This is a genomic window from Croceitalea sp. MTPC5 (genome assembly GCF_036985505.1).
In the GTDB taxonomy this organism is placed as follows: Bacteria; Bacteroidota; Bacteroidia; order Flavobacteriales; family Flavobacteriaceae; genus Croceitalea.
In genome coordinates this window covers 345,250-402,920 of the sequence record NZ_BTGQ01000001.1, presented here as the reverse complement: position 1 = coordinate 402,920, position 57,671 = coordinate 345,250, and the positions used below count along the sequence as shown (strand labels likewise).

The following is a 57,671-nucleotide window of genomic DNA, read 5'->3' as shown; positions in this document are numbered from 1 at the left end:
TACTCGAAAGTTTACTATAATCTGTCAATAAGAATTTTGCTTAAACTCATTTACAAGAATTTGAACCCGAAACATCACAAAACTCTTAAACATTTGTTAAAAAGGGGCTAATTCGGTGTCAGTAAATTTCGAAGGATGTTTTAAGCCCTATAAAACCTCAAAAAACAAGATTTTGGATAGTCCCTCTTTCTCCGCAAACAAGCACTAAGCTTGAAATGAAAAAACCACCAAGTTTACTTGAGTGGTTTTTCTGTTTTTAGGGTTTCGGTGTTTGGTAAGAAACATGACCTAAAAAGAAATCCAGATTCCACTTTAAATTAATCCCGATAATGCTCAAGGATTCTAGCATCGACCCAATAAATATCTTGGTTACTGGTGTAGAAAAAGTATTTTCCATCTTTACTCACAAACGGACAGAGTTCATGGCCTCTACTGTTGATCAATGTACCCATGTTCTTGGCATTTCCCCATACACCATCCGAATTTTTAAAACTAATATACAAATCGCCCCTACCAAGGCCATCTGGTCTCGTTGCACAAAAAATGACGTAAGACTCATTTGGATCAATAAAAACATCCGCCTCGTAATTAGGTGTATTTATGGCGTTACCCATCGGTTCTGCCTTTTGAAATTCCCCATTAACTGCTTTTGAGGAGTATATATCAAAGTTCCCCCCATTTTTATTTGATGAAAAATACATGGTGCCATTCTTGGTAAATGAAATGTAATATTCATTGCCCTTGGTATTAATGTTCGGCCCGGCATTAAAAGGTTGTGACCATCCATCTTTCGATTTTTCAATATACCAAATGTCATAGTCCTCCTTGCTGTTCAACCCATTTAAGGCCCTTTGGGAAATAAAATATAATCGATTTTCATCAGGCGAAAGAAAAGGGTCATTGTAACCATAAGCTTTATGGGATAGAATAGTTCTGGGTTGACTCCAAACGTTTTTAACTAACTTGGTATACCGAATCTCTTCTTTTCCATTGACATTCACCCCATAAAAGAATTCGGTAGCATCTTTATTAAAGACAGATCCGAACTCATACTCCCCTTTTTTGGAAATAAAATTTGGAGCAAAAACCTCTGGGGTCGTGTTAGGTGGTTTTTGACCTAGATATTTTAGTTTTTCATTAGGCTCCGTTTGTCCAAATACGTTTACAAAGAACAATAGGCTTAACAAGACAAAGAGTGTTTCCATATTTAATTTTATCATTGGTATTTTTATTTTAATTCACAAGTTTGGGGAGTATATGTGTCTCAAATAGTACTTGGGACAAATAACTTTTCCTATTTCGATAATTACCTGCGGTTACCACCACGACAGCTTCTAAAGCAGGAACAACAATAATGCGTTGCCCTCCAGCGCCCCTTGCTTCTACGGTTTCAATTGATTGTCCAGCAATATTATAGCCGCCATGCCACCATTGATAGCCATATTCGATTTTATTCCTATCCTGCAGTTGAACATGTCTCTTAAACGACGCTTCAACCCAATGTTTTGAAATAATTTGTTGCCCGTTCCAAACACCACCATTTAAATAGAGTTGTCCAAATTTAAGCATATCCCTTGGGGTCAATCGAAAGCCGCCCCCAAAATAAGGTATCGCTTTTGTGTCGTCAGTATTTATGATGTAGTTTGTAATTCCCATAGGCGAGAAGAGCTTATCCACCATATATGATTCCAAGGGTACCTTTAAACGATTACTTAAATAAACACCAAGTAAAAATGGGTTTGCCGATCCGTAGTCGGCATAAGTACCCGGCTCTTTTACCATGGGCGTTTCCAAAACCGTTTTTAACCAATTATCGGATTCTTGATAATTACCTTCGTATGCCTTATTATTTACATCCAATCCTGAGCTCATTGTCAATAAGTCTTTGATCGTTATCTTAGATTTCAAGGCATCTTTGGTATACTGATATTCTTGAGGGATAAAATCATATAACTTTTCATCAACATTCCCAATAATTTGGTCATCAATGGCAATACCGATCATTGCCGAAGAAATGCTCTTTGAGGCAGAACGCATACCATGCGGAATATTGGCATTGAAACCCGAAAAATAGTTTTCATAAACAATCTTGCCCTTTTGGGCAACTAATACCCCTTCTATACCAACTAGGGTGTCATTTCGAATGTCCTCCTCCATTTTCCGTAGTACTAATCCCTTGGCCGCTATCTCCCAACCGTCACGTAGTTGTGTATATTTATTTGTTCCCGTGGCCCCTTTAGGCCCTACCATTCTCTTAAATGATGCTTTTGTAATGAAATTTCCCAATAGCCCTATATTCAATACAATTTCAGAACCCTTCAATTGCCCCTCAAATTCAAGGTTTGTATTATAATCCACAAACGAAATGGTGGTGTTTTCCTTTTTAAAGTTGTTGCACCATAGCCCCCCTAGAATGGGATACCCACGATATTCGTCATTCGGAATGTTGCTCTCCTTTATAGTTAAGCGTAAAGATTGCGGCTGCAGGTAATGGATTATCGATAGATTCCATTTTCCTTCAAAAACAGCACCTTTTTTACGGAGTACGGTAGGATATAAGTTTCCCTTATTTTGAATAAAACCCTTTATTTCTGATCGTGCATCGTTAACGATACCGCTAAAGACGAAATTAGCGTCTAGTATAAGATTGATTTCCTTATCAAATTGGAAGTTATGCGATACGATTTCTTTAGTATTGGAAAGGGTGAACAGGGCATCTTTACCCTTAAGTCTTTTAATGGTCACATTTAAGTCAAGGGCATTGGCATTTTCAGTTTTTCCTTGCCACTCGCCAATATAGGCTGCCATGGTTTCTTGGGCTTGGCATATGATAAATGACAGGGATAACGATACGAAAATCAATAGTTTCTTAAACATGGCTTATAGTAAATTTAAAGTAAGTAATTCTTGTTTTGATACATAGTCCATACGATTATTGTCTAGCCAGTATTGCGGGTAAAATATAGTCCACCATCATTTTGTCAACATTGGTATGTGCATCCAGTTTTCCATATGCTGAGGCAGTGATTACCACTACAAAAGGAATTTCTTTAAAAACAAAGATCTTATTACCTCCATTTCCATTGGAAAAAGAAACCTCATAGTCTTTGTCATTGATGGTATACACCATGTTCCAAAAGAGATACCCATAGTGAAACCCTTTTATGCCCCCATAGTCTTGAGATACTTGCTTGGCCAAACTTTTTTCTACCCATTCTTGAGTTAAGATTTGTTTGCCATTCCAATGTCCCTTGTTTTTATACAGCTGTCCGTATTTGGCAAAATCAATAGCCCTAAGACGTATTCCGCCGCCTGTATATGCAACACGTTGCGGGGTGTAGATCCATTTATAATCAGTAATCCCTAAAGGGGTGAATAATTTTTTATCGGCATACGAAACGAGCCCATCAGGAACTGATTTATGTATGATATCCCCTAACAAGCCCGTACCTGCGGTGAAATAATTATAATCCCTACCTATTACTTTGTCTTTATGCATCGGTAAATCTAAAGTGAACTTCACCCAGTTATTGGTAGCTTGCATTTTGTCTTCAGTGCCCGGACTTTCATCGTCCTCGTCATCACCTAAAAATCCGGAACTCATGGTCAAGAGCGATTTTAAGGTTACGGAATCTTTTTTGGCACTATGGTTTTCGTAGGATTTTAAATCGTAAAATTCTTTCAAGAAGGCATCTTCATTTTTTATAAACCCATCTTCGATAGCTATGCCCATAATAGTAGAGGCGAATGATTTGCCGACAGATCTGGTGTCGTGTAAACTGCTTCTGGATGCACCATTAAAATATTCCTCAATTAAGAGTTCGCCATGTTTTAATACCACGATTCCATTGATATCCTTAAATCTACCTTCGGCAATTTTTCTATTGAGTGCTTCAATTTTGTCGCGGTCATAGTTGGTTTTAGAAATTTTCCACCCGCTATTGGGTTGTATTTTTTGAACGGGAACCATGCTTTCATCTATCTCTATTTTAGGAACGGTAACAGCGATATTTCCTGTGGCCAAAAGGGGTCCAACTTTTAGAGTATCGGTTTCTAAGTAAGACCTTACCTCTATGCTCAGGGTGTGATCGCCTTGGGTAAATGCATCTACCCCACCCCCCATTTTCATAAATCGTTGCCACATAAACCAACCCCAAAAATTTATTCGCTCTGGTGTTATTAAGGGTATGACCTGTCGAAGTGCTTCGGTCTTACGGGTTTTCGGCCCTGCACCCGTGTTTAAATTCTCAACATAGATTTTTTCACCGTCTATTAGATATGAAAATTGAAAATTTCCCTTCCGTAACAGTTCCTCTTCAGACAGGTCAGGTGCCAATTCTTGAAGTTCTTTTATGAGTGGTTTACTTAAGGTAAAAACAATACTAAGGTAATTGTCGTCATGTAGGTTGAGACTTTTTGAATATGGGGCTGAAGAAATCTTTGCCTCTGTAAAGTCTACTTTTGAAAAATATAAACTTCCAATCTCGTTTGCATTGGTATCATTCGCTTTTGGCTGACCAAAACCTCTACAAGATACCAATAGGCATGTAACAAGTACTATTAAAAGATTCGATTTCATAATTCTAATTTTTGATTTGATGAATACTATTTCTTTAAACCTTTTAGGATACTATGTGAATTAGGTTTTTAAACAATTGATATATCTAATTTGCAAGCTTTTCAACTGCGGGAACAATAAATTCGTTCATAATATCATCAGTGTACCAATGCCCTTCACTATTGCCGTAGTTTGTTGTAGTGATAACAACGGACATCTGTAATTCAGGACATGCCAGAACTTTATTACCACCATTACCAGACATGTAAAAAGATTTATACTTCTTGTCTTTACCAAAACTTTTAAGCCAAAGTAAATACCCATAATCAGTACCCTTTCTGACATTTGCTTTTGGTGACGATGCCTTTTCAATCCATGATGATGCAATAATTTGTTTTCCATTCCATTGCCCCTTGTTCAAACATAGTTGTATTAATTTCAAAAAATCCCTACTTCTATATTCACTACCTCCAGCAGTATTTAATATTTCAAGAGGTGTATAATGCAAGGAATAGTCTTCAATTGCCAATGGTTCAAAAAGATGCTTTTTCGCAAATTCTACCAAATCATCTTTAATGGCATTTTGTAAAATTTCTGCCATTAAAGCAGCTCCAGCAGTGCAATAGGTAAATGCCCGACCATAAGGCTGTTCCTCTGGTTTAGGCCCATAAGGATATGAAAAAATAGGAAGGTCCAAATAAAATTTAGCCCAATCTTCTATAAGATACATACGATTTTCATTGCCTCTAGAGTAATGATTCCAGTCACTACATTCTAGAGTAGAACTCATGGTCAAGAGATCTTCAATTGTAATTTCTTCTTTACGTTTATCAGGATTTCTTACAGGGAGTTTGTGCTGCAAATAGTCGAAAATCTTATCATTTTCAGAGGTAACATACCCTTGATCTATGGCGATGCCCGTTAATAAAGTTGCCATGGTTTTAGTGACAGAACGTGTGTTATGTTTAGAGTTAACATCATTTTCGTTGTAGTACTTTTCAAATAAAACCATTCCGTTATGGGCGACTAGTACACTTGTGATTTTTTCATATTTCCCTGAATTTATCGTACTGTCCATTTTTTGAAATAACGGGGCACCAACGGTATTGACCTTGTCAAAATCAATTTGTGCTGAAATATTGGTCAACAAGAAATAGAAAAAGGGGAAAAAGTAATGCTTCATAGCTTTCATGATTGTAATGAAAAATCAAAAGTAGCTGTTCCCCTATTCTGAAAATAGGATGAAATTAACATTACAGATGTTTATGGATCGTTTTTCTATAAGCACTTGGACTGCTATTAAAAATCGATTTGAATACCCGATTGAAATGACTTTGGTCAGAAAAACCCGTTTGATAGGCTATTTCAGTTAAGGAATCATTTGAATTTAGAAGTAGCGAAATGGCCTTTCTAAGTTTATGCTGTCGTATATATTCGCCAAGACTCATTGAAAGGTGCTTTGATGCCGCCCTAGAAATATGCACAGGATGTAATTTTAGCTCTTGGGATAAATATTCAAGACTAAGTGTGGTGGAATCATAGTGTAGCAATTCTTTCAAGCTAGCTACCCAGCTTGGATTCTTTTGGGCATTCGTATGTTTTAAATTGCCCAAAGCATCACATATTTGAAGTAATAAGACTTCAACGGAAACATCACTATAATCATCTGAAATCAAAAATTCGTGATATAGTTTTGCGAAAAGCAAATGCAATTTTGGGTTTTCGATGAGTTGGCTCCCTTCCAATAAATTCAGGGGTATTTCATTTTTTAATAGCCATTCCCGCTCAAACTCGAGATGGAAACCACTGGCATCTTCAGAATGTTTAGAGCCATAATGCGCCTCTTGCCAATTATTGAACATCAAACTACCAGCGGGGCACAATGATTTCACTTTCTTATTGCAGTCCATCATATTACCTTGTAGAACATACATAAAATAGGGGTTTTCATGATAGTGCCAATCCGTTTTTCGTTTGGTATTGTAATTATACTGCGAAAGTAGAATTCCGTTATAGGAAACCTCTAAATCCTTACTACCGTAATATTTTCCTTTTGTCAATATTTTCATCTTATCGCAAGGGTATAAATTTTAGCCTTTACCTATAAAGAGTCAATTTTTGACATTTTGTTACCGCCGTCTTTCTTTTTTTGTTTTTTCCATGGCCGTTCCCTCCACCTGAATACGTGTCCAATTATTTATATAAGGGAAATAGGTAGTATTTTCCAATCAAAAGGATGCCGTTCTTAAATTTTCGTAATACTCAAATATGGCAGTGCCCACAGGTAAGGTTACGACACTGATCAAATGTTTTCATGCCATCGAATTACAATGCGTAAAAAAAATGGTATTGTAACGTCAATAGGAATAGGTCTCCGCTACCTTATTGAATCTTAAGTTCCGTACCCTATCCGCACTTACCCTAAAGCCTTTTACCATATCTTCTTGCAGCTTGAACTCAAATGTCCCGAAAAACCAAGTATTACCTGAAAACCTATTTTTACCCAAAGGTGATAATCTTGTGCTTTCTTGGCGTTGATGTTTGGCAAGCAGCACCCCGTTCTCAACACTCAACTCATAAGATGTATGCAACTCGGGACTGTAATAAATGCCGGTATATTTTTCAAGTGTAGCATTATCCAATTTATACTGTATTCTTTTACCTAGCGTATTTTGTCCGTTATGGGTAAAGGTCAAAGTATCGAAATTTCCATTATCACCTTCAATAAAAGTAATGATCGCACTAATCCTTCTTATTTGAAATTGCTTCTCATTAAGTGTCTCTAATGGAAAGGTCCCTTGGCCTGTCGCCGTAATATATAGGTTTTCTTCTTTCTCATTAAATTCCATGATAAAACCTGGTTGAAGTTCAAATTTACCCTCGTACTTTTTTAAGGTCCCTTTGGCCACTATTCTAGTCGATTTTGAATCATTGGTTTCGGTTTTTAGGGGCTTGGCCATCTTTTCACCATCGAGATAAATATCAGCTATGGCATATGCTTTTTCATCAGCATTAAGTGACCCATCATTCGTGAGCACAATTACTGCAACCTGATCATCAGGAAACCTCAAAATCTGACTTCTATACCCCGCATCGGCACCTCCGTGACTTACGACCTGTCTTCCCTTGTGCATAGAAACTATTTGACCGCAGGAATAACCGATGGTATCCCCATTTTTTAAAATACCGGGCTTGGCCAACGTATTGAACAACGCCTGATTACCAACTTTTCCCTTATCAAAGTTGATGATCCATTTGCTTAAATCCTCAATATTCGTTCGTATACCTGTATTACCGACAATATCTTTTGAATTACGGATGCCCTTTTTGTAACCCACACCATCAAAGAAATAGGGACTGGCAAGGTCAGGTATGACCTTCTGATAGTCTTCAAACAAGACCGTACTTTTCATTTCTAAGGGCGTAAAAATGATTTCATCCAAATACCGATGAAAGGGTTTTTCTGATACACGTTCGATAAGTTCTGCAAGTAACATATAACCAGAGTTGTTATACGAGAAATCGGTCTCAGGTGAAAAATTCAACTCTTCTTGTTGGCCTAAAATTTTTAAGACGGCCTCCCTTGAAATTACATCTTCGATATTCCAACCGGCCATACCCAAAAGGTATGTTATCCCCCGTATTCCATGGGTATGTTGTGCCAAGGTTTTCACTTTAACAATTTCGCCAAAATCAGGTAGTTCAGGAATGTATTTTCTAATGTCATCCCCTAAATCCACTTTCCCTTCTTCAACTAAATGCAATAAGGCATACGCGGTAAACTGCTTTGAATTAGAAGCAATATTGAACAGCGTCGATGGGCTATTTTTTATACCAAACTCAAGATTGGCCAAACCATAGGCCTTTTTAAAGACGATCTTACCATCTTTTATAATAGCCACTGCGGCACCGGGGGTTTTATTCGTATTCCAGGTTTCAAAGAGATTATTTATTTGCTGTTCGGTATCGATATTAATTGCACTATCGTTTTTGTCTTGGGCATGTAGCATTACCGATTGTATCACAAAGAGTACGATTGCAATGGACTGGATAAATTGGTTGTTTTTCATTTGATTTGATTTAGATTCTATTGATTATTTCGGCGCCTACCTCCAATAACTTTGGCAGTAGCTCTTTATAAAGCAAATACCCATTATCACCATTGGTAAATATGATGACCCCCTTTTGTGACTTTGGTAGTAACACCACGACCGTATGAACTCCCGAATCACCCCCTGCATTATATAGGGCATATTCATCATTGGGTAAATCTGGAAAAATGAACCAACCAAGGCCCATGGCTATTTTTTCCCTAACCATGACCTGTGGTTTAACCATTTCTTGATAAGCACCCTTGGTAGTATTTAGTTTTTCAAAAACGTTGATTCCAAAAATTCCAAAATCCTCGATGGTGGTCAATACATTGTCAGCGCCATTTGGCTTTTTTTCCTTAGGCAGTTTATAGCTGTTTTTAAGGGTATCATGTCCTATGGCAAACCTGCTTTCATCAACATTTTCGTCCCAAGCATGTCTCGAGTCTTTCATACCCAAGGGTCGAAAGAGTAAAGAATCTGATAAACGCTGTAACGATATTTTAAATTTACTTTCCAGTGCTTTTCTCAGGTACTCGAAGCCTTCCCCTGAATATTTGAATTTCTTCCCTGGCTCAAAATGAAATTGAAGTTTGCCGGTAGCATCCATCCAACGCCAATTATTAAATCCACTAGTATGGGTCAATACATGCCTGGTCGTTAATTTCTTATGAAGGGAATCATTTATAATATCGGGGTCAACCCAATAGGAATATAACGGCTTGTCTAAATTCCAATCCCCATTTTCCACCAATTGAAGGGTAGTCATTGTAACAACGGATTTTGTCAACGAAGCGACATCAAAAATGGTATTATATGGAGCGGTAACATCTTTTTTGATTTCACCATAGGCATTTACTGCTATAAGTTTTCCATTTTCGATAATGCCCAGGCCCATAGCCGGTACCTTATACTTTTGCAAGAGTTCCATTATTTCTTCTCTATCCGCTAAACTTTCGAATTTAGTTTGGGCATTGAGATAAAATGAGAACAGCATCGCGGATATAACGAGTGTCTTAGTACCCATCTGTACTGTTTTTTTCAATCTTATAATTTAGAATAAGGCCCAAGCCACCAAAAAGGAAGGTAAATGCAAAATAGAATACGGGACTGTCCTGTACGCCAAAAAAGGTATTGACCAGATAGCCCATCAAAATTCCAAAACCGATACCGACACACAGCATTCCTATTTTTAAAGTAGTTGCAATAGTTTTGGTTTTATTCTCGATGGAACTCGCATCTACGCCTTTTTCGATCATAGCGCTTCGCTCTCGGTGTCTCGATTTTAGGTAGAAGTAAACAATTCCGAATATGGAAGTTATAAATGTTATTGGTACGATAATATCCCCGTTCATCACAATTGTTTTTGTTGTTATGGATGTGATGCAAGAATCTTGATTGAGGTTACACAAAATGGGAAGAAATTATTTTTCAATAAACCACTCGAAAACTGTAACGTGAAGGGAAGAACTTGCATCTTAATACTAAGATGGGTTTTAAAAACGACTTGAAATATATAGACAAGGTTAGGGAAGGAGACCTTGAGGCGTTTTCTCATCTAGTTGAAAAATATAAGGAAATGGTATATGCAGTAGCTTTAAAAATTCTAGAAAATGCTGACGATGCCGAAGATATTGCCCAAGAAAGTTTTATAAAGGCCTATGAGAACATCGATGCGTTTAAAAAAGAAGCTAAATTTTCTACCTGGTTGTATACCATAGCATACAGGTCTGCCCTTTACTATAAACGAAAGAATAAAATCAGCACTCGAAATCTACAAGAGCAAGATGATGAAGCGTTTCTAGCTACTGCCAATGTACAACTTGAAAATTTTAAGGTTGAAGAACAACAAAGGTTTATAAAATTGGCCATTGATTCTTTAAGACCTATAGAGCGGCTTCTTATAACACTATATTATATCGATGAAAACACCATTGAAGAAATAAGTACTATTACCGACTTATCTGCCACGAATATAAAAGTGAAATTATTCAGGGCAAGAAAGAAGCTAAAGAAAAGACTTGATGTCTTGCTAAGGGGAGAATCAAATTCAATACTATAAGATGAAACAAAAAGACAAACTTCTCATTCAACTTATCAAATCGGTTCCATCTGATAAACCAAGCCCTGATTTTACTGAAAATGTGATGGACTATCTCAAAGAAGGGCAAACACTGCTTAAAGAGAACGATTTCATTCATCAGTACAATTTCAAAAAGGAAATTCTTCATGATGTATCAGTCGATTTTACTCATAAAACTATGAAAGCGCTGAGAGACAAAGTTGAAAAACCTACTCTTGAACCCCTATCTTCAACAAAAGCGAACACTGTTCTCATCAGCATCATGACCATAATCTACATTTGTTTATTGCTCGATGGATTATTCTTCAATACTATTCAAGTATCTGAAAAAACTTGGTTGAAAATAGCGTGGTTTCAAGATTTATTCACCATACCGCCAGTCTTTTGGGTAAGTGTCGTCACTCTTGCTGCCTTGCTTTTCATGGATTCCCTTATTAAGAAAAGAAAAATTTCGTTTTAAAAATGCCATTATGGAAGTCATCAGCCGCTACTGGACTTTTAATTTTTTGGACAAGATCATAGAATTCAAATATGGTATGTAATCCTTATATAAAGACCACTCATCGAATAAGACCGGTTTAAAATACTTAGTGATATAGAAGCATCGTTAAAACAACCTAACCTCTAAATCCCAATTCATGGAAAACCAAGAAATTCCACACTTACCTCCAGTAATCAGTCAACTTGATGACCAGACCAGGGTCGCTTTTTACAAAAAAACCTATGCCCATTTAGCGGGAGCGGTATTGCTCTTTATCTTAGTGGAAACCCTATTCTTTCAAATTCCGGCAATTGTAGAACTTGCCATATCGCTTACAGGCGGTATTAGCTGGTTGCTGTTACTTGGGGGGTTTATGCTCGTGACGAACTATGCCGAAAAGCTGGCTTTAAAAAGCGATAACATACAAGCCCACTATGCCGGCCTGGTATTATATGTGGTAGCTGAGGCATTTATTTTTATACCCCTTATTTTTATGGCGGTAATGATTGCCGATGGCGGTGCCTTTAATATTCTATACCAAGCCGCTATTTTAACGATATCACTATTTACCGGACTCTCGGCCATCGTTTTCATTACTAAAAAAGATTTCTCATTTCTTAAATCGGCACTCACGATTGGCTTTTTTATTGCGCTAGGCCTAATCATCGCAGGTACCCTATTTGGTTTTGACCTAGGCCTTTGGTTCAGCGTCGGAATGGTGGTATTGGCCTCAGGATCTATTTTATATCAAACTTCGAATATGATTCACAAGTATCATGAAAATCAGCATGTAGCCGCTTCATTAGGGTTGTTTGCTTCATTGATGCTTTTATTTTGGTATATTTTGAGTATTCTTTCCAATGATTGACCTCATCGAAATACGATTCAAAAAGCCTACTTTATGAAAAGTGGGCTTTTTTTATCTGTTTTTTTTAAAGAAGTTTACGCAGCTTAAACGATTTGCGGTAAATGAAGGAAACAAGAATCAATAAATACCTTAGTGAGGTAGGGTATTGCTCAAGAAGGGCTGCCGACAAGTTAATTCAGCAAGGTCGCGTAACCATTAATGGCATGGTACCCGAAATGGGAACTAAGATTGTTGAGGGGGACGTGGTAAAAGTTGACGGGGAACCAATAATTGAACCCAAGGAAAAATCAGTTTATCTGGCTTTCAATAAACCTATTGGCATTGTTTGCACTACGGATACCCAAGTTGAGAAAGATAATATTATTGATTATATCAATTATCCAAAACGTATCTTTCCCATAGGTAGGTTGGATAAACCAAGCGAAGGGCTGATTTTTCTGACCAACGACGGAGATATCGTCAATAAAATTTTAAGGGCACGCAATAATCATGAAAAAGAATATGTCGTTACGGTCAACAAACCCATTACGGCCAATTTCTTGAAACAAATGCGTGGTGGAGTGCCAATTCTTGATACGGTCACCAGAAAATGTCATGTAGAGCAAATTGGCGAAAAGCAGTTTACCATAATCCTCACACAAGGTCTGAACCGTCAAATACGCCGTATGTGCGAATATCTTGATTACCGTGTGAAAAAACTAAAACGGGTTCGTATCATGAATGTGAATTTAGACGTTCCGGTCGGAAAATGGAGGCATTTAACCCCTGAAGAACTAAACGAGATCAATAAATTGGTTTCAGGTTCGTCGAAAACACATAACTGAAGTAAATCTCTTATTTTTTCAACAGATATATAGACAAGTCGGTTCGCTATTTTGCCAAAAAGTATCGTTGTAGAGCATTTTTTTAAGGTTAAAATGCAAAACCTATGAAAAATTCATAAGTATTTGTTCTAAACCTTTGTAGATATTTGTATGGTATTAACGTCCTAAATCCCGAATTATGATACGTAATTTAATCTACAAGATGTCTTTTGTCTGCTTTACGTTTATCATTAGTACCAATGTAAATGCACAGGTAAAAAATGATAACGAAACAAACAAAAGAATTGATGACTATCTCGAACTATTACAACTTGGTTATACAGAAGTTGAAATATTTCAAGACTTGGGCAATGTCAATTTTCTAACCGAAAATTACGACGCTGCCGCATTCTGGTATGAAAAACTCTTCAACGCGGTAGACAAAGAAACCATTAGTGATAGCTACCAAGAACGCTATGATTTTGCAATGAACAGTTTGAATGCCCAAAGCCCTGTTAAAACCAATGCTAAAGACTGGAAAGCTTCCATTAAGGCAGATTATACTTTAGAAAATGAAAATGGTGCTTCAGGAAAACTGGCGCAAGATTCCAAAAAGACCTTTACACCCTCAATGAGCATGACAAAAGACGGAAAAGTGGCATTTTTCAGTCAGGCTGTAAAGAAAAAACCGGAATATGGTATTTTTTCAAAAAAAGAGGTCGTACATGAAATCTACAAGGCCGAGAAAGTAAATGGAAAATGGAAAAATATCCAAAGGGTCGCAGTTTGTCCAAAGTATTACTCTGCAAAACACCCTACCGTTTCAGCTGATGGTAAACGTTTGTTTTTTGCATCAAACATGCCCGGCTCTTATGGTAAGTATGATATTTATGTCTCTGAAATCAAGTCAAATGGTGGTGTAGGTATTGCCAAAAACCTTGGCCCGAAGGTAAATACCAAAAAGAACGACCTTTACCCTACCCTAGCGGATGATTCCTTACTTCTATATGCTTCCGATGGTCGAAAAGGTTATGGTGGGTTAGATTTATTTGCAGTTCAAATGTCTAAGAAAAGGCTTGGTGAATCCATAAACTTAGGAAGTTCGATCAACAGTGATAAAGATGACTTTTCACTGGCCCTTATACCTGAAAAAGGTATGGGTTATGTCATGACCAACCGAGGAAAAAAGAATCAGTTAAGTCAAGTTGCGGTAAGCTATATCAGAGGTAATGGTAATGATAAGGAGACCAAGGATGAAGCGCAGCTATTCAAGTTATTGAATGACAATAGTGAGACGGACTACTCTAGCACCTTGTTTGAGAATTAATACCGATCTCTTTTCCACTATCAAACTACTTGATATCGATTAAAAAGATTACAAATCCCCAAAACCCCGAAAAGATGAACTATTTAAACCTACATAAGTGTAAAATTTGCCTGCTACTATTAGTTGCTCTTACCATAGTTCCAGCAGCTTTGAACGGTCAAGAATCCAACAATCAATTTCGTGTTGCGAGTCCTTTTCACAACCAATTGTTCTTTAACCGGTTTCTTATCAACCCCACCTATTCTTTGGTAAGGGAAAATAAATCGTATTTGAACGTGCTTATGAGAAACCAGGCTTCAGCATTTGATGATAACAATCAAAACTATTTTCTTGGTTTTAGCAATAAACTCGACAAGAATACGGCGTTAGGTCTTGGTGTCTATGGCCACTGGTCAGGTGTTGTACAAGAATTTGGCTTCAACGCCAACTATGCGACCGCGGTCAAACTAGGTGAAAAAAGTGCACTCGCCTTTGGGGCAAATATTGGCTATTTAAGTCAAGGGTTGGATAAAAACAGAATCATCATAAGTCAAAATGACCCTTTGATCGAAGATACCCGTAAAGAAAACAAAATTTCAATTGAACCCGGTTTGAACTTGACCTTGGGCAGTTTTGATTTTGGTGTACACTTCAAAGACTTGGTCTCATATAATCAAACATCGAACGAGCTTATTACAAATTTCAATACCCAAAGCTTGCATTCCACAGTCCAGTATACGCACAAATTCAAGCATGCAGGCGGTATTTTCAAAGACGGTAGATTGATGCCGCTTGTTCAGATTGGTATGGATGAAAACCAAGAAATGCTATACACGGGTTCACTTTTAATGGATTTACCAAAGTTCGGTTGGTTACAAACAACATTTGACAATACGTATGGTTTCTCGTCTGGAATAGGCTTCAATTTGAGTAAAAAGCTTTCCCTTGGTTATCTGATGGAAAAAAATATCACTACCACAGGCGATAATCTGGGGTGGAACCATGAATTATCTTTGGGCTATTCATTTAATGATGATCTACGTGGTTTGGGGATCGATGTAAATATTGCCAGTTCAGAAGATGAGCGTGTTGATGAGATTGTACGCAACTACGAAGAGCAGATATTGGCATTGCGCGAAGAACTGAACAAAGAACCGATAATACCCGAGAACGTGAATAGCATTGCCTATCAGAACAGATTGGTTATTGATGAATTGATCTTACGCCAAGATTCCATTGAACGATCTAGAGACCGTATGCTCGAGAGAAGGTTTGAGACCATGGTGAGGCTCTTACGCCATGAAATGCGTCAAGAAAGACAGACATTACCCAAAGAGCGGATAAAGAGAAGTCGATACGCACAAACGGGTATCGCGGCAAATTCAGAAGAAAAAACCGGTACGGATACTAAATCGGATTATAGAAAGGAATTATTTGATGATTCTATGATAAAAGCAAAAAATCGGTCAGATGTTCTAGGCGTAGAAACAGGTTATTATATAATTGCCAATGTGTTCAAAAATCAGAAATATCTCAGATCTTTTATGAAAGACCTACAACAGCGAGGCTTGGATGCCAAGCAGTTTTATAACAAAGAGAATGGATTGCATTATGTTTATCTGGCCGATTTCAAATCTAAAAACGACGCTTCAATTGCCAACGTCAATCATTTAGACGGAGCATACGAAGATGATAAATGGATAATGGAAGTCTACAATCCGATAGCAACTGCTGAAATTACCTTTGAATAGATGCATGCTTAAAATATTACCAAAAGCTAACGGAAATCGGGGTTGATTTTTAGGGTCATTAGTTTCATAATGTGCCGAATGCTTTTGACAAGGGACTGCCTAAATGGGCAGTCCCTTTTGTTTGGTCTATTACGGATTCTTTAAAAATGAGTGTCGTTGGACGAAAATAACTACAATTATTTTTGTTGACTCAACAAAAAATTTATATTGAATCTTGAAAATAACTCAAATCTATTTTTCAAACCCCGAAAACCCCGAATTATGAAAACTCACAAAACCTACAAAAAATCGGTACTCGTACATCGGTATTATTTTAAAAGCAAACCCCCTTCATTCCACTTTTAGCTTTTAACTGATTCCCTTTAGGTGAATCACAAATTTGAAGAACCTTTTTACCTTTTGGTCTAGCATCTATTTTATGTTACCAAATCCCCTATGGAATAGTTTCGACTATATCTTTGGAATTTGGCATGAACATAAAATGGTAATGCCCAGAGGTTCTCATGTCTAAACTCAAAGAATTTCAACCCCAAATCTAACTCGTTATGAAAACGTTACCACTAAAGGTCATCGTAATAGATGATGACAAGAACATGCACGCTAAATACCAAGGATTTTTTTTCGGTTCAGAAGAATATGAACTTCTCGGTATTTATGACTCTATAGGCGAAACCCTGCTTCACTATAGAAAACGGACTCCCGATATTATACTTTCAGAGGTCTCATTACCAGGGATCTCAGGAATTCTGGGCATCGAACAGCTGCGAAAGAAAGATGCTTCGGTCAAAATCATCATGATAAGTACCAAAAGTGATTTTGATCTCGTTAAAAAAGCCTTTAAAAATGGGGCAAATGGTTATTTGACCAAACCAATAACCAGAGCACGTCTATTTCATGCCTTGAATTCCGTCAAACAAGATGGCGCTGCCTTAAGCTATGATGTGGCAAAAAAACTGATATCCACATTTCAGAAAAAACGGTACATGCTTTTATCCAAGCGTGAAAATCAAATTGTCGATTATCTAAGTCAAGGTGCAACCTATAAGAGCATTGCCGAAAAACTATTCGTGACTACAAGTACCGTGAACTTTCATATTCAGAACATTTATCTCAAACTTAATGTAAACTCGAAATCAGAGGCCTTGGAAAAATTGAGGCTACTTGATACGAACCAGCGCAAATACGCCTAGTACTCAAAATGACTTGAAAGGCTTATTGTTCTGTGCCCTTAGAGCGCAATCGAGAAATTCAGTTTCCCTATCTCGGTTGCGCTTCTATTACGTTTGCACCTTAATTACATAACACCTATTCCCTTTTAAAGACCCGAAAAAGCGAATTCAACTAATGGTTTAGTCACTTTGATTGAATCAATATGCCGCAAGGCCTTGTTCTTAATGCAACGAAAGTTGGGGTGTTGTACTATGGAAGTATGTAACTTGCTTGTCAAAAGCTTCAAAATGAAAAGGTAAAAACTAGTCTAGGGTCCAGGTTATTCAGCACGTATATTTTTATTTGCATTCATAATTTATTATTATTTTGGCCACTTTTTATGCATGAGATTCATTTATAAATAAATTCTTGAAAATCAACTATGAACCTTCAAAACAATCTTCGTACTGCAACAGGCTGGGAAATAATTGAAAACTCATTTGACCCAGAGCAGTTGGTTACTACAGGTAGCAACTTTATGATAGGTAATGGGTATATGGGTTACCGAGGTACTTTTGAAGAATGGGGTGCCAAAGAATTTGTAGCTTGTGTAGTCACGGATACTTGGGATCAAGCCGAGGGCAGCAGGTGGAGCGAGCTTTGTAACGTACCCAACGGATTATTTACCCAACTATTTGTTGACGGACGAATGGTATCCGCTTTTGACGGTCAAATTTCAAATTATTTTCGGGCCCTAGACATGTACCAAGGTCTCAATCAACGAAAAATGACCTGGCAACATACCAAAGGGGAATCTGTAGTTCTCGAAGTTGAAAAGTTTTCGAGTCATGCAAACCACCACCTACTCGTAATGAACTATTGCTTCAAGGCCCAAGAGAAGGGCAATTACCGACTGGTTACCGGTATTGACGGCGCGGTCTGGAGCATAAATGGAGAGCATTTCCAATCTTATAAGTCGTTACAAGAACATGACCTTATAGGCCTAGAACTTCATACTAGTGAATTGAATACCGAAATTGCTGTTGTCGAAGGAATAGCGCTCTCGGGTGTAAAACCTGAAAGCTCGAAAATTCGAAAAGAGGATAAATGCTTACTGCGGGAATTGGAATTCAAGCTAGAAGCTGGCGATGAAATCACGCTTCAGAAAGTGGTGTCCATTACCCATAGTAATGAGATAGAAAATCCCATAAAAACAGCCTTTGCTGAGGTAGAAGAAGGGTTAAAACTAGGATATGAGAATTTAAAAGAAGACCACCAAGACCATTGGAAGCGTTTTTGGGAACGCTCAGATATCAAGATTTTAGGTAACCTTGAGGCGCAAGTATTGGCACGGTTCAATATTTATCAGGCCTATATTGCCACACCGACCCACGACAACCTGCCAATAGGCGCACGTGGACTTTCATGTCAGGTATACCAAGGGGCCGCTTTTTGGGATCAAGAGACCTTTAACTTACCCATGTATAACTACACGCATCCTGAAATTGCAAAAAACCTGGTTACTTATCGCCATGATACCCTGCCCGGAGCAAAGCGAAAAGCGAAAAGACTAGGGTATTATGGTGCTTTTTATGCATGGACCAGTGGAAAGACCGGCGACGAATTGTTTCCAGATTACTTTTTTACCGATGTGCTAACAGGAAGAAGGATCCGCAATCATTTCAACTGTTGGCAAATCCATATTTCTCCAGATGTAGTATACGGTATCTGGTCGTATTACGAAGCTACACTTAACTGGGACTTTATGTTGCAGTATGGCGCGGAGGTCATTTTTGAAGTAGCCCAATTTTTAGTTTCCAGGGTACATTTTAAAAAGGATAAAAATCGATTTGAGCTCATTCGCTTATTGGGCCCCGATGAGTACCATGAAAATGTAGACAATAATGCTTACACCAATTATTTGACAAAGTATGCCATGGAAAAGGCCTGTTGGGTCTTTGATACCATGAAAAAGGATGATCAAGAGCGTCTATCCGCTATACTGGAGTCGATGGGAATCAATGAAACTGCCCTTGCCAATTGGAAAGAAATCGCTGAACTCATCTACCTTCCACAACCAGATTCAGAAACAAAAGTCATTGAACAGTTTGACGGCTATTTTAAATTAGAGGACATTAGTCCGGCCGAGTTACGTAAAAGGTTGATAGATCCAGGAGAATACTGGGGTTGGCCTAACGGAATTGCCGTAAATACCCAAGTTTTAAAACAGGCCGATGTAATACAATTACTCGCGCTGTTAGACGGTTTTACGAATGATGTGCTTACCGCAAATTATGACCACTATGAACCAAGAACGGAACATGGTTCTTCACTAAGCCCTAGCGTACATGCCTTGGTAGCCTGTAAGGCCAACCATCATGAAGAAGCGTATCGATACTTTATGGAGTCTTCTACTATAGATTTATATAATGCCAGTAAAAAGGTAATGAGTGGAGGTTCTTTTTTGGGGGGCATACATACTGCGGCTGCGGGGGGTGTATGGTTGATTATCGTTAAGGGCTTTGCCGGATTTGAGGTTACCGATAATGGCGTAAAGTTCAATCCTGCCCTACCCCAATCTTGGGACGGTTTAGAATTCAAACTATTGGTCAAACAGTGTTTGTTACATATTAGCATTGCAAAAAATTCCATCATGGTAACCAGTGATGACGATAATGGGCAAAACATTACGGTGACACTACCTAACCAAACACAAGCACTTAGGCCTGGAGAATCTTTAAAAGGGTAACTATAATACCCTAATTCAAAGTAATACTACAGTGTTTCTGTTTGTTTTCAAGGTTTTGTGACCAACTTTTGCACTTCATATGGTTTTCTACAATTGGTAACAAAAAAGCCCTGATGAAATACATCAGGGCTTTTTTTATTAATGATTTATTATCAAGTTACTAGTACACAACGACAGTCGTTGTTACAAGATTACTTCACTTCTTCGAAATCTACATCTTCAACGTTATCGCCTTCGGTAGCTCCATTACCAGCACCATCAGCACCAGCACTTGCTGTTGGGTCTCCCCCAGCCTGTTGTGCCTCAGCTTGGGCCTTATACATTTCTTCAGAAGCCACCTTCCATGCTTCATTGATTTTATCTAAAGCAGGAGTGATAACGGCCAAATCTTTCGTTTCATAAGCTTTCTTCAGCTCTTCCAAAGCATCTTCAATTGGTTTTTTCTTATCATCCGATAATTTATCCCCAAATTCTTTCAATTGCTTTTCTGTCTGAAAGATCATTCCATCTGCCTCATTTAATTTATCGGCAGTTTCTTTAGCTTGTTTATCCGCTTCAGCATTGGCCTCAGCCTCAGCCTTCATCTTCTGTATTTCTTCTTCAGTCAATCCAGATGAAGCCTCAATACGGATATCTTGCGATTTACCAGTAGCCTTATCCGTTGCCGATACCTTAATAATACCATTGGCATCAATGTCAAAGGTCACTTCAATTTGAGGTGTACCTCTTGGCGCAGGTGGAATTCCATCTAAATGGAATCTACCTATCGTTTTGTTATCAGCGGCCATTGGGCGTTCACCTTGCAAAACGTGAATCTCAACCGAGGGTTGATTATCAGCTGCCGTTGAAAATACTTGCGATTTCTTGGTAGGAATCGTAGTATTCGCTTCAATCAATTTTGTCGCAACACTACCCATGGTTTCAATACCAAGTGAAAGTGGTGTTACATCCAACAATAATACATCTTTGACATCACCGGTCAACACACCACCTTGGATTGCAGCACCAATGGCTACTACTTCATCAGGATTTACCCCTTTAGAAGGTTTTTTCCCGAAGAATTTCTCAACGGCTTCTTGTACAGCAGGTATTCTTGTAGAGCCACCTACCAATATGATCTCATCGATATCACTTTTCGAAAGTCCCGCAGATTTCAAAGCGGTTTCGCATGGTTCTATGGTTCGTGCCACCAAATCAGAAATCAATTGCTCAAACTTTGAACGAGTCAATGTACGCACCAAGTGTTTAGGTCCTGATGCAGTAGCAGTTACGTAAGGTAAATTGATTTCTGTCTGTGCAGAAGACGATAATTCTATTTTTGCTTTTTCAGCAGCCTCACGCAAACGCTGTAGGGCCATGGCATCGTCACGCAGATCCATACTCTCGTCTTTCTTGAATTCCTCAGCCAACCAATCAATGATTTTTTGGTCTACATCATCACCACCAAGATGTGTATCACCATCTGTGGCCAATACTTCAAAAACACCGTCACCCAACTCTAAGATAGATACATCATGTGTACCACCACCAAAGTCAAAAACAACGATTTTTTGATCGGTATCTTTTTTATCCAATCCATAAGCCAAAGAGGCGGCAGTCGGTTCGTTGATAATCCGTTCTACGGTCAAACCTGCAATCTCACCTGCTTCTTTGGTTGCCTGCCGTTGCGAATCGTTGAAGTAAGCCGGTACGGTAACCACTGCCCTACTCACATCTTGACCCAAATAGTCTTCTGCGGTTTTCTTCATTTTCTGAAGGATCATTGCCGACAATTCTTGTGGGGAATACATACGGCCATCAATATCGACCCTTGGTGTATCATTGTCACCCTTAACCACTTTATAAGGAACCCTATTTGCCTCTTTTGAAGATTCTGAGAATTTGTTTCCCATAAACCTTTTTATGGAATAAATGGTTTTATGTGGATTGGTCACTGCCTGTCGTTTTGCAGGATCACCCACTTTTATTTCTCCACCTTCTACAAATGCAATTACGGAAGGAGTCGTTCGCTTTCCTTCAGCATTCGGTATTACCACTGGCTCATTACCTTCCATGACGGAAACGCAAGAGTTGGTTGTCCCTAAATCAATTCCGATTATTTTACTCATGTCTATATAGTTATGCTTTAATATTCTTTTTTCATACTCGTCCTTAGAAAGACAATGATCATGCCATGACTAAAAATCTGACAAGGTGACAGGTTAGTGGTTAGTGGTTAGTGGTTAGTGGTTAGTGGTTAGTGGTTAGTGGTTAGTGGTTAGTGGTTAGTGAAAATCAATGAATTTGAGAGTCATCAAAACTATTCTTCATATTTCCAAACTACCGACTATCCGCTGTTTACTGTTTACTGCACATTCAATGTTTCATACATTCCACATTCTTATCTTTGTGAAAACAAATCCGATCCATGGAATGTATCAGCGTTTTTGACATGCTAAAAATTGGCGTTGGTCCTTCCAGCTCGCATACCTTAGGGCCATGGCGTGCTGCCGAGCGCTGGATCAAAGAGCTGCAAGAAGAAGACCATTTTCAAAAAGTACAATGCATCAAAGTCAGACTCTATGGTTCCCTGTCGTTGACTGGTAAAGGTCATGCCACGGATACCGCTGTGATTTTAGGCTTATTGGGTACCGACCCTGTCAATATTCCCATAGCATCCATTACACCCGCAATTGAAAATGTAAAGACAACCAAAAAACTAAATCTTGGGGGTGAAATAGTCATTCCCTTTGATAACACCCTCGATATCATTTTTTTGAGGGAATTCCTTCCTTTCCATTCCAATGGAATGGAATTCGAGGCCCGATTGTCCTCTGGAAAAGTCATTTCAGAAACCTATTATTCCATTGGAGGCGGTTTTGTCGTCAAAGAAGAGCGTATTCATGCCAAAGAAAATAAGGAAGTATTTAAAACTTTTCCATTTCCCATTAAAACAGGTGCAGAGTTGTTAGCATATTGTGCCCAAGAGAACAAACGGATTTCAGAATTGGTTTTTAAGAATGAACAATCACTGCGAACAGATGCTGAAATAGATACCGACTTAAAACACATCTGGGAAACCATGCTCGAATGTATGTATACCGGATGTCATACGGAAGGCGTGCTACCTGGTGGATTAAATGTGCGGAGACGGGCCTACGATATGCACCAAAAGTTGAAGGGTGCCCTAAGTTATACCACACCACAAGAGTGGTTGGAAACCATTAGGGAAACCGAGGTCAAATTTCGGCAAATCATTAAATGGGTCAGTTGTTTTGCATTGGCCGTGAATGAAGTGAATGCGTCATTGGGGCGCGTGGTCACGGCCCCAACAAATGGAAGCGCCGGGGTTATTCCCGCAGTATTGATGTACTATTTGGTCATTGAGAACCATGATGGGGATTTTGACGATATCAAGCGTTTTTTATTGGTTGCGGGCGAGATTGGCAGTATTTTCAAGAAGGGGGCTACCATTTCAGCAGCCATGGGAGGCTGTCAGGCTGAAATCGGAGTTTCATCGGCAATGGCGGCAGGGGCATTGACCGAATTAATGGGAGGCACTCCCGAGCAAGTACTTTGTGCAGCTGAAATAGCCATGGAACATCATCTGGGGCTAACCTGTGATCCCATAGGGGGCTTGGTGCAAATACCCTGTATTGAGCGGAACGCCATGGGCGCCATCAAGGCTATCAATGCTGCCGAGTTGGCTATGGACTCAGACCCCGCAGCTGCTAAAGTTCCTTTGGATAAAGTGGTACAAACCATGTGGGAAACCGCTAAAGATATGAACAGTAAATATAAGGAGACCTCTGAAGGTGGCTTGGCAGTGGGTGTGTTCTTGAGCGACTGTTGATAACATACCGACCCCAAAACGACCAAAACGAAATACAGGAGTTAAACAATACGCCCCTATCCTATTCCGTTACTTTTAAAGCATAATGACACTCCTGTATTAAATGCAACTACATTGAAGATTCACAAACGTTTAAAACGGATGATATGGGCACTTCTTTTTGTGCCAATAGTTCTAACAGGGGTAGGTTACCTATATGTTCAAAGCAACCAAGCCGAGCTTATAAAAGAAGGGATTGCAAAACTTAACCAAGATCATGAAGGCCTTATTACCGTTGGTGAAAGTGAATTGACGCTCTGGGGCAATTTTCCTGATATCTCATTAAAAGTATATGACGTTCGAATTTTTGAGACGAAGCAAGACAACGCACCACTGATAATGGACGTAAAGGATATCTATGTAGGTTTTAATCTATGGGATATGGTAAACGGAAATTATGACATTCGTTCTTTATTGATAGAAGAAGGTGTTTTCAATCTTGTAATACATGAAAACAATACGACCAATATTCAAAACTCATTGGCCAGCACAGCTGGGACGGAAACGCCCACTACCAATATCCATCTGAAAAAGATAAAGCTTAAAAATCTGGATGTCCATACCTTGGATGAAGCCACCACCACTGATGTTGAAAAATTCATATACAACGGCGAAGGGGGCTTTACGATAAAAGATAGTATCATGGCCGGCCATATTGATACTGATTTTGAACTAAATGTGATAAAAGATGGGGATACGACCTTCATCCGCAAAAAACATTTTGAAATACATACCGACATAATATTCAATGACCATACGGGTATTCTTGACATACGACCCTCGGGCATTGTTATGGAAAATGGTGATTTTGAACTAGAGGGTTCCATAGATACCAAAAATGATGTAGACCTGGACCTCTCTATAAAAGGAACCAAACCGAATTTTGATATGCTCATCGCTTTTGCCCCAGCAGATGTAATTCCCGTTTTAGAGAAATACAGAAATGCTGGTGAAATCTACTTTAATGCGAATATCAAAGGAGCATCCAACAAAGGAAATAGACCGGCGATAACGGCTGAATTCGGTGCAGGGAAGGCATTTTTAGAAAATACCGAAAGGGCCAAAAAGATTGATAATATGGGCTTCAAAGGGCATTTTACCAATGGTATGAATAAAGACGCAAGTACCATGGAATTTTCCCTTGATGATATGACGGCCTCTTTGGAAAAAGGGGAATTCAAAGGCTCCCTTTTTGTGAGAAATTTTGAATCACCAGAAGTCGACATGCAAATAGAGTCGAATTTTAATTTAGGTTTTATTACAGAATTTTTTAACCTAGAGCAGGTAGAAGAGGTATCTGGGGAAGTTTCTTTAGCGATGAATTTTCATGATATCATCGATATCGACAACCCTGAAAAAGCGTTGGAAAAACTTAATCAGGCGTATTTTGCGGAATTGATCATAAAGAATCTAAGTCTGGTCACCAAAGAGCTCCCTGCCCCTCTTGAGAAATTGGATGTAAATCTCGTCATGAATGGTAAAGAAGCAACCCTAAAACAGTTTGAACTAGCATTGGGGAAATCAGATTTGTCGGTAAACGGTTTTCTGTCTGACCTACCTGCCATTGTACACCATACCGACATACCTGTCGAAGCACATTTGAATATTGCCGCGAATACCATTGATATTGCAGAATTGACGCGTTTTTCAATTCTAGATACTATCCAAACCGGTTTTGACGAACAGATAGAAAACCTAAGTATGGGGCTTTCTTTTAAATCCTCTGCAAAAGACTTTACAGAATCGGAGTATTTGCCCAAAGGGGAATTTTTTATCGATAGCTTATATGCAGACTTAAAGCACTATCCGCATAAATTACATGATTTTCATGCTGATATCATAATCGATGACAAAGACTTGCAACTTGTGGATTTTACGGGTTATATCGATGATAGTGATTTTCATTTTAATGGATTGGTACATGAGTATGCCTTTTGGATGCAACCACAGCTTAATGGAGATGTAGCTATGGATATCAATCTTACTTCAAATAAGCTGAGATTGGAAGATGTCTTTTCATACAAAGGTGAAAATTATGTTCCCGAGGAGTATCGGCATGAGTCATTCGATAACTTGGCATTGCATTTTTCGGCTAACATGCATTATAAAGATGCTGCCTTACATTCCATAGACCTGGCTTTGGACAAGTTGAATACCAAAATGAAATTGCACCCACTGCGCTTTGATAATTTTAGGGGTAACATACATTACGAAGAAGAACACTTGGTGATAAAAGATTTTCATGGCGAAATAGGAACCAATGATTTTAATTTTGATCTCAACTACTATTTAGGTAACGATGAAAAGATAAAGAAAAGGGATAATTACCTTGCGGTAAAAGCAAATTATATTGACTTTGATGCCCTTTTTAAATTTAATTTGGATACACCAAAACCAACAGAAGTGGTGGCGTCGAAAACAGCAGATGTAAAAGTGCACGCTGATGCCTTCAATTTATATGAACTGCCATTCACCGATATGCAATTAAAGGCAGACATCGCCCACTTTATCTACCATAGAATAGATCTTCAAAATATCAAAGCGGCCATAAGAACAACACCAGACCACTTCATTTATATCGATACCCTTACTATGGATGCAGCTGGCGGAAACATTCGTTTGAATGGATATTTCAACGGTAGTGATCCAAAACACATTTATATGCAACCAGATTTGGTGATGGACAATATTGATCTGGATAAGTTCTTGTTCAAATTTGAAAACTTTGGACAAGATCATCTCGTTTCAGAAAATCTACAGGGCAAGCTCACCTCTAGAATCAAAGGTAAGATCAGGGTATACCCTGATATGGTGCCAGATTTAGACCAATCTACGTTGGAAATGGATGTAAAAGTACTGAACGGAAGGCTGAAAAATTACGATCCGATGCTGGCGCTTTCCGATTATATGGGGGATAAGAACTTGCAAAACATTCGGTTTGATACATTGCAGAACAGTTTGGATATCCATAAAGGGAAGATTACGATTCCGGCTATGACGATTGAATCCACTTTGGGGCACATAGAGCTGTCCGGTACGCATGACAACAATCAAAATATCGATTATTATTTACGTATTCCCTGGAAAACGGTAAGGAAAGCTGCTTGGCAAAAATTATTTGGAAGCAAGAATGATACTATTCCCAATTCAAAACAAGAAGATGAGATCGTAGAAGTGGATACCAGCAGAAAAATAAAATACCTTAACCTTAAGATCAAGGGCAACATAGATGACTATAAAGTCTCATTGGGCAAGAAAAAAGAAGACTAACTGTGGATTTAAATGTGATTACAACATGGTTAAAATGCAGCGTTTCAATGACGATAACAGCCAAATCTTTCGATACCTATGCAACTATAAAAAGCCATAAACCAAGCGTTACGGTATATTTGAACAACGGTCAGTTAAAAATCACTTATGAAACGGTCTTGTATACTTCTATATTCCTTTCTTTTACTTTTGGTTTTTCATCTTCAAGCTCAAACATCACAAGATACTTTGGCAATCAGACAAGTGGCGTTAGATTATATCGAATCGCAACATAATGCAAAACCAGAACAATTTGAACGTGCTGCCCATCCTAGAATGGTAAAAAGGACTTTTTGGACGAATAAAAAAACCGGAAAGGAATACTTACGGGAGACTTTTACCGATGCTATGATCTTACTTGCCGAAACTTATAACGCCGAGGCAGACAGGTTTCCAGAAAATCCAAAAAAGGAGGTAATTATACTTGATGTTTACGACAAAACAGCTTCGGTAAAACTCATAGCGGATGAATGGATTGATTATATGCACATTGTAAAACTGAACGGCAAATGGCAACTGGTGAATGTATTATGGCAATTTAATGATTCAAAGGCCCATTAAACCGGCAGCAATCAAGCTATAGATTAAAAAGCTTGAAAGTGTCAATCCTCAAGACATCCTGCCCTACCCCGGGTATCAATAAGGTAGACGATCTTCCAATCTCCGTCAAAGTTGACCATCTGAAAAGAGTTGATACCACAATGCGAGAATTCACCATTGATCCAAAACTCATATCCTACCCAAGCATTCGCCATGGTACGGTCAACCTGAATAGACCAAGAGGTCAGTTTTTCTTGAAATTGAACGCTATCCGGTATGCTCACAATGGAGCGGTATAGGTTCTCGATTTTTTGTGACTTGAACTGGGTCTCCCCCGCTTTGTTTCTTCCGGTGGTTTGCAATAAAACATTGTCACCAACTACTTTTTTCATGGCAACCGAATCTTGATCATGAAAAGCATCAAAAAAGGTTTCCACAACTTTTTTGACCTCGGCTTCTGCATCATTTTGTGCGGTCAAAAGAGTTAGACAGCCCAAAAACGATATCAAAAAAATGGCTTTCCCCATAAACAGGACTTTTTATTGAAATCCAAATTAAACAAATCTGCTTACATTTAGCCTTCCAAACCTTATGAAATGTCCGTAGCGAAAAAAGAGTACAAAAGGATCACGGTAAAATCATTGATTGAAATGAAGCAAAATGGAGAAAAGATCTCGATGTTGACTTCGTACGATTACTCAATGGCCAAAATTGTGGATGCAGCTAAAATCGATGTCATCTTGGTAGGTGACTCGGCCAGTAATGTGATCGCCGGCCATGAAACCACACTGCCCATAACGCTTGATCAAATGATCTATCACGCAAGTTCCGTAGTGAGGGCTGCAGAAAGGGCTTTGGTCGTTGTTGATATTCCGTTTGGTAGTTATCAAAGTGATTCAAAGGAAGCTTTACGTTCGGCCATACGCATTATGAAAGAAAGTGGCGGCCATGCGGTAAAGGTAGAGGGGGGGGATGAAATAAAGGAATCCATAAAGCGGATTATCGGTGCGGGAATACCCGTAATGGGCCATCTGGGACTTACACCGCAATCCATCTATAAATTTGGCACCTATACCGTTCGTGCCAAAGAAGAAGCCGAGGCCAAGAAACTGAAACAAGATGCTAAAATGCTTGAAAAATTAGGATGTTTTGGCTTGGTATTGGAGAAGATTCCCGCCAAATTGGCACAAGAAGTTGCCGAAAGCATTTCCATACCGGTAATTGGTATTGGTGCCGGCAATGGTGTTGATGGACAAGTATTGGTCGTACATGACCTGCTTGGAATGACCCATGAATTCAATCCGCGTTTTCTGCGACGCTATATGAACCTTTATGAGGAAATGAGCAATGCCATCGGGCAGTATGTAGCTGATGTAAAAAGTAGGGATTTCCCCAGTGAAGATGAGCAGTACTGAGTCGATTGATCTTAAAAAATAAACAGTTGTCAAATAGTAAGCTTTCAAAGCCTGAAAACCTTCAGGTTCTTTACGAGGACAATCATTTAATCGTAGTCAATAAAAGACCCGGTGATATTGTACAGGGTGATAAAACGGGTGATACCCCATTAAGTGAGGTGGTCAAAATCTACCTGAAAAAAAAGCATAACAAACCCGGAAATGTATATTTAGGGGTGGTCCATCGGTTGGATCGGCCCACGTCGGGTATCGTGGTCTTTGCCAAAACCTCAAAGGCCCTTCCTAGATTGAACAAATTATTTTCAGAAGGAAAAACAAAAAAAACCTATTGGGCCGTAGTCAAAGAAATTCCTAAAGAAACGAGTGCCAGTTTGATGCATTGGCTGGTTCGAAATCAAAAACAAAACAAGTCTTACGCGCATTCGAAAGAAGTTCCAAATAGTAAAAAGGCCATTTTAGAATATCAGGTAATCAAAAAATTGGATAACTATGGTTTACTTGAAATCGATTTGAAAACCGGGCGTCATCATCAAATTAGGGCGCAATTGGCGGCAATAGGATCTACAATTAAAGGGGATTTGAAATATGGTGCGGACCGCAGTAATAAAAATGGTAGTATTCATCTTCATTCAAGGGAACTGGCCTTTCAACACCCAATAAGAAAAGAAGAAATCAATTTTAAGGCGCCTCCCCCGAACGACCCGATTTGGAATGCGTGTTTATAACCCGTGGTACTTATTAAGACTTGCCTTATAACGCTCTGGTATTAACCCTAGGCGCTATTTTTCGTAAGATCGAACGCTTTCGATTACGACCGAGCTAAGTATAAAAAAACCACCTAGGACGGTCCATAAAGAAGGAATTTCCCAAAGAAACACCATGCCGATCAGAATGCCATAAATGGGCTGTACACTGCTTAAAATACTGGCCGTGGTCACCGAAAAATGTTTGAAGCTATTCAAGAACAAGGTGTGTCCGATAGCAGTTGTAAGCAATGCGAGCACCAAAATACTAGGCCATTGTGATTCTAATTCAGAAAATTCATTAGTGAAAAAAAAGGGCGAAAGAAAAATACCGATAATGGCCATTTGAAAGCACATTAACATGGACCCGTTATAATTGCCGACCCTATTTTTTAAAATCAGGTTTCGCATTGCATAAAACAATGCCGATAATACCCCGATACCTACAGCAATGGTATATGAATTTTTGGCATCAAAAGAAGGTACTAAAAAGTAAATACCAGTTAGTACCAAAAGTCCAAGAAATAAGTGAACCCTCTCAAACTTTGTTTTCAACACTATGGGTTCTAAAAAGGAGGTCAATATTGGATACGTAAACAAAGAAAGCATCCCTATAGCTACATTAGACAGCTTAAGGGCATAAAAATAGGTCAACCAATGTAGGCCCAACAGAATGCCGCTGAGGATAATGGGAAGAACATCCTTCTTGGACACTTTCAAAGAAAAACCACGCCATTTACAGTAGATAAAGAGTATCAAGAAAGCTAAAACCGCCCTAGCAGCGATCAATAAGGGTACCGATAGCTGAATGTACCGCCCCAAGGCCCCAGACGTGCTGATAAATAGCATCGCCGCATTGATTTCAAGTAAATGTCTGATGCTACTATTGCTAAACTTCAAACTGCGTATTATCGGGTTATGGCCATCGCTTTCTCCCTAATTATCGTGGCAACGGGTTTATTTTGAAGATGGCTCTCAAGCCATGACAGAATATCCAAATAAAGAAATGCCCTTTTTTCATAAGGATGGTCCTCATATTTTTTGAGTTCGTTGTATAACTTTTGAAACTCATTGCGTAACTCATTCGGGTAGATGTCGCCCAGGCTCCTTAGAAATTTGATCATCTCTTTTTGTACGGCCTGTAAATCATTCATTTTCAATAAAAATTTATACGTGCTCTTTAGTTGAATCTCAAGATGATAATCCATACCTGCCTCATAATGTGCGACCAGGCTTAAAACACGCGAGAAACACATGAGGTCTTCACGCATTTTCAAATTCTTGTTTAAGATTATCCTTTTGAGATAAGCAATACAATTTTTATTGTCACCATTTCCAAAATACAGACAGGCAATTTTATAATACAATAACATGATATGGTGTTCATCGATCCTATCTCGATGCTTTTTGATACCGTATTCAATAATAGTTACCAAATACAGTCCTTTCTCAAAAGTACCTTCTAAAAAATGTAGGTTTAACTTGTTGGAATTCAAGTATAAAAAAGCGAGCGAGACGATATTGTCATTCTTCGAAAACTCCTTATTGTTGACGATTTGCTCTAACCGCTCTAAAGTCTCTTTGAATTGTGAACGATATTTAATGTAGAACATCGACTCCAACAAATAATGATTGCCTTTTAAAAAGAAGACCGGGTTTAGGTAGATCATCTCTTCATTATCATAAAAAAGGTCTACCCATTTACTGGCGTACTTGTATGATGATAGAAAATCTTGTGTTAGAAAACTATACCAGAGATACGCCTTGTAAAGCCATAATCTTTCTCGAAAACCCAATGTTTCAATATCATAACCCGGTAGGTGTGCATCAAAATAGTCTTTTACGTTTTCTAGGTCTTCATCATTTCGTACATAACCAACTTTGAGCATCATACTGTACAACTGTAATGACAGATTCGACAGTTCGCTGGTCATCACATTATGGTCTGATAACTCTTTTGCCTGCCTAGAAAGTTCATCTGCCCTATCAGGTATACTTCGTGTTATATATTGTGTTTCTATGACCTTTTCAAGCTCTACGATCTCATAGGCAACGTTCTTTTCCTCATTCTCGATCGCATTGCCCTTCGCCTTATCCAAAATTTTAAGGGCTTGCTTATACAAGCCTTTTTGATACAGGATAGTTGCAAAATCCAACTGCTCGCGAATTTGTACCCGGGTATTTTGATTTACGGGGTTCAGCCTCAGACTTACCAAGATTTGCTTGTACAAATGCGCCTTTAGATTGGAAAGCTGCGCTTTTTTCACAATATCATTCTCTAAAATTTGACGCTCATTGTACGCCTTCATTTTATCCAATAAATTGAACAAAGCCAAAAATTTAGCGTCCGTATTGACACCTAATCGCCCAACGTAAAGTTTGAACTGTCTTTTTTCAGATTTTGAAAGTGATTTCACTAAAATGAATAGCGCATCCTTTGGGGTATTTGTCATCGTAAAAAAAACTATTTAAGTATTTGTTTTTCAAGTTATTGAATACCCTAAAAAACAATTTAACGTTGTAATGCGACATAGGCCTTGAAAGTTCTTGCACATCACTGTTTTATATTCGTGTTATTGAGTTTAAACTATCCTGAATGATGAGTAAAGATAAGGTACAAATTTTTGACACCACACTTAGAGATGGAGAACAAGTACCCGGTTGCAAATTAGACACCAAACAAAAATTGGTCATAGCCGAACGGCTTGATGAATTGGGTGTTGACGTGATTGAGGCCGGTTTCCCGATTTCAAGTCCAGGAGATTTCAAATCAGTACATGAAATCGCCAAGTTGGTTAAAAATGCCACAGTTTGCGGACTTACCCGATCCGTTAAAAAGGATATCGAAGTGGCTGCCGAGGCAATCAAAATAGCGAAGAGGCCTCGAATCCATACAGGAATTGGAACCTCAGACTCACATATCAAGCACAAATTCAAGTCTACCCAAGAGGCCATTATCGAACGTGCCGTTGCAGCCGTTAAATATGCCAAAAGTTTTGTAGAAGATGTTGAATTCTATGCCGAAGACGCCGGCAGAACGGAAAACGAATACCTTGCCCGTGTTTGTGAAGCAGTCATAAAAGCAGGGGCAACAGTTTTAAATATTCCTGACACAACAGGATATTGCCTACCTGATGAGTACGGTGCAAAAATGAAATATTTAAAAGAAAACGTCACTGGTATTGAAAAGGCAATACTTTCTTGCCATTGCCATAACGATTTAGGGCTTGCAACGGCAAACTCCATTTCTGGGGTCATCGGTGGTGCGAGACAAATTGAATGCACTATCAATGGTATTGGTGAACGGGCAGGGAACACTTCTCTAGAAGAGGTAGTAATGATTTTAAGACAACATCCAGACCTAAACCTAGATACGAACATCAACAGTAAATTATTATACGATACCAGTTTGATGGTTTCTGAAAAAATGGGGATGCCCGTACAGCCCAATAAGGCTATTGTTGGATCGAACGCCTTTGCCCACAGTTCAGGTATCCATCAAGATGGGGTTATCAAAAATAGGGAGACCTACGAGATCATTGACCCGAAAGATGTCGGTGTCAGTGAGTCATCCATAGTGCTTACCGCAAGAAGCGGCCGTGCAGCATTGGCCTATCGTGCCAAAAACGTGGGCTACGAATTGACCAAATTACAATTGGATGCCGTTTACGAGAACTTTTTGAAATTCGCAGACCGTAAAAAGGAAATCATTGACAGCGACATTCATGAAATCGTGGAAACCAGCAATATCAACCTCGAGAGTTTAGCTTGAGCCCAATTTGGCATTGGTATGGATTTGAAAATCGCACTATTATCGGGTGATGGCATTGGGCCGGAAGTTATGGAACAGGCAGTTAAAGCTTTACAGGCCATTGAGGAAAATTTTGGGCACAACTTCAGTTATAAAGAAGCAGTCGTCGGTGCCATTGCCATTGATAAATTTGACGACCCGTTACCCGAAAAAACCTTAGCCCTGTGCAAAGAGGCCGATGCCATTCTTTTTGGGGCTATCGGTGACCCTAAATATGACAATGACCCCAGTGCCAAAATACGGCCTGAACAAGGTTTGTTGCGATTGCGAAAAGAGTTGGGTCTCTTTGCGAATATCAGACCGATAAAAACATTTCCGACTTTAGTGGATAATTCCCCATTAAAAAAAGAAATCATCTTAGGAACCGATTTTACCATTTATCGCGAATTGACCGGAGGTATTTATTTTGGCGAGAAAAAAATCAACGATAATGGTACAGTGGCATCAGACCTTTGCGAATACTCACAAAAAGAAATCAGTAGGATCGCGCATCTGGCCTTTAAAGCTGCCAAGAACAGGAATAATAAACTGACCTTGGTGGACAAGGCGAACGTTTTGGAATCTTCACGCTTGTGGCGTAAAGTGGTCTCTAAAATCGGGGAGAGTTATCCTGAAGTAACCTTAGACTATCTTTTTGTAGATAATGCCGCGATGCAATTAATTCTGAACCCAAGTCAATTTGACGTTATTTTGACCGAAAATATGTTCGGCGACATCCTCTCGGATGAAGGTAGTGTTATTGGAGGCTCCATTGGTCTTTTGGCATCGGCCTCAATCGGTGAGGACAATGCCCTTTTTGAACCTATACACGGCTCGTACCCTCAAGCAAAGGGCGGTAATATTGCAAACCCCGTTGCTTCCATATTATCCGCGGCAATGTTATTGGAACACTTTTCCCTTTACGAAGAAGCCATGGTAGTTCGAGAAGCCGTGGATAAGTCATTGGAAAAAGGAATTGTAACACCAGACCTACATGCAGGCAGCAAGTATGGTACATCACATGTTGGTGATTTTATAGCCGACCGCATTGTCGAAAACCATGATGACCTTAATATGAACGATGAAAATATCGGGTTAGGAAAATCAACGATAATCTGATTATTCAGCCAGCAATTCATCAAGGGTTTTGGTGAACCCTGCTTTGAACGCCTCATATTTTTCACCTGTAGCTGGCCCGTTGAATCCAGTATGTATTTTTCTGACAGTTCCTTTTTTATCAATATAGATGGTGGTTGGATAAGACAGTACATGATTCAGCATCGGTAATTTTTCATTGGCTTTCGTTTTATTGGAAGTCCCTATCTGTGCCAATAGTATAGGATATGTCACCCCTACCCTACTTCGCAACCGTTCGATGCCTTTAAAAGCTTTTTCCTTGGTCTTGGCATATTCAAAAGCCAACGCGACCACCTGTAGTTCTGGATTCGGATTATTTTTCAAATACTCCACGTAAAACTTGGTCTCATCCAAACAATTTGGGCACCAAGTACCCATAATCTGTACCAAGACCACTTTATCGGTGAATCGTGCATCGGTTAAACTAATCAGTTCCCCTTTTTCGTTCGGAAAGGTAAAATCAAAACTATCGTATCCTTCCTTTAAGAAAGTAAGTGTATGGGCATCCGGTAATTCATAGGCATCATTTCTTTTCGCCTTAAAATTTTCGAGGGAATGGTTGCCAGAATAAAATTGTCCTACCAAGGTACCGTCACTGACAAGTGCCTTGAACAAAAATACATGCGCCCCATCAAAAGTCGAAAGCTTTAGCTCGCTGCCATCGACAACACCCTCAAGGTATCTATAATCACCGGTTTTAGTACGAATGGTACCGGTGACTTTATGGTCATCTTGATAGAAGATGCCTTTGGCAACATAAAGACTGTCCGTTCCGTAATTGAAAGTGGTTTCCCATATTCCAGAGACATCAACTTTTGCCCTTTCTTTCGTTTCGAACCTTGCACGTTCACCATAAGTGGCTTTAAAGGGCACCACCCTATTCAAACTTTCTTTGATGAAGTTCCCCGAAATATCGGTTTCTGAAAAACGCCCAGAGATATATCCTTCGAAAACAGGCATTTTAATAATGATGGAATCGCCTTGTGTCTCAATTTCATCAATTTCGACTACTTCCTCAGAATTACGAATTTTGATAAGGTAACCGGATTCTTCAGATTCCGAAACGCTAAAATTAAAAGGTAGCTCTTCATCTGAAGCTACTTGCATAGTCCCATGCCATTCACCGGTATTCAGCTTTGTCACTACCTCATTCTTACAAGCAAAAGCAGCTAAGACCAAAATCAATATCAAAAGTCGTTTTCCCATAGTCGTTAAATTTCGCTATTTAAATCGTAAGATTTTAAATTCCTTACAAATTTTAGCGGATTCTTTGTCCGCAATTCACATTGAATGTCAATGACCAATGTTTTATATTTGCTGATTCTAAAAATGGCCAATGAAAATTTCATACAACTGGTTGAAACAATTTTTACAACTGGATTGGGAAGCGACAAAAACCGGGGAACTACTTACCGACCTCGGTTTGGAAGTTGAGGGAATCTCGAGTTTTGAATCCATTAAAGGCGGTTTGAAAGGTATCGTTGTTGGCCATGTGCTAACCTGTTCAAAACACCCGAACGCAGATCGATTAAAACTGACCACCGTTGATATCGGCAGTGGAGACCCTGTTCAAATCGTTTGCGGTGCCCCCAATGTGGCCCAAGGCCAAAAAGTTCCCGTGGCCACCATAGGCACTACACTTTACACTAAAGAGGGGGAGGCATGGACTATTAAAAAGGGTAAGATTCGGGGTGAAGAGAGTCATGGTATGATATGTGCCGAAGATGAGCTCGGTTTAGGTGACAGCCATGAGGGCATCTTGGTCTTAGATGAACATTTTGTGCCTGGTACACCTTGTAGTGAAATTTTCAATATTGAAATCGATCAGGTATTTGAAATAGGCCTAACCCCAAACAGGGCTGATGCCATGAGCCATTTTGGTGTCGCACGTGATTTAAAGGCGGGCTTAGAACAGCAAGAAGTCGCACTCAAGCTGCTCACACCATCTACAAGTAACTATGCGGTAGACAATAGGTCCCTAAAAATAGATATCGAAGTAAAGGACAATACCTTAGCACCCAGGTACTGTGGTGTGACCATTAGTAATGTCATTGTTCAAGATTCCCCTGATTGGCTTAAGAACAGGTTGAGGTCCATCGGCCTTTCACCAATAAACAATATCGTAGATATCACCAATTACGTTTTACACGAACTTGGCCAACCCTTACACGCTTTTGACGCATCGAAGATCAGGGGCCATAAGGTAGTGGTCAAAACCTTAGCCAAAGGAACGAAATTCACGACTTTAGATGGTGTTGAACGAGAATTACACGAAGATGATCTTATGATCTGTGACCAAGAGAAGCCCATGTGTATTGCAGGGGTTTTCGGGGGTATCCATTCTGGCGTAACCGAAAATACGACTTCCATATTTCTTGAAAGTGCCTACTTTGATCCCGTGGCTATACGCAAGACCGCGAAAAGACATGGTTTGAATACGGATGCCTCTTTTAGGTTTGAAAGGGGAATTGATATCAATCTGACCGAGTATTCCCTGATACGGGCGGCGCAGTTAATCAAAGAGATTGCCGGGGGTGAAATCAGTTCAGATGTTCTTGATCTATACCCTAATAAAAAGAGTGATACCCAGGTTTTTTTGACCTTTGAAAAAGTCAATAGACTTGTCGGTGAAAATATTGACCACGATACGATCAAATCAATATTGGCGTCGTTGGAGATCAAGGTTAACAATGTCACCGAATCTGGCCTTGGGCTTACGATACCCTCATATCGAACCGATGTGCTTCGCGAGGTAGATGTTATTGAAGAGATTCTAAGGGTTTATGGCTATAACAAAATCGGGTTCAACGAAAAGTTTACCGCTTCGGTTGCCAGTACTTCTCGATTTGAAAATCATCGGTTGCAAAATATCGTGGGTGACTTATTGGCTTCTCAAGGCTTTTTTGAAATAATGACAAATAGTCTTGTTACAAAAGAATACAGTACCTATTTAAACGAAGAAGATGACACCACATTGGTCGAAATGTTAAATCCCCTAAGTGCCGATTTAGCCGTTCTTCGAAAATCAATGCTATTCTCTAGTCTTGAAACCCTGGTCTATAATCAAAATCGCAGAAAACATGATTTGAAGTTTTTTGAGTTTGGAAAAACCTACGGCCGACAAGGCGATACCTATGATGAGAAGTTTCACTTATCCATCATCATGACCGGAAACCAATCTGCGTCAAATTGGGCATCGCAATCAAAAGCCACTGATTTTTTCTTTCTTAAAGGGGTTCTTACCGGGGTATTCGACCGATTGGGTATAAAGGGAACCAAAGAAGTTGCCATTGCGGACACCTTGTTTTCTGAAGGCCTTGAGATTCACCACAAAAGGCAAAAAATCGCTGAATTCGGAATCATAAAAAAGACGATAGCCACGGGTTTTGATGCTAAAGGTGTCATTCTGTTTGCTGACATAGATTGGGAAACCGTACAAAACCTGGTAAAAGACAATTCCATCACATTCCATGAGATACCAAAATATCCGGAAGTAAATCGAGATTTGGCCTTATTGTTGGATGAGAATGTCAGTTTTAAGGAAATTCGCGAATTGGCCTTTCAAACGGAAAGGAATCTACTCACTGACATCGCATTATTTGATGTGTACACCGGAAAGAGCTTACCAAAGGGGAAAAAGTCTTATGCCCTGAGCTTTACCTTACAAGACACTTCCAAAACCTTGACCGATAAACAAATAGACAAAACCATGTCTAAGCTTCAACAAGTCTTTAAATCAAAATTGGGTGCAGAGCTGCGGTAAACCTTAGCTATTTAAAGCTCTGTTGGTAGTATTACGGTATCTATTTCGTGAATAACACCATTGCTCTGGCTGGCGTCGGCTACGGTAATCTTTGCAGTATTGCCCAAAGAATCCGTCAAGATAATATCAGTACCTTTCATGGTGGCTGTAATTTTGGCACCTTGAACGGTAGTAAAACTTGCCGAACCTCGACCACTACACATGGCACGCAACATTTTCGAAGCTGACAAATTGCCGGCGACGATGTGATACGTAAGTAAATCTTTCAGCACTTTTTTGTTGTCTTCATTAAAAAGATGCTTAAGCTCTTCAGAAGAAAATTTAGAAAAGGCATTGTCAGAAGGTGCAAAAAAAGTGAAAGGACCACTTTGGCCCAATACTTTTTCCAAATCAGCCGCTTTCACGGCCGCGAGTAAGATTTTATGGTTTTCAGAATCTCCCGTGGTCTCCATAATGGTCTTCTCATTTACGACCGGATACACCGAAGGGGTCAACACGGTCAAAGACTTGGTTTGAGAGAAAAGGGATAGGGTAAAACATAGAAAACCTATGATGTAGAGGGGCGATTGGGGACTTTTCATTTTCGTTCGAATTGTTAATTGCATTGATATTTTCACGTGTTCCATCGATGAAATACCAAAAACATCGGTAAGATAGCACAATCAACTGTAATCGGGAATCAGCCCCTATGCACTTCATAGAAATTAACATAAATTTAACATATGAATTAACGACCTCTCCTATCGACAAAAAAATCATTTAACTAATTTTGAGTAATTGCTAAAAAAGAAAATAATGCTTCCAAAGACGAACATTGAACGTGAGCTGGCACGTATCAAAGCCAGCACGACCCCTTCGAACGAGATTTTAGATGCGGTTTATCAGATTTTAAAAGAAGATTTCAACAAAGAATCTGAGATAGCATCGCGTTTAAAATCCAAATCAAATGTTGGTATTACCAATAAATTTGATTTCGAGCTAATGGAGAGTCCTAATATTTATCATATCTCACAGATCAAAAAGATTTGTATTGAGTACCGACTACGCTTTTTAGATTCAAAATATTTTAAGGGAAAAATTCCGCAAAGTGGTATTTCAAAAATAAAACAGCTTGAAAAACTTCATGGTATTGAGATCAAAGGCTTTAAGATAATGGCCCCCTCGAAACTTTTTAAGTTGGAAGATAAGGATGATCCCCTTTTGTTTGCACCCATCGGTAATGGCTATTATTACCTTATACACAAATGGGGAAACGATTTACACCCGTTGCGAAAGGCATTGGTCTGGCCTTTCAAAGGGATAGTGAATTTGACTATCACTACGTTATTAATTAGCTATTTGGCCACCTTGCTGGTTCCTTCCGGGCTTTTTTCAAAATCGGATACCGCAGCCGAATTTTGGATAATTTACTTTTTCATGTTCAAATCAATTGCGGCAGTAGTGATTTTCTACGGTTTTGCACTTGGTAAAAACTTTAATCCGGTAATCTGGAACAGTAAGTATTTTAATGCATAATTAAGCTGGCACAGCGTACATCTTGTCCCGTTGTGCCTTGATACCCTTATCTGACATATACTCGTCGAAGGTAAGGTAGCGGTCAATTGTTCCCTTAGGGGTCAGTTCAATTATCCTATTGGCAACGGTATGCACGAATTCGTGGTCATGGGTGGTCAAAAGTACCGTTCCCTTAAAATTTTTGAGTGAGTTATTGAATGCTGTTATACTCTCAAGGTCTAAGTGGTTTGTGGGTTCGTCAAGCAACAAGACGTTCGCACGAAGTAACATCATTCTACTCAACATGCAACGCACTTTCTCACCCCCCGATAAAACCGTGGATTTTTTTAGTGCTTCTTCGCCACTGAATAACATCTTACCCAAAAAACCCCTAACATATACCTCTTCACGTTCTTCTTCGGTTTTGGTCCATTGTCGAAGCCAATCGACCAAATTCATGTTCTCATCAAAGTACTTATCATTATCTGCCGGCAAATAAGACTGTGTCGTGGTCACACCCCATTGCAATGTTCCCCTATCGGCCTCTTTATTGCCGGTAATGATCTCATAGAATGCCGTTGTAGCACGGGAGTCTTTTGAAATAATGGCCACCTTATCCCCTTTTGCAAGATTGATATTGATATTGTCAAAGAGTAAGTCGCCATCATCAGAGGTGGCGGCAAGTTTTTCGATATTCAGTATTTGGTCACCTGCCTCTCGTTCACGCTCGAAAATAATGGCCGGATATCGCCTACTGGATGGTTTGATATCATCGATTTTTAACTTATCCAACATTTTTTTTCTGGACGTAGCCTGTTTACTTTTTGCAACATTCGCACTAAAGCGCTGAATAAACTCTTGCAGTTCCTTCGCTTTTTCCTCTGACTTTTTATTTTGCTGTGCCCGTTGTCTAGCCGCAAGTTGACTACTTTCATACCAGAAGGTGTAGTTGCCCGAATACAAATTGATCTTACCGAAATCTATGTCTGCAATATGGGTACAGACCGCATCTAAAAAATGACGGTCGTGAGAGACGACGATAACCGTATTCTCATAATTGGCCAAAAAGTTCTCCAACCAATTAATGGTATCATAATCAAGATCATTCGTCGGCTCATCCATAACCAAAACATCAGGATTACCAAACAAAGCCTGCGCCAATAGTACCCTAACCTTCAATTTAGAATCCATGTCGGCCATGGCCGTGTAATGCAAATCTTCGGTTATGCCCAAATTGGAAAGAAGTGCCGCTGCATCACTATCGGCATTCCAGCCGTTCATTTCTTCAAATTGCACTTGAAGCTCCCCAATTTTTTCAGCGTTTTCATCGGTATAATCGGCATAGAGGGCATCAATCTGTGTTTTGATCTCAAATAACGGTCTGTTACCCATGACTACCGTCTCTAAAACAGGATGTTCATCATGTGCATTGTGGTTTTGTTCAAGTATGGACATACGCTTACCCGGTTCAAGATGCACATGACCCGAGGTTGGATCTTGTTTTTTTGCCAATATTTTTAGAAAGGTCGATTTACCCGCACCATTAGCGCCGATGATTCCGTAGCAGTTACCCTCGGTAAACGATACATTTACCTCATCAAACAAAACCCTTTTTCCAAATTGGACTGATAAATTGGATACCGAAAGCATGTGTTATCTAATTTTTTTTGCAAAAGTAGCTAAAATCGGTCCTTTTGACAACACGACATCGTTTAATAAAGTCGTTCCCAGATGCTTTTACAACATTTAACTAGGCCTTAACAGCCAAGGTTTTTATCGATTATTAGATTTGTTTTCCTAAAATGGTTTATGAGATTACTTTTACTCATCCTTTCCGGTTCTGTTTTTTTAGCTTGTACCGGTAAAAAGGCATCTTCTGATACGGTTTATTTCGGTGGGGAAATTGTAAACCCATCAAGTGAGTATGTCGTTTTATATAAAAATGATGTGATTTTGGATTCTGCAAAACTTGACCAGAACAATAGGTTTGCATTTTCTTTGAAGAACATTGACGAAGGGCTCCATCATTTCGACCATCTACCTGAACAACAATATGTCTATCTTGAACGAGGCGATAGCATTCTAATTCGTCTCAATACCATGGCATTCGACGAATCGCTGGTGTTTTCAGGGTCAAATGAGGAAGTGAACAACTTCATGATAGAGATGTTCTTGAATTATGAAGACGAAGAACGTTTGGTATATGCCTACTATCAACTTTCCCCTGAGGATTTTAGCTCAAAAATTGATTCATTAAGAGGTCAAAAGTTGGCGGAACTTGAAGAATTTATTGTTGGTGAAGACCTTTCTGAAGAAGCGTATTCCATGGCTAAGGCCACCATCGATTACAATAGTTTCCTCTACAAGGAAAAATACCCTTTTTACCATAGAAAGAAGACCAATGAAGATACATTCCATCAGTTGAAAGGAGATTTCTATGGGTATCGCAAAAATCTGGACTTCAATAATTTAGACCTTGCCTATTTCAAACCATATTATGATTTTATGATCCACCATTTTGGAAATATCTCATATATGAACTGTGTCGAAAATTGTAATTCGAGCAAGTACCTTTCGAAAAAGAACCAATTGCACTTGAATCGACATAAAATGACCCTTATTGACAGTTTGGTCGATGTGAAGGAACTTCGGGACAATCTGTTCAGGAATGTGGCCATGGACTATTTACTGAAAGTGCATGAGACCAATAAAGATTGCCATGCATTCATTCAAGAATTTGAATCCCTTTCTGAAAACGATATTCACAAAGAAGAAATTCGAGGATTATACCATTCCATTAATAATTTGCAGGCCGATAAGGAACTGCCAGATTTAAAATTGGAGGATATCGATGGAAATATGATTTCTTTAAAGGAAATGTCAAAAAGTAATAATACCCTGTTCTATTTTTGGACCGCTTCCCAAAAACGACACTTCAAAAACGTATTGCGACACATTGACAAGATCAGCAAAAAACACCCTGATTTCAAGTTCGTAGGTATCAATTTAAGAACAGGCAGAAAACAATGGGAAAATCTAATACGGGAAAACAAGCTTGATACCACCAATCAATATTGGAGTGATAATTTCAATACCGTTCAAGCAATGCTGGTCATCGATAACCTCAATAAATGCATCATTAGCGAAGATACCGTTATCGTAGATGGTTTCGCCAATGTTTTTAAATCATTCTAAAAATAAAAACCCCGGTCTTTTGAAAACTCGACCAGGGTTTTGATTCCTAAAGGATCGTGTTACGAATTTCCTTTATTATAATCTGCCAAGAATTTTTCCAAACCTAAATCCGTAAGAGGGTGTTTCAATAAACCATCGATTGCCGACAAGGGCCCGGTCATAACATCGGCGCCAAGTTTGGCACAATCGATGACATGCATGGTATGTCTAATCGATGCCGCCAAAATCTGGGTCTCATAGGCGTAGTTATCATAAATGAGGCGTATTTCTGAAATAAGGTTCAATCCATCCGTAGAGATATCATCTAGACGCCCTAGAAAAGGGGAGACGTACGTTGCTCCTGCCTTGGCCGCCAATAGGGCTTGCCCAGGCGAAAAGACCAAAGTACAGTTGGTTCGAATACCTTTATCTGAAAAATACTTTAACGCTTTTACACCTTCTTTGATCATCGGTACCTTAACGACTATTTGTTCGTGTAACTCGGCCAGGGCCTCACCTTCTTTGACCATTCCGTCAAAGTCTGTCGAAACTACCTCGGCAGAAACATCACCGTCGACAATAGCACAGATATCCATATAGTGTTTCAAGATATTATCATGACCCGTAATACCCTCTTTTGCCATTAAAGAAGGATTGGTGGTCACCCCGTCTAAAACCCCGAGCGCTTGGGCTTCCCTAATCTGATCTAAATTGGCCGTATCAATAAAAAACTTCATAATGTTCTATTTTTGTTTAATTGTTTACTGTTTTAAAACTACAATTTATAATGGTTCAATAATAATCTTTCATAAACCTTATCCGGTAAAAACTTTTTTAAGACTACCGAAAATTTCTGCATAAAAGTGCCTACCTTATAGTGTACCCTCGGCTTTTTAGCCTCCAGAATACCAACGATTTTCTCAGCGACCTTTATCGGATCTTCAGCAGCATCAACATCATCGTTGATCATTTTCAAGGTCTTTTCATAACTGTGATATGCTGATTGCCCTGATACAGGGGCATGATAACGCCCTGCGGCGATATTTGTTGCAAAATCACCCGGAGCCAAATTTGTAATCGTTACACCAAAAGCTTTTGTCTCCATCCTCAGAGCCTCTGTCGTTATTTCAAGGGCCGCCTTACTTGCTGAGTAAATTCCGCGATAGGGCAAACCCATATATCCGGCGATTGAGGTAATGTTGATGATAAGACCGGCACCTTGCTTACGCATGTGCGGTAAAACGACCTGTAACATTCGTAACGGGCCATAGTAATTGGTATCGAATGTCTTATGCACTTCTGCAATTGGGGTTTCTTCGATAGGCCCTGTTATACCAACACCTGCATTGTTGATGAGAATATCCAAGCGTCCCTCTGCTTCGATAAGTTTTGTTACCGCTGCCTCAATGGAAGCTGTAGTAGTAACATCCAGTTCCAATAAATTAAAATCGGTGAAGTCAGGGTTTTTAGCCAAGTTTCTTGTCGTACCGTAAACGGTATACCCCTTCTTTTTTAGAAAAATACCCGTCGTTCTGCCAATACCGGAGGACCCACCAGTTATTAAGACTACTTTTTTTTCCATATTACAAAGTAAAACTAAAATTGGGGTTATGCCTATGGAAAACCTTAACTTCTGGGTACAAAAAAAGGCAAGCTACCTACATCGCACCGCTACGACCACATACCCTTGCTGTGTTCCCACCCTGGGGGATTCTGCAGGAGCTGGTCGTGTAGGACTTGCCGAGTGCAAATATACGTCCTTTTAAATTTGTTGCAATCGTATTACATGCTTAATTTGGTCTTTATTTTAAGTTTGAAAATACTATGAATAGCATGAAATTATCCTTTGTCACAATCTTGTTTGTTCTCATCAACTCATGTGGGGGTACTTCTGATGCAACCCAACTATTTGATATTCAATTAGAGGGTAAAAAAAAACAATTCCAAAAAGGACAGTCCGTCGGCGTTGCCATACGTAATAAGGAGCAGAAGGAAATAGGTGAACCAGAATTCAGCATTGATGGTCAGGTTATACAGAGGGTGAACGGTAAGTTAACTTTCAATATCAAGAAATTAGGCAGTAAAACACTGATAGCAAAAATACCCTACGACAATGAAATTGTCGAAATTTCAAAGAATATAAAAATACTTGCTGAAAAAGCCCCTGAAATATATACCTATACTATAAGTAATACCTACCCCCACGACCCAAGCGCGTATACCCAAGGTCTAGAGTTCAGCGACGGTGTTCTCTACGAGAGCACGGGAAAAAAAGGATATTCTACCCTACGTAAGGTGAATTTTGAATCAGGGGAAATCTTGCAGACCGTTAAATTGGAAAAATCCATCTTCGGTGAAGGCATTACCATCTTAAAAGATAAGGTTTACCAACTTAGCTGGCAGAGTGGTATCGGTTATGTCTATAATAAATCGGATTTGAGTAAGATCGAGAGCTTTACTTATGGCAACAGTAAAGAGGGATGGGGGCTTTGCAACGATGGTGAAAAATTATTTAAAAGTGACGGAACCGAAAAAATTTGGTTTCTAGATCCCCAGACCTTGGTTGAAACGGGACACATCGAAATAGTAACCAACAAATCAATTTTCAATAGGGCCAATGAATTGGAGTATGTCGATGGAAAAATCTACGCCAATGTCTACGGCAAAGAAAGTATGATGATCATTGATGCCAGTTCTGGTGCCATTCAAGGGGTCATTAATTTTGGCGGCTTAAAAAAGCTGATTGACAAAGGGGAACAATGGGACGAGCAAAATTCAGTATTGAATGGGGTTGCCTACCACCCAGAAAGAAAGTCATTCTTTGTTACCGGCAAAAACTGGAACAAGCTTTTTGAGGTGCAAATACAGAAAAAAGAGTGATGCGAACCTATACAATGCTAGTAAAGGTCGAAGAAACCGATTTAGATGAATTGCAGCACGTCAACAACATCAAGTATGTAGAATGGATTCAAAAAGTCTCTAAAGACCACTGGTTACAAGTTGCAAAGCAAAATGCACTTCATGATTTTATCTGGGTGGTAAGGGAACACAGAATAACATACTATAGCGGTGCAAAACGCGACGATGAGCTAAGAATACAAACAGAAATCATTCATTCTAAAGGTTCTATTTCTACCAGAAAAGTAAGCATGCGAAACAATAAAACCGATCAATTGGTTGTTAGTTCAGAAACCGATTGGTGTTTGCTCAATGCAAAAACCATGAAACCTACAAGAATACCGGCTTCTATTAAAAATTTATTCGCCGCCCCTTGAAAATAAAAATAGCGACATATTTTGGTTGTGGTATCGTCTTACTATTGATGGGCATCACCTCATGCCGAAAAGACTTTGATTTTAAAGCATCATCGGGCAACCTACAATTTTCAAAGGATACCGTTTACCTTGATACCATTTTCACCAATATTGGCAGCAGTACGTATACCTTAAAGGTCTATAATGGAGAAAATGAGGATGTTTTCATCCCTTCGATAAGATTAAGAAATGGTCAAGAAAGTAGTTATCGTCTAAACGTTGATGGCTTGGCCGGTAAAGAATTCACCGATATTCCCTTATTGGCAAAAGATAGTATGTTCATCTTTATCGAGACTACCTTTGATATTGGCACCACCAATGAAAATGAATTCTTATATACCGATGCCATTCAATTTGAGGGTAACGGGGAAAACAAATCGATTGAACTGGTAACTTTGGTCAAGGATGCGATTTTCTTATACCCACAAACCTTCGACGATGGTATGGGGGAAACATTGCTTTTGGGCGAAGATGAAAATGGGGACGAAATTCGGGTCGAGGGTTTTATATTAGATGATGAAGAACTCAATTTTTCAAATGAAAAACCGTATGTGATTTATGGGTATGCCGGGGTTACCGAAGGCAAAACCCTAACCATTGCCCCCGGTTCACGTATTCATTTTCATGAGAATTCTGGAATATTAGTGGGTTCTGGTGGCAGTATTCAGGTCATGGGTGCATTAAGTGAAGATAAAGTGTTACTTGAGAACGAGGTAATTTTCGAAGGCGATCGTCTAGAACCCGTATTTTCAGATGTTGCTGGGCAATGGGGTACGATATGGATAACCGCGGGTAGTACCAATAATCTTATCGAGTACTTGACGCTGAAAAATGCCAGCATCGGTTTATTGGTCGATGGGCAAACCGGTCTTGAAAGCCCTTCACTGATTATACGTAATAGCCAGATTTACAATAGTGCAACAACCAACCTTTGGGCCAGAACGGCAAAAATCGATGCCCAAAATTTGGTTTTGGGAAATTCAGGTGCCGCATCGCTCTACTGTAATCTTGGCGGTGATTATGATTTTAAACACTGTACCATTGCGAATTACTGGAACTCAGGGTTTCGAAACGCCCCTGCCCTATTGATAGACAATTCGATAGACTTTGCAGACGGCACCAGTATTGGAGCCGATCTGGAAAACGCCTCTTTCTCAAATTGTATCATTGAAGGTAATAAAAACATAGAATTGGTGCTTTCCAATAACACCGTGAATCTTTTTGAATACACGTTTCAAAATTGTGCTTTACAATTCAATGATAGCAACGGTGATTTTAGCGACAATCCCTTATATGATTTTGATAATGACACTTTATTTGAGGCACTTCTCTTAAATGGAAATCCAGAATTTTTAGACCCTACGAACAACCTTTTTATCTTACAGGCAAGTTCAGGATTTCGGAACCTGGGCAATCTAGAAACTGCCCAAGAAGTGCCCGTGGATCTTTTCGGCGTTTCGCGTATTTCAACCCCCGATTTGGGTGCATTTGAGCTTTTGGAGTGAAAATGACCCTTGAAATTCAGTATTTTACGTAAAATCCATAGTTTTTTTGTGGTAAAAATGCAACCCATATTCATTTTCCGTTAGTAATTTGGCTGTATCTATTCAGACATGGATTACAGCTATACCATAATTGACGCCAACGCGGCGACGAGCCTGCAACTGCAATCACAATTGCAAGAGTATCCTGATTTGCGTTATTCTGGCACCGTGTCGAATTGTACCGATGGGTTAAACCAAATATTGAAGTTCTCACCAGATTTGGTACTGGTCAATTTGACCAATAATGCTTCAAAGTGTTTTCAAATGGTGGTAGAGTTGCACCAATACCTACCTACCCTACCCCTAATGATCGGTGTTTCTAAAACTGAGACCCATGCCTATAAAGCCATTAAAAATGGCTTTTTTGATTACTGGTTGTTACCACACAACGAATTCGAGATTCGCAAGACGATTCTAAAACTAAGAAAACAAGAACCACAAGAAGTAGCACCGACAAAACTTTGTTTGAAAACCTATCGCGATTACCATTATATTGACACCAATGACATTCTATACCTAAAAGCAGATAATAATGCCACTGATTTCTATATGAAAGATGGCAGTAAGGTAAGCGCTTATAAAACCTTGAAATCATTCGAAGAGTCATTGCCCGATAACTTCATTCGCATACATCAAAGTTACATTTTGAATACCGACTATGTGTCCCGTATCAATTACGGAAAGTCTACTTGCACACTGAATACCACAGAAGACCACCTACCTTTTTCAAAGTCATATAAAGAGCGTGTCGACCTTCTGAAAAAAAGGCTTTCAAAAAACACGATAGCCTCTCTTAAATAGTACGATTCTCACAAATTTTGTGCTTTCACTAATACTTTTCTGTCAAATACCAGCAGAAAGATGGGTTGTTCATGAGCCTTTTGGGTTGTTTTTACATTGCACCCAACAACAACGATTAAGAACAATTAATTCCCCTAATTTAAAAACTCAGAAAAATGAAAAAAGTATTAAGTATTGTTGCAATTGCTATGATGACTATAGGTTTTGTTTCTTGTGAATCAGAAAGTACGGCAGACCAAGAAGAACTTTTTGTGAATGCTACAGACGATGATGATAAAGTCGATCCAAGAGGAAATTAAATAATAATATCTGTATAGAAGCCCCAAACGATGACGTTTGGGGTTTTTTTGTATCTTGTCTGTAGGGAAAGCGTTACAAACACGTTTACACTACTTATGAAAATTAGGACAAGCTTATTCTTATTCCTGTTATGTATTATAAAACAAGGATATTGTTTCAGATATCCGTCTCAACATTCAAATATAACATCGGATAGTATTCAAATTTGGATAAAATGGGCGAAGGACAGTGTCGGCCTTGATAGAAATGAACGTTTGATTATTTTCAACAAAGCTATCGAAGAAGCAAAAACCAAAAATTCAAAAGTTCTTTCCGATATATCTTTTGCAGCGCTAGAAACAAAAGATTCGATTCTTTTTAAAAAGATAAATAAAAAAGTTATTAAAATCTCCAATAAGGTTGGGGCCAAAAAATCACACGGGCTTGCCCATTGGGATTCTGGGGATTTTTATAAAGACAATCAACCAGACAGCGCTTTCTATCATTATCAAGAGGCATATAAAATCTTTACCAGCATTGAACTTGATTCCGCAAGCCTCCATTATCCAGGTGGACTTCTCTTGGCTATAGGTGATTTAAAGGATGATAGTAAAGATCATATCGGGGCAGAGAGAGATGTCATCCGAGCAATCCAGTATTTCACTAAAGTTGAGAGGCGTGACTGGTTATTTGGTGCTTATAACTCTTTGGGGGTAGTTCAAAATGGGCTTAAAAAATTTGATAAAGGCTTGGAATACCATCATAAAGCAAAAGATTTTATCCAGTATGCCCCTAAAGGTCGACACTTTGGTTACCAAACCACCAATGCAAATAATATTGCCTCAACATATCTCAGAAAAGGTAATTTTGAAAAAGCCTTTGAACTCTATATTCATTTGGAAAAAACAGAAGGTTTACGTTATAAAAGACCTAAGTTGTACGCCAAAGTCTTGGGCAGTAGGGCATATTCTGGCTTTATGAGTGGTCTCAACGACTATCAAGCTTTAGAAAAAAGCTTTGTGCAATCCAACAAGATGTTGGATAGTATAGGTTATATCTATGATAAAGCTAGAAACTATGAATACCATGCGCGTGTACTCGCCGCCAAAAAAGATACTTCCGCTGCGATTCAAAAAGCATTGCTTGCCCGAAAAATTGCCGAAGAAACCAAGAATAATGATCGCTTATTGAGTTCATTACAACTCTTGACTACTTTAGATAAAAGAAATAGCGCCACATATGCCCGATCGTACTTTGATTTGAGTGAAACGCTACAACTTCAAGAACGTAGCATTCAAGATAAATTTGCGCGCATTCGTATGGAGACCGATGAGATCATTGAAGAAAATGAAACCCTTTCGCGGCAAAAGCAGCTTTATGGTGGTATAGCACTTGGTCTTTTGGTTTTTGGTATCGGGGTGTTTACGATAATCTCACAGCGAATAAGCAACCAACGACTCAAGTTCAAGCAAAAGCAACAAGAAAGCAATCAAGAGATTTACAACCTTATGCTCAGCCAACAAGGTAAGATTGAAGAAGGGAAAAAATCAGAGCAAAAAAGGGTCTCTGAAGAATTGCATGATGGTATTCTGGGGCAAATGTTGGGCATACGATTGATTTTAAGCGGTTTGAATGACCGTACCGATGAAGCGGCCGTTTTGCAAAGGGGCGAACTAATCGAAAAATTACGTGAACTCGAAGAGGAAATCAGAACCATCTCTCACGAATTGAATGCCGCGGCTTACGAAAAGGTCGATAATTTTACGAGTGCCATCAAAGAATTGATACAAAATATCAGCGATTCTGCTGCTGTAAGGATAACTTTTGAGTACGACAAAGCACTCAACTGGGACCAATTAAAAGGTGATTTTAAGATCAATCTGTATCGAATTATTCAAGAATGTATTCAGAACTGTGTGAAGCATGCAAAATGCGAAAACATAGTTGTTAATTTTTTTAACAAAGAAAAAATGTTACATTTAACAATAAGTGATGATGGTATCGGTTTTAATACCGCTAAAGGTAAAAAAGGTATTGGCCTTCGAAACATCACTTCTCGAGTTAAAAAATTGCACGGACAACTAAAAATTGATAGCAAAAATAACATAGGGACTGTCGTAACCATCGACCTACCAATGGTATTTGCCCTTGATGGTAGTCTAAAACAAGAAGAGCTGCATGAAACCATTCAAGCAGTATAAACTTTACCTTATCTATGAAAACACTTCGAATTCTAGCCGTTGACGATCATGAAATGACCATGCTTGGTTATAAATTTATTCTTGAACGGATTGTTTTTGACGATTACAATATTATTGTCGACACGGCAAACACCTATGAATCCGCAAAAGAGAAGATAGAAGAATCCGTATATTCCTTTAAATACGACATCATCTTTTTAGATGTGCAACTTTTTCCACCAAATGAAAGTCAGCCTCACAATGGGGAGGACCTGGGTATGCTGTCACGCAAATTGGTCCCTGATTCAAAGATTATTTTCATGTCGTCATTTAGCGATAACTATAGGATCAATAGTATTTTAAAGTCCGTAGATCCCGACGGCTATATGGTAAAGACCGACATCGACCCAAAATCATTGGAGGCAGCTGTAAAAACGGTAGTTGCCGAAGCACCATATTATTCTTCAAAAGCCTTATCGGCCATACGCAAGAAGATGTCGAATGACATCACCTTAGATGAAAACGATAAAAAAATACTTTACCACCTATCTATCGGCACCAAGACCAAAGATCTAGAGAATCATATCGAACTTTCCTCTTCATCCATTGAAAATAGAAAGAGACATTTGAAGTCCCTTTTTGGAACGGAAAAAGAAAATGACCTAGCCTTGATCTTGGCGGCAAAAAACCGTGGATTTATTTAAACCCACAATTCATTTTTCCTTTTTTGCAACTCATAAGGACTTGCGGACAGTTCACTTTTTAAAAAATTTAACATTTTTTTGATGAAATAAAGTGTAAAACCCAAAACTTTTGTGGTTTTTCTGTAATCAAAGCTTAAAAATAGATTCTAACTTCGAATTAACATTTATAAGCTAATTCCGTATGTCAAACCATAACGATATCAATAGTGACCAAAATGGGCAGAACGATTTAGTACTGCTCAACGGATTACATAAGTTTCAAAAGAGTCTGGAACGGGATTTTTATGCTGACTCCCTGATAAAAACAGTACACGGTAAGGGCGATACCACTGAGCTGGTGCTCGAACTTGACTGCAACTTTAGTCTGACCGAAAGCCTTTTTCATCTGAATAATGGTAATTGGGGCAGTTATGATATCAATACTTCGAACGTAGAGGCGGCTTCTCCATTTGAAACGGCCTTGTTCGATTTATCGCGGGAGAACCATAGAAGGGTTGATATCAAAGAACTTACCATCAATCTTAAAGACACTTCCCTTATCGTTACGAAGATTTTTGACTACAGCATACCCGATCAACTCGGCAATATCTTGGCGTCGATCAGTGAAAATTTTGTGCATTTTACGAAAGCCTTAACCGAAATGCCCTACGAAATTTTCGTGCCTATTTTTGAAGAATCGCAGCCAAAGGTCGCTTCGGCGGTAACAAGCACGAAAAAATCCAAAACGGATTATTTTGATTTTTGGGGGCTTTATTTTGAATCGAATATTGATGCAGTGGTCTATGACCTCAAATCACGCACGATTATCGATGAAAGCGATTTCTTCCTTCTCAATCAGTAGTGATCGAACATTACTTCAACTAGTATTGGAACAAGGGGCGATCTCCCATCAGTTCATTAACCTTTGATTTCACTTTTTTGATTCGTTCTTCGTTAGTGGCATTGCCTATAATTTCATCAATATAGCCAACAACGGTTTCCATATCAGCCTCTTTCAAACCCCTAGTAGTAATCGCCGGGGTTCCGAAACGGATACCTGAGGTAATGAATGGCGATTGGTCATCAAACGGCACCATATTCTTATTGGCGGTGATATCAGCGGACTCCAATACTTTTTCGGCATCTTTTCCGGTAATGTCCTTGTTTCGTAAATCAATCAGCATCATATGATTATCAGTACCACCAGAAATGACATGATACCCCAGATTCATAAAAGCTTTGGCCATTGCCTCGGCATTTTTCTTCACTTGTATCATATAATGCAGAAATTCATCGGAAAGTGCTTCACCGAACGCCACTGCTTTTGCGGCTATGATATGTTCTAGTGGCCCACCCTGATTACCAGGAAAAACGGCCAAATCCAATAGGCCCGACATTTTTCGAAGGTTTCCATTTTTCAATTTAATCCCAAAAGGATTCTCAAAGTTCTCGCCCATCAAGATCAGTCCTCCCCTTGGTCCCCTCAAGGTTTTATGTGTTGTCGTGGTCACGACATGACAATGCGGTATGGGATCGTTCAAAATACCTTTTGCGATCAAACCTGATGGATGTGAGATATCGGCCAAAAGTAGGGCGCCGACACTGTCTGCAATTTCACGAAAACGCTTAAAGTCCATATCCCTAGAATAAGCTGAAGCGCCTGCAATGATCATTTTGGGTTTTTCACGCACCGCGATCTCTTGTATATTATCGTAATCAAGAATACCCGATGCTTTATCAACACCATAAAAGACCGGGTTGTATAAACGACCTGAGAAATTCACTGGTGAACCGTGTGTCAAGTGGCCGCCGTGCGAAAGGTCGAAACCCAAGATGGTATCACCTGGTTTCAAACAAGCATGATACACCGATGCATTGGCCTGAGATCCTGAATGGGGCTGTACGTTGGCGTAGACCGCACCAAAAAGTTCTTTGGCCCTATCGATAGCCAATTGTTCTACCTGATCTACGACTTCGCATCCTCCATAATAACGTTTACCGGGGTATCCCTCGGCATATTTATTGGTCAAGACCGACCCGCAGGCCTCCATCACTTGCGGACTTGTAAAATTCTCTGAGGCGATTAACTCAATACCTTCAGTTTGACGTTGTCTTTCTTTCTCTATTAGGTCAAAAATCATGGAATCTTTATGCATCGTAGTAGTTTAATAAGCGTCAAAAATACAAATTGCTAAAATGAAATCTTTGATAACCAAGCCAATATTCCATGAATTTATCAAACGGGAATTAACAAATCTTGGTTTATTTTAAGTTTCTACAAATCAAATACTTATAACCAAATATACTAGCCATCGTTCTTTTTCGTTTAACATGAATAGGATTTTGGCACGCCAATTGGATTCTTATAACCAAACCATAAAAATTAAAAGCCATGAAAAAACTTATACTTTTAGGTACTCTTGTCCTACTCGTCGCATGTGGAGGGGTCAAAAGAACACAAGAAGCTTTAAACAGTGGCAACTATACCACTGCAATAAATAAAGCCCTGAAAGAGCTTAGAAATAATAAGACCAAAAAAGGGCATCAGAGGTATGTGCTCTTATTGGAAGAAGCCTTCAAAAAAAATGCGCAAAGGGAATTGGAACAGGTCGCTTTTTTAGAACGTGAAGGAAACCCCGCGAATCTAGAAACCATCTATAAATCGTACCAACGACTGAAACAATTGCAAGAGCGTATTGACCCGTTATTACCCTTGCCCATATATGATGAAAATAGAAACGCTGATTTTGATTTCGTCAATTACGATTCAAAATTGATCAAGACCAAAACGGCGCTTTCGGCATATTTGTATGCCAATGCAAGCGACCTATTGAAAAATGCGGTAAGTAAGTTCGATTACAGACAGGCTTATGATGAGTTGAACTATTTGAGCGAGATTAACCCTGGTTACAACGATACCAGAACCTTGATGGAAGAGGCTTATGAAAAAGGATTGGATTATGTAATGGTAGAGTTGCGAAATGATACACAACAGGTAATACCTGTGAGGTTGGAAGAAGAGCTTTTAGACTTCAATACTTTTGGCATCAATAACTTCTGGGCGAAATTTCATACCAATCCGGTCAGTGACCTAAAATATGATTATTCCATGCAATTGGATTTCAAGGAAATCAACATCTCACCTGAACGGGTCAATGAGACTCAAATTTTAAAGGAAAAACTAGTGAAGGATGGCTTTGAATACGTTTTGGATGAAAATGGAAACGTGGCAAAGGATAGTCTAGGTAATGATATCAAAGTCGATAAGTTCAAGAAGGTTACTTGTGATTTTTATAGGTTCACCCAATTAAAAACCGCGCAAATTGCAGCTAAGGTCAGTTTTTTAGACCTACAAAATGGGCAAGCCATAAACACATACCCTTTATCAAGCGAATTCATTTTTGAACATATCTATGCAAACTATCAAGGTGATCGCAGGGCCTTGGACAATGAATTGGTGGCTTTATTGGATTTGGCCGCAGTACCTTTTCCTTCAAACGAGCAAATGGTCTATGACGCCGGAGAAGACCTAAAAGCCCGTTTAAAGGATATTGTTCGAAGAAATAATTTCAACTAATAAGACAAGCCCCAGAATATTGGGGCTTTTTTATAGGAATTTTTCGAGGTCGACCTCTGAAATGGCCCCATGGGATGTATGAAAGACCGTGGAGTTATTTTTTACGACCAACAATTGTGGGGATTGATGGATTACTTGAAACCGAATCGCCACTTCGTTTGAAACTTCACGATGCGCTTGTAGGTCTAGAAAATATAAATCTATTTTGCCCGCTTCAATAGCGTAACTATCGGTAAACATATTCAATACCATTCTACTGATACCACAAGTCGTTGAGTGCTTGAAAATAATCTGCGGCCTGACTTTCGATTTTTCTTCAATATCAGGCAGTTGATCTAATCGTTGTAAGGGCGTCCACGGTAAAACTTTTTTATCACCGGTCGAACCGGCACTTCCCCCAAATATATTTTTAAATAGTCCCATAACACAAATTTAAGTCTTAAGTCGCGTAATCCAACAATGCTTACAAACTGACGAAATGTCTTTTATTTCAAGGGTTTAGATGTCATTTTGACTGGTTCGCTATGATGGTAGGGTTGTTGAAGTGTAAAGGAAAACGAGAGATATGAATTTTAATAATTACACCATAAAATCACAAGAAGCGCTACAACAGGCGCAAATAATAGCGCAAGGTTTTGGGCACCAGCAGATAGAAAATGAACACTTGTTCAAGGCCATAAGTGAGGTCGATGAAAATGTAATGCCCTTTATCTTAAAAAAGCTAAATGTAAATACTAGTCTGCTATATCAGGTATTGGACAAAGAGATCGAACGTTTTCCAAAGGTAGAAGGTACCGATATCATGCTCTCTAGGGAAGCAGGTAAGACGTTGAACGAGGCCAGTATCGTAGCTAAAAAGATGGATGACGAGTTTGTTTCCATTGAACATTTGATTTTGGCCATATTCAAGTCTAAAAGTAAAATTGGCCAAATCTTAAAAGACAATGGGGTCTCTGAAAAAGAACTACAAGCGGCCATTCAAGAACTTAGAAAGGGTGGTCAAGTAACCTCACAAAGTGCGGAAGAAACCTATAATTCATTGGAAAAATATGCCAAAAACCTAAATCAGCTGGCCGATTCGGGTAAATTAGACCCTGTTATCGGACGTGATGAGGAAATACGGAGGATCCTTCAAATATTATCAAGAAGAACCAAAAACAACCCGATGTTAGTGGGTGAACCGGGTGTTGGTAAAACAGCCATTGCCGAGGGACTGGCCCACAGAATCGTTCAGAAAGACGTACCCGAAAACCTTAAAGAGAAAACCATATATTCTTTAGACATGGGTGCCCTTATTGCAGGAGCCAAGTACAAAGGTGAATTTGAAGAACGATTAAAAGCGGTAATTAAGGAAGTAACTGCTTCAGATGGTGATATCGTGCTTTTCATTGATGAGATACATACGCTTGTAGGTGCTGGGGGAGGCCAAGGCGCCATGGATGCCGCCAATATTCTAAAACCTGCCTTGGCCCGAGGAGAACTTAGGGCCATCGGAGCAACGACCCTTGATGAATATCAAAAATACTTTGAAAAAGATAAAGCCCTCGAAAGGCGTTTTCAAAAAGTGATGGTCGATGAACCCGATACCGAGAGCGCCATTTCGATTCTTAGGGGTATCAAAGAAAAGTATGAGGCCCATCATAAAGTACGTATCAAAGACGAGGCGGTAATCTCGGCGGTAACCCTGTCGCAACGTTATATCACAAATCGGTTTTTACCAGATAAGGCGATTGACCTGATTGACGAGGCTGCTTCAAAACTACGTATGGAAATAAATTCCAAACCAGAAGAACTCGACGTTCTCGATAGAAAGATCATGCAACTCGAAATTGAGATCGAAGCGATCAAACGGGAAAATGACGACACAAAACTGAAGTCTTTGAATCTTGAGTTGGCAAATCAAAAAGAGGTGCGAAATGAAATATTCGCCAAATGGGAGAGTGAGAAAACCGTTGTCGACAATATTCAAAAGACGAAGCAAGCCATCGAGAACTATAAGCTCGAAGCAGAACGTGCCGAACGCAATGGCGACTATGGCAAAGTGGCCGAGCTTCGCTATGGCAAAATAAAAGAGGCCCAAGAAACCTTGGAAGAGCTGAATGTCGAGCTTCAAGAACAGCAGAAATCAGACACCCTTATCAAAGAAGAGGTTACCAATGAGGATATTGCAGAGGTCGTGGCAAAATGGACCGGGATACCGGTTACGAAAATGCTACAG

Annotated in this window: 47 protein-coding genes and 1 other RNA gene (1 of these 48 running past the window's edge); 28 read left to right on the top strand and 20 right to left on the bottom strand. The window is 39.2% G+C overall.

Translation table 11 applies throughout. The annotated features are described in order from the left end of the window. Window positions 1–317: 317 nt before the first annotated feature. From AACM45_RS01845 to AACM45_RS01810, 8 genes are all read right to left on the bottom strand, one after another. Complete coding sequence (locus tag AACM45_RS01845; protein ID WP_339140361.1) at window positions 318–1,220, bottom strand: hypothetical protein; 903 nt, start codon at window positions 1,218–1,220, stop codon at window positions 318–320. Between the two features lie 13 nt (window positions 1,221–1,233). Next, window positions 1,234–2,877: a serine hydrolase domain-containing protein gene (locus tag AACM45_RS01840; RefSeq protein WP_339140360.1), complete on the bottom strand. Its 1,644-nt coding sequence runs from the start codon at window positions 2,875–2,877 to the stop codon at window positions 1,234–1,236. Window positions 2,878–2,932: 55 nt separating this feature from the next. Further along, window positions 2,933–4,579: a serine hydrolase domain-containing protein gene (locus AACM45_RS01835; RefSeq protein ID WP_339140359.1), complete on the bottom strand. Its 1,647-nt coding sequence runs from the start codon at window positions 4,577–4,579 to the stop codon at window positions 2,933–2,935. An 85-nt stretch (window positions 4,580–4,664) separates the two neighbouring features. Continuing rightward, entirely contained in the window at window positions 4,665–5,741 is a 1,077-nt protein-coding gene (locus AACM45_RS01830; protein WP_339140358.1) for a serine hydrolase domain-containing protein, read from the bottom strand. Window positions 5,742–5,811: 70 nt separating this feature from the next. Beyond that, window positions 5,812–6,627 carry a helix-turn-helix domain-containing protein gene (locus AACM45_RS01825; RefSeq protein WP_339140357.1) on the bottom strand — a complete coding sequence of 272 codons (816 nt, stop codon included), beginning with the start codon at window positions 6,625–6,627 and terminating at the stop codon, window positions 5,812–5,814. A 288-nt stretch (window positions 6,628–6,915) separates the two neighbouring features. Continuing rightward, window positions 6,916–8,628: a serine hydrolase domain-containing protein gene (locus tag AACM45_RS01820; protein WP_339140356.1), complete on the bottom strand. Its 1,713-nt coding sequence runs from the start codon at window positions 8,626–8,628 to the stop codon at window positions 6,916–6,918. A gap of 10 nt (window positions 8,629–8,638) precedes the next feature. Beyond that, window positions 8,639–9,676, bottom strand: a complete 1,038-nt coding sequence (locus tag AACM45_RS01815; protein ID WP_339140355.1) for a serine hydrolase domain-containing protein — start codon at window positions 9,674–9,676, stop codon at window positions 8,639–8,641. Further along, entirely contained in the window at window positions 9,666–10,004 is a 339-nt protein-coding gene (locus AACM45_RS01810) for a DUF6249 domain-containing protein (RefSeq protein ID WP_339140354.1), read from the bottom strand. Before AACM45_RS01810 ends, AACM45_RS01815 begins: the two co-directional genes overlap by 11 nt. A gap of 152 nt (window positions 10,005–10,156) precedes the next feature. Here AACM45_RS01810 and AACM45_RS01805 point away from each other — a divergent pair, with 152 nt between their 5' ends. From AACM45_RS01805 to AACM45_RS01770, 8 genes are all read left to right on the top strand, one after another. Then, window positions 10,157–10,711, top strand: coding sequence for an RNA polymerase sigma factor (locus AACM45_RS01805; RefSeq protein ID WP_339140353.1), 555 nt, complete (start codon window positions 10,157–10,159; stop codon window positions 10,709–10,711). A gap of 1 nt (window position 10,712) precedes the next feature. Next, window positions 10,713–11,192: a hypothetical protein gene (locus tag AACM45_RS01800; RefSeq protein ID WP_339140352.1), complete on the top strand. Its 480-nt coding sequence runs from the start codon at window positions 10,713–10,715 to the stop codon at window positions 11,190–11,192. Between the two features lie 178 nt (window positions 11,193–11,370). Then, the gene (locus tag AACM45_RS01795) at window positions 11,371–12,081 is read left to right on the top strand and encodes a Bax inhibitor-1/YccA family protein (protein WP_339140351.1); all 711 of its coding nucleotides are present in this window, start codon (window positions 11,371–11,373) and stop codon (window positions 12,079–12,081) included. A 101-nt stretch (window positions 12,082–12,182) separates the two neighbouring features. Further along, on the top strand, window positions 12,183–12,905 hold the full coding sequence (gene rluF / locus AACM45_RS01790) for a 23S rRNA pseudouridine(2604) synthase RluF (RefSeq protein WP_339140350.1): 723 nt from the start codon (window positions 12,183–12,185) through the stop codon (window positions 12,903–12,905). Between the two features lie 178 nt (window positions 12,906–13,083). Continuing rightward, window positions 13,084–14,211: a cell envelope biogenesis protein OmpA gene (locus AACM45_RS01785; protein WP_339140349.1), complete on the top strand. Its 1,128-nt coding sequence runs from the start codon at window positions 13,084–13,086 to the stop codon at window positions 14,209–14,211. Window positions 14,212–14,285: 74 nt separating this feature from the next. Beyond that, window positions 14,286–15,941 carry a PorP/SprF family type IX secretion system membrane protein gene (locus AACM45_RS01780; RefSeq protein ID WP_339140348.1) on the top strand — a complete coding sequence of 552 codons (1,656 nt, stop codon included), beginning with the start codon at window positions 14,286–14,288 and terminating at the stop codon, window positions 15,939–15,941. A gap of 545 nt (window positions 15,942–16,486) precedes the next feature. After that, entirely contained in the window at window positions 16,487–17,131 is a 645-nt protein-coding gene (locus AACM45_RS01775; RefSeq protein WP_339140347.1) for a response regulator transcription factor, read from the top strand. Between the two features lie 401 nt (window positions 17,132–17,532). After that, the gene (locus AACM45_RS01770; protein WP_339140346.1) at window positions 17,533–19,839 is read left to right on the top strand and encodes a glycosyl hydrolase family 65 protein; all 2,307 of its coding nucleotides are present in this window, start codon (window positions 17,533–17,535) and stop codon (window positions 19,837–19,839) included. A gap of 191 nt (window positions 19,840–20,030) precedes the next feature. On the opposite strand, the gene dnaK is transcribed toward AACM45_RS01770, so the two are convergent. Next, window positions 20,031–21,947, bottom strand: coding sequence for a molecular chaperone DnaK (gene dnaK / locus AACM45_RS01765; RefSeq protein ID WP_339140345.1), 1,917 nt, complete (start codon window positions 21,945–21,947; stop codon window positions 20,031–20,033). Between the two features lie 299 nt (window positions 21,948–22,246). On the opposite strand from dnaK, the gene AACM45_RS01760 reads away from it, so the two are divergent. The 3 genes from AACM45_RS01760 (at window position 22,247) to AACM45_RS01750 (ending at window position 27,580) form a co-directional block, all read left to right on the top strand. Then, window positions 22,247–23,671: an L-serine ammonia-lyase gene (locus AACM45_RS01760; RefSeq protein ID WP_339140344.1), complete on the top strand. Its 1,425-nt coding sequence runs from the start codon at window positions 22,247–22,249 to the stop codon at window positions 23,669–23,671. Between the two features lie 114 nt (window positions 23,672–23,785). After that, window positions 23,786–26,980: an AsmA family protein gene (locus AACM45_RS01755; RefSeq protein ID WP_339140343.1), complete on the top strand. Its 3,195-nt coding sequence runs from the start codon at window positions 23,786–23,788 to the stop codon at window positions 26,978–26,980. Window positions 26,981–27,127: 147 nt separating this feature from the next. Next, on the top strand, window positions 27,128–27,580 hold the full coding sequence (locus AACM45_RS01750; protein WP_339140342.1) for a nuclear transport factor 2 family protein: 453 nt from the start codon (window positions 27,128–27,130) through the stop codon (window positions 27,578–27,580). 41 nt (window positions 27,581–27,621) lie between these two features. On the opposite strand, the gene AACM45_RS01745 is transcribed toward AACM45_RS01750, so the two are convergent. Beyond that, window positions 27,622–28,086 carry a nuclear transport factor 2 family protein gene (locus AACM45_RS01745; RefSeq protein ID WP_339140341.1) on the bottom strand — a complete coding sequence of 155 codons (465 nt, stop codon included), beginning with the start codon at window positions 28,084–28,086 and terminating at the stop codon, window positions 27,622–27,624. 69 nt (window positions 28,087–28,155) lie between these two features. Here AACM45_RS01745 and panB point away from each other — a divergent pair, with 69 nt between their 5' ends. Together panB and AACM45_RS01735 are read left to right on the top strand one after the other, a co-directional pair. After that, window positions 28,156–28,974 (top strand): 3-methyl-2-oxobutanoate hydroxymethyltransferase, encoded by an 819-nt coding sequence (gene panB / locus AACM45_RS01740; RefSeq protein WP_339140340.1) that lies wholly within the window; start codon window positions 28,156–28,158, stop codon window positions 28,972–28,974. Window positions 28,975–29,000: 26 nt separating this feature from the next. Beyond that, the gene (locus AACM45_RS01735) at window positions 29,001–29,699 is read left to right on the top strand and encodes an RluA family pseudouridine synthase (RefSeq protein WP_339140339.1); all 699 of its coding nucleotides are present in this window, start codon (window positions 29,001–29,003) and stop codon (window positions 29,697–29,699) included. 54 nt (window positions 29,700–29,753) lie between these two features. Here the strand turns inward: AACM45_RS01735 and AACM45_RS01730 are convergent, their stop codons facing one another. Both AACM45_RS01730 and AACM45_RS01725 read right to left on the bottom strand, forming a co-directional pair. Then, on the bottom strand, window positions 29,754–30,617 hold the full coding sequence (locus AACM45_RS01730; protein ID WP_339140338.1) for a DMT family transporter: 864 nt from the start codon (window positions 30,615–30,617) through the stop codon (window positions 29,754–29,756). Between the two features lie 8 nt (window positions 30,618–30,625). Next, the gene (locus AACM45_RS01725) at window positions 30,626–32,170 is read right to left on the bottom strand and encodes a hypothetical protein (RefSeq protein WP_339140337.1); all 1,545 of its coding nucleotides are present in this window, start codon (window positions 32,168–32,170) and stop codon (window positions 30,626–30,628) included. 146 nt (window positions 32,171–32,316) lie between these two features. On the opposite strand from AACM45_RS01725, the gene AACM45_RS01720 reads away from it, so the two are divergent. Both AACM45_RS01720 and leuB read left to right on the top strand, forming a co-directional pair. Beyond that, window positions 32,317–33,489 carry a 2-isopropylmalate synthase gene (locus tag AACM45_RS01720; RefSeq protein ID WP_339141175.1) on the top strand — a complete coding sequence of 391 codons (1,173 nt, stop codon included), beginning with the start codon at window positions 32,317–32,319 and terminating at the stop codon, window positions 33,487–33,489. An 18-nt stretch (window positions 33,490–33,507) separates the two neighbouring features. Continuing rightward, a complete protein-coding gene (gene leuB, locus AACM45_RS01715; protein ID WP_339140336.1) occupies window positions 33,508–34,626 on the top strand; it encodes a 3-isopropylmalate dehydrogenase in 1,119 nt (372 codons plus the stop codon). On the opposite strand, the gene AACM45_RS01710 is transcribed toward leuB, so the two are convergent. Next, window positions 34,627–35,850 carry a peroxiredoxin family protein gene (locus AACM45_RS01710; protein WP_339140335.1) on the bottom strand — a complete coding sequence of 408 codons (1,224 nt, stop codon included), beginning with the start codon at window positions 35,848–35,850 and terminating at the stop codon, window positions 34,627–34,629. Window positions 35,851–35,980: 130 nt separating this feature from the next. On the opposite strand from AACM45_RS01710, the gene pheT reads away from it, so the two are divergent. Beyond that, complete coding sequence (pheT, locus tag AACM45_RS01705; RefSeq protein WP_339140334.1) at window positions 35,981–38,407, top strand: phenylalanine--tRNA ligase subunit beta; 2,427 nt, start codon at window positions 35,981–35,983, stop codon at window positions 38,405–38,407. An 11-nt stretch (window positions 38,408–38,418) separates the two neighbouring features. Here the strand turns inward: pheT and AACM45_RS01700 are convergent, their stop codons facing one another. After that, window positions 38,419–38,988: a fasciclin domain-containing protein gene (locus tag AACM45_RS01700; RefSeq protein ID WP_339140333.1), complete on the bottom strand. Its 570-nt coding sequence runs from the start codon at window positions 38,986–38,988 to the stop codon at window positions 38,419–38,421. A gap of 214 nt (window positions 38,989–39,202) precedes the next feature. Here AACM45_RS01700 and AACM45_RS01695 point away from each other — a divergent pair, with 214 nt between their 5' ends. Continuing rightward, entirely contained in the window at window positions 39,203–39,922 is a 720-nt protein-coding gene (locus tag AACM45_RS01695) for a hypothetical protein (RefSeq protein WP_339140332.1), read from the top strand. Here the strand turns inward: AACM45_RS01695 and AACM45_RS01690 are convergent, their stop codons facing one another. Further along, entirely contained in the window at window positions 39,923–41,551 is a 1,629-nt protein-coding gene (locus AACM45_RS01690) for an ABC-F family ATP-binding cassette domain-containing protein (protein ID WP_339140331.1), read from the bottom strand. A gap of 159 nt (window positions 41,552–41,710) precedes the next feature. Here AACM45_RS01690 and AACM45_RS01685 point away from each other — a divergent pair, with 159 nt between their 5' ends. Next, entirely contained in the window at window positions 41,711–43,096 is a 1,386-nt protein-coding gene (locus AACM45_RS01685) for a TlpA family protein disulfide reductase (protein WP_339140330.1), read from the top strand. 59 nt (window positions 43,097–43,155) lie between these two features. Here the strand turns inward: AACM45_RS01685 and fsa are convergent, their stop codons facing one another. The 3 genes from fsa to ffs all read right to left on the bottom strand — a co-directional run bounded on the left by fsa (window position 43,156) and on the right by ffs (window position 44,818). Next, window positions 43,156–43,812 (bottom strand): fructose-6-phosphate aldolase, encoded by a 657-nt coding sequence (fsa, locus tag AACM45_RS01680; protein ID WP_339140329.1) that lies wholly within the window; start codon window positions 43,810–43,812, stop codon window positions 43,156–43,158. A gap of 38 nt (window positions 43,813–43,850) precedes the next feature. After that, the gene (locus AACM45_RS01675; protein WP_339140328.1) at window positions 43,851–44,657 is read right to left on the bottom strand and encodes an SDR family oxidoreductase; all 807 of its coding nucleotides are present in this window, start codon (window positions 44,655–44,657) and stop codon (window positions 43,851–43,853) included. Window positions 44,658–44,719: 62 nt separating this feature from the next. Next, window positions 44,720–44,818: signal recognition particle sRNA small type (gene ffs / locus AACM45_RS01670), an RNA gene on the bottom strand. 90 nt (window positions 44,819–44,908) lie between these two features. Between ffs and AACM45_RS01665 the strand changes: the two genes are divergently transcribed. The 8 genes from AACM45_RS01665 (at window position 44,909) to AACM45_RS01630 (ending at window position 52,738) form a co-directional block, all read left to right on the top strand. Continuing rightward, window positions 44,909–45,955, top strand: coding sequence for a glutaminyl-peptide cyclotransferase (locus AACM45_RS01665; protein WP_339140327.1), 1,047 nt, complete (start codon window positions 44,909–44,911; stop codon window positions 45,953–45,955). Further along, window positions 45,955–46,350 (top strand): acyl-CoA thioesterase, encoded by a 396-nt coding sequence (locus tag AACM45_RS01660; RefSeq protein WP_339140326.1) that lies wholly within the window; start codon window positions 45,955–45,957, stop codon window positions 46,348–46,350. The genes AACM45_RS01665 and AACM45_RS01660 overlap by 1 nt, the downstream gene beginning before the upstream one ends. Further along, complete coding sequence (locus tag AACM45_RS01655; RefSeq protein WP_339140325.1) at window positions 46,347–47,894, top strand: hypothetical protein; 1,548 nt, start codon at window positions 46,347–46,349, stop codon at window positions 47,892–47,894. Before AACM45_RS01660 ends, AACM45_RS01655 begins: the two co-directional genes overlap by 4 nt. A gap of 108 nt (window positions 47,895–48,002) precedes the next feature. Beyond that, window positions 48,003–48,734, top strand: a complete 732-nt coding sequence (locus tag AACM45_RS01650) for a LytR/AlgR family response regulator transcription factor (protein WP_339140324.1) — start codon at window positions 48,003–48,005, stop codon at window positions 48,732–48,734. 155 nt (window positions 48,735–48,889) lie between these two features. After that, complete coding sequence (locus AACM45_RS01645; protein WP_339140323.1) at window positions 48,890–49,033, top strand: hypothetical protein; 144 nt, start codon at window positions 48,890–48,892, stop codon at window positions 49,031–49,033. 96 nt (window positions 49,034–49,129) lie between these two features. After that, window positions 49,130–51,214, top strand: a complete 2,085-nt coding sequence (locus AACM45_RS01640) for an ATP-binding protein (protein ID WP_339140322.1) — start codon at window positions 49,130–49,132, stop codon at window positions 51,212–51,214. Between the two features lie 14 nt (window positions 51,215–51,228). Continuing rightward, a complete protein-coding gene (locus AACM45_RS01635; protein ID WP_339140321.1) occupies window positions 51,229–51,897 on the top strand; it encodes a histidine kinase in 669 nt (222 codons plus the stop codon). Between the two features lie 181 nt (window positions 51,898–52,078). Further along, the gene (locus AACM45_RS01630) at window positions 52,079–52,738 is read left to right on the top strand and encodes a hypothetical protein (protein ID WP_339140320.1); all 660 of its coding nucleotides are present in this window, start codon (window positions 52,079–52,081) and stop codon (window positions 52,736–52,738) included. A gap of 19 nt (window positions 52,739–52,757) precedes the next feature. Here the strand turns inward: AACM45_RS01630 and glyA are convergent, their stop codons facing one another. Then, entirely contained in the window at window positions 52,758–54,032 is a 1,275-nt protein-coding gene (gene glyA / locus AACM45_RS01625) for a serine hydroxymethyltransferase (protein ID WP_339140319.1), read from the bottom strand. Window positions 54,033–54,268: 236 nt separating this feature from the next. Between glyA and AACM45_RS01620 the strand changes: the two genes are divergently transcribed. After that, window positions 54,269–55,453, top strand: coding sequence for a hypothetical protein (locus AACM45_RS01620; RefSeq protein ID WP_339140318.1), 1,185 nt, complete (start codon window positions 54,269–54,271; stop codon window positions 55,451–55,453). A gap of 30 nt (window positions 55,454–55,483) precedes the next feature. On the opposite strand, the gene ytxJ is transcribed toward AACM45_RS01620, so the two are convergent. Beyond that, a complete protein-coding gene (gene ytxJ / locus AACM45_RS01615) occupies window positions 55,484–55,876 on the bottom strand; it encodes a bacillithiol system redox-active protein YtxJ (protein WP_339140317.1) in 393 nt (130 codons plus the stop codon). Between the two features lie 142 nt (window positions 55,877–56,018). On the opposite strand from ytxJ, the gene clpB reads away from it, so the two are divergent. Further along, on the top strand, window positions 56,019–57,671 hold the 5' portion of the coding sequence (gene clpB, locus AACM45_RS01610) for an ATP-dependent chaperone ClpB (RefSeq protein WP_339140316.1). Its footprint extends 948 nt past the window's final position; only the first 1,653 of its 2,601 coding nucleotides appear in the window; the start codon lies at window positions 56,019–56,021; its stop codon lies off the right edge, out of view.

Coding starts and splice junctions, on each gene's coding strand:
- AACM45_RS01840 (WP_339140360.1), bottom strand. CDS start 2,877: ATGTTTAAGAAACTATTGATTTTCGTATCGTTATCCCTGTCATTTATC.
- AACM45_RS01775 (WP_339140347.1), top strand. CDS start 16,487: ATGAAAACGTTACCACTAAAGGTCATCGTAATAGATGATGACAAGAAC.
- panB (WP_339140340.1), top strand. CDS start 28,156: ATGTCCGTAGCGAAAAAAGAGTACAAAAGGATCACGGTAAAATCATTG.
- AACM45_RS01830 (WP_339140358.1), bottom strand. CDS start 5,741: ATGAAGCATTACTTTTTCCCCTTTTTCTATTTCTTGTTGACCAATATT.
- AACM45_RS01620 (WP_339140318.1), top strand. CDS start 54,269: ATGAAAAAACTTATACTTTTAGGTACTCTTGTCCTACTCGTCGCATGT.
- AACM45_RS01665 (WP_339140327.1), top strand. CDS start 44,909: ATGAAATTATCCTTTGTCACAATCTTGTTTGTTCTCATCAACTCATGT.
- AACM45_RS01800 (WP_339140352.1), top strand. CDS start 10,713: ATGAAACAAAAAGACAAACTTCTCATTCAACTTATCAAATCGGTTCCA.
- AACM45_RS01725 (WP_339140337.1), bottom strand. CDS start 32,170: ATGACAAATACCCCAAAGGATGCGCTATTCATTTTAGTGAAATCACTT.
- AACM45_RS01785 (WP_339140349.1), top strand. CDS start 13,084: ATGATACGTAATTTAATCTACAAGATGTCTTTTGTCTGCTTTACGTTT.
- ytxJ (WP_339140317.1), bottom strand. CDS start 55,876: ATGGGACTATTTAAAAATATATTTGGGGGAAGTGCCGGTTCGACCGGT.
- dnaK (WP_339140345.1), bottom strand. CDS start 21,947: ATGAGTAAAATAATCGGAATTGATTTAGGGACAACCAACTCTTGCGTT.
- AACM45_RS01650 (WP_339140324.1), top strand. CDS start 48,003: ATGGATTACAGCTATACCATAATTGACGCCAACGCGGCGACGAGCCTG.
- AACM45_RS01640 (WP_339140322.1), top strand. CDS start 49,130: ATGAAAATTAGGACAAGCTTATTCTTATTCCTGTTATGTATTATAAAA.
- AACM45_RS01835 (WP_339140359.1), bottom strand. CDS start 4,579: ATGAAATCGAATCTTTTAATAGTACTTGTTACATGCCTATTGGTATCT.
- AACM45_RS01815 (WP_339140355.1), bottom strand. CDS start 9,676: ATGGGTACTAAGACACTCGTTATATCCGCGATGCTGTTCTCATTTTAT.
- AACM45_RS01750 (WP_339140342.1), top strand. CDS start 27,128: ATGAAACGGTCTTGTATACTTCTATATTCCTTTCTTTTACTTTTGGTT.
- AACM45_RS01710 (WP_339140335.1), bottom strand. CDS start 35,850: ATGGGAAAACGACTTTTGATATTGATTTTGGTCTTAGCTGCTTTTGCT.
- AACM45_RS01630 (WP_339140320.1), top strand. CDS start 52,079: ATGTCAAACCATAACGATATCAATAGTGACCAAAATGGGCAGAACGAT.
- AACM45_RS01820 (WP_339140356.1), bottom strand. CDS start 8,628: ATGAAAAACAACCAATTTATCCAGTCCATTGCAATCGTACTCTTTGTG.
- glyA (WP_339140319.1), bottom strand. CDS start 54,032: ATGCATAAAGATTCCATGATTTTTGACCTAATAGAGAAAGAAAGACAA.
- AACM45_RS01745 (WP_339140341.1), bottom strand. CDS start 28,086: ATGGGGAAAGCCATTTTTTTGATATCGTTTTTGGGCTGTCTAACTCTT.
- AACM45_RS01635 (WP_339140321.1), top strand. CDS start 51,229: ATGAAAACACTTCGAATTCTAGCCGTTGACGATCATGAAATGACCATG.
- AACM45_RS01825 (WP_339140357.1), bottom strand. CDS start 6,627: ATGAAAATATTGACAAAAGGAAAATATTACGGTAGTAAGGATTTAGAG.
- AACM45_RS01780 (WP_339140348.1), top strand. CDS start 14,286: ATGAACTATTTAAACCTACATAAGTGTAAAATTTGCCTGCTACTATTA.
- AACM45_RS01795 (WP_339140351.1), top strand. CDS start 11,371: ATGGAAAACCAAGAAATTCCACACTTACCTCCAGTAATCAGTCAACTT.
- AACM45_RS01690 (WP_339140331.1), bottom strand. CDS start 41,551: ATGCTTTCGGTATCCAATTTATCAGTCCAATTTGGAAAAAGGGTTTTG.
- rluF (WP_339140350.1), top strand. CDS start 12,183: ATGAAGGAAACAAGAATCAATAAATACCTTAGTGAGGTAGGGTATTGC.
- leuB (WP_339140336.1), top strand. CDS start 33,508: ATGGATTTGAAAATCGCACTATTATCGGGTGATGGCATTGGGCCGGAA.
- AACM45_RS01760 (WP_339140344.1), top strand. CDS start 22,247: ATGGAATGTATCAGCGTTTTTGACATGCTAAAAATTGGCGTTGGTCCT.
- AACM45_RS01675 (WP_339140328.1), bottom strand. CDS start 44,657: ATGGAAAAAAAAGTAGTCTTAATAACTGGTGGGTCCTCCGGTATTGGC.
- AACM45_RS01810 (WP_339140354.1), bottom strand. CDS start 10,004: ATGAACGGGGATATTATCGTACCAATAACATTTATAACTTCCATATTC.
- AACM45_RS01695 (WP_339140332.1), top strand. CDS start 39,203: ATGCTTCCAAAGACGAACATTGAACGTGAGCTGGCACGTATCAAAGCC.
- AACM45_RS01700 (WP_339140333.1), bottom strand. CDS start 38,988: ATGAAAAGTCCCCAATCGCCCCTCTACATCATAGGTTTTCTATGTTTT.
- AACM45_RS01720 (WP_339141175.1), top strand. CDS start 32,317: ATGAGTAAAGATAAGGTACAAATTTTTGACACCACACTTAGAGATGGA.
- AACM45_RS01645 (WP_339140323.1), top strand. CDS start 48,890: ATGAAAAAAGTATTAAGTATTGTTGCAATTGCTATGATGACTATAGGT.
- pheT (WP_339140334.1), top strand. CDS start 35,981: ATGAAAATTTCATACAACTGGTTGAAACAATTTTTACAACTGGATTGG.
- fsa (WP_339140329.1), bottom strand. CDS start 43,812: ATGAAGTTTTTTATTGATACGGCCAATTTAGATCAGATTAGGGAAGCC.
- AACM45_RS01845 (WP_339140361.1), bottom strand. CDS start 1,220: ATGATAAAATTAAATATGGAAACACTCTTTGTCTTGTTAAGCCTATTG.
- AACM45_RS01770 (WP_339140346.1), top strand. CDS start 17,533: ATGAACCTTCAAAACAATCTTCGTACTGCAACAGGCTGGGAAATAATT.
- AACM45_RS01685 (WP_339140330.1), top strand. CDS start 41,711: ATGAGATTACTTTTACTCATCCTTTCCGGTTCTGTTTTTTTAGCTTGT.
- AACM45_RS01660 (WP_339140326.1), top strand. CDS start 45,955: ATGCGAACCTATACAATGCTAGTAAAGGTCGAAGAAACCGATTTAGAT.